The sequence below is a fragment of the Bacillus sp. SRL543 genome (assembly GCF_984799205.1).
The window spans coordinates 660,960-717,785 of the sequence record NZ_OZ481794.1 but is presented as its reverse complement, the minus strand read 5'-3'; the positions used below and the strand labels follow the sequence as shown (position 1 = coordinate 717,785).

General features: G+C 46.4%; 57 protein-coding genes, 1 pseudogene and 1 riboswitch (1 of these 59 cut by a window edge). Of the genes and pseudogenes, 21 read left to right on the top strand and 37 right to left on the bottom strand.

Annotated features, from left to right (window positions below; all coding sequences use genetic code 11):
• The 6 genes from AC4E8B_RS03825 to AC4E8B_RS03800 all read left to right on the top strand — a co-directional run.
• Window positions 1–682, top strand: the 3' portion of a protein-coding gene (locus AC4E8B_RS03825; RefSeq protein WP_490217134.1) for a gluconate 2-dehydrogenase subunit 3 family protein. 74 nt of this gene lie to the left of the window's left edge; the window shows 682 of its 756 coding nt (coding positions 75–756); the start codon falls outside the window, past its left edge; its stop codon occupies window positions 680–682.
• 19 nt (window positions 683–701) lie between these two features.
• Window positions 702–2,411 (top strand): GMC family oxidoreductase, encoded by a 1,710-nt coding sequence (locus tag AC4E8B_RS03820; RefSeq protein WP_490217133.1) that lies wholly within the window; start codon window positions 702–704, stop codon window positions 2,409–2,411.
• A gap of 19 nt (window positions 2,412–2,430) precedes the next feature.
• The gene (gene tatA / locus AC4E8B_RS03815; protein ID WP_490217132.1) at window positions 2,431–2,646 is read left to right on the top strand and encodes a twin-arginine translocase TatA/TatE family subunit; all 216 of its coding nucleotides are present in this window, start codon (window positions 2,431–2,433) and stop codon (window positions 2,644–2,646) included.
• Window positions 2,647–2,664: 18 nt separating this feature from the next.
• Entirely contained in the window at window positions 2,665–3,396 is a 732-nt protein-coding gene (tatC, locus tag AC4E8B_RS03810) for a twin-arginine translocase subunit TatC (RefSeq protein ID WP_490217131.1), read from the top strand.
• Window positions 3,397–3,469: 73 nt separating this feature from the next.
• Window positions 3,470–3,814: a DUF3243 domain-containing protein gene (locus AC4E8B_RS03805; RefSeq protein WP_101551771.1), complete on the top strand. Its 345-nt coding sequence runs from the start codon at window positions 3,470–3,472 to the stop codon at window positions 3,812–3,814.
• A 409-nt stretch (window positions 3,815–4,223) separates the two neighbouring features.
• Entirely contained in the window at window positions 4,224–5,507 is a 1,284-nt protein-coding gene (locus AC4E8B_RS03800; protein ID WP_490214728.1) for an IS110 family RNA-guided transposase, read from the top strand.
• A 526-nt stretch (window positions 5,508–6,033) separates the two neighbouring features.
• Here the strand turns inward: AC4E8B_RS03800 and AC4E8B_RS03795 are convergent.
• Together AC4E8B_RS03795 and AC4E8B_RS03790 are read right to left on the bottom strand one after the other, a co-directional pair.
• Entirely contained in the window at window positions 6,034–6,906 is an 873-nt protein-coding gene (locus AC4E8B_RS03795; RefSeq protein ID WP_490217130.1) for a cation diffusion facilitator family transporter, read from the bottom strand.
• A 194-nt stretch (window positions 6,907–7,100) separates the two neighbouring features.
• Entirely contained in the window at window positions 7,101–7,583 is a 483-nt protein-coding gene (locus tag AC4E8B_RS03790; protein ID WP_490217129.1) for a hypothetical protein, read from the bottom strand.
• A gap of 472 nt (window positions 7,584–8,055) precedes the next feature.
• On the opposite strand from AC4E8B_RS03790, the gene AC4E8B_RS03785 reads away from it, so the two are divergent.
• The gene (locus AC4E8B_RS03785) at window positions 8,056–8,505 is read left to right on the top strand and encodes a DUF1569 domain-containing protein (protein ID WP_490217128.1); all 450 of its coding nucleotides are present in this window, start codon (window positions 8,056–8,058) and stop codon (window positions 8,503–8,505) included.
• A 520-nt stretch (window positions 8,506–9,025) separates the two neighbouring features.
• Here AC4E8B_RS03785 and AC4E8B_RS03780 read toward each other — a convergent pair.
• From AC4E8B_RS03780 to AC4E8B_RS03765, 4 genes are all read right to left on the bottom strand, one after another.
• Complete coding sequence (locus AC4E8B_RS03780) at window positions 9,026–9,544, bottom strand: NUDIX hydrolase (protein ID WP_490217127.1); 519 nt, start codon at window positions 9,542–9,544, stop codon at window positions 9,026–9,028.
• 603 nt (window positions 9,545–10,147) lie between these two features.
• On the bottom strand, window positions 10,148–10,285 hold the full coding sequence (locus AC4E8B_RS03775) for a hypothetical protein (protein WP_490217126.1): 138 nt from the start codon (window positions 10,283–10,285) through the stop codon (window positions 10,148–10,150).
• Between the two features lie 188 nt (window positions 10,286–10,473).
• Window positions 10,474–10,992 (bottom strand): YfiT family bacillithiol transferase, encoded by a 519-nt coding sequence (locus tag AC4E8B_RS03770; protein ID WP_490217125.1) that lies wholly within the window; start codon window positions 10,990–10,992, stop codon window positions 10,474–10,476.
• Window positions 10,993–11,268: 276 nt separating this feature from the next.
• Complete coding sequence (locus AC4E8B_RS03765) at window positions 11,269–11,544, bottom strand: hypothetical protein (protein ID WP_490217124.1); 276 nt, start codon at window positions 11,542–11,544, stop codon at window positions 11,269–11,271.
• 206 nt (window positions 11,545–11,750) lie between these two features.
• On the opposite strand from AC4E8B_RS03765, the pseudogene AC4E8B_RS03760 reads away from it, so the two are divergent.
• Window positions 11,751–12,365 (top strand): annotated as a pseudogene (locus AC4E8B_RS03760) (SMI1/KNR4 family protein).
• A gap of 52 nt (window positions 12,366–12,417) precedes the next feature.
• Here the strand turns inward: AC4E8B_RS03760 and AC4E8B_RS03755 are convergent.
• From AC4E8B_RS03755 to AC4E8B_RS03745, 3 genes are all read right to left on the bottom strand, one after another.
• Complete coding sequence (locus AC4E8B_RS03755; protein WP_490217123.1) at window positions 12,418–13,833, bottom strand: VanZ family protein; 1,416 nt, start codon at window positions 13,831–13,833, stop codon at window positions 12,418–12,420.
• 454 nt (window positions 13,834–14,287) lie between these two features.
• Window positions 14,288–14,581 (bottom strand): antibiotic biosynthesis monooxygenase family protein, encoded by a 294-nt coding sequence (locus AC4E8B_RS03750; protein ID WP_490217122.1) that lies wholly within the window; start codon window positions 14,579–14,581, stop codon window positions 14,288–14,290.
• 126 nt (window positions 14,582–14,707) lie between these two features.
• A complete protein-coding gene (locus AC4E8B_RS03745) occupies window positions 14,708–15,235 on the bottom strand; it encodes an acyl-CoA thioesterase (RefSeq protein ID WP_490217121.1) in 528 nt (175 codons plus the stop codon).
• 199 nt (window positions 15,236–15,434) lie between these two features.
• Between AC4E8B_RS03745 and AC4E8B_RS03740 the strand changes: the two genes are divergently transcribed.
• Together AC4E8B_RS03740 and AC4E8B_RS03735 are read left to right on the top strand one after the other, a co-directional pair.
• On the top strand, window positions 15,435–16,022 hold the full coding sequence (locus AC4E8B_RS03740; protein ID WP_490217120.1) for a TetR/AcrR family transcriptional regulator: 588 nt from the start codon (window positions 15,435–15,437) through the stop codon (window positions 16,020–16,022).
• 76 nt (window positions 16,023–16,098) lie between these two features.
• Window positions 16,099–17,040, top strand: a complete 942-nt coding sequence (locus AC4E8B_RS03735) for an SDR family NAD(P)-dependent oxidoreductase (protein WP_490217119.1) — start codon at window positions 16,099–16,101, stop codon at window positions 17,038–17,040.
• A gap of 709 nt (window positions 17,041–17,749) precedes the next feature.
• Here the strand turns inward: AC4E8B_RS03735 and AC4E8B_RS03730 are convergent.
• Complete coding sequence (locus AC4E8B_RS03730; protein WP_490217118.1) at window positions 17,750–18,691, bottom strand: magnesium transporter CorA family protein; 942 nt, start codon at window positions 18,689–18,691, stop codon at window positions 17,750–17,752.
• Window positions 18,692–18,886: 195 nt separating this feature from the next.
• Between AC4E8B_RS03730 and AC4E8B_RS03725 the strand changes: the two genes are divergently transcribed.
• Window positions 18,887–19,153: a hypothetical protein gene (locus AC4E8B_RS03725; RefSeq protein WP_490217117.1), complete on the top strand. Its 267-nt coding sequence runs from the start codon at window positions 18,887–18,889 to the stop codon at window positions 19,151–19,153.
• A gap of 53 nt (window positions 19,154–19,206) precedes the next feature.
• Entirely contained in the window at window positions 19,207–19,899 is a 693-nt protein-coding gene (locus AC4E8B_RS03720) for a TrkA C-terminal domain-containing protein (protein WP_490217115.1), read from the top strand.
• A 3-nt stretch (window positions 19,900–19,902) separates the two neighbouring features.
• On the opposite strand, the gene AC4E8B_RS03715 is transcribed toward AC4E8B_RS03720, so the two are convergent.
• The 3 genes from AC4E8B_RS03715 to AC4E8B_RS03705 form a co-directional block, all read right to left on the bottom strand.
• Window positions 19,903–20,436, bottom strand: coding sequence for an RNA polymerase sigma factor (locus tag AC4E8B_RS03715; RefSeq protein WP_490217113.1), 534 nt, complete (start codon window positions 20,434–20,436; stop codon window positions 19,903–19,905).
• Window positions 20,437–20,516: 80 nt separating this feature from the next.
• Window positions 20,517–20,954, bottom strand: a complete 438-nt coding sequence (locus AC4E8B_RS03710) for a DUF1284 domain-containing protein (RefSeq protein ID WP_490217111.1) — start codon at window positions 20,952–20,954, stop codon at window positions 20,517–20,519.
• Between the two features lie 52 nt (window positions 20,955–21,006).
• Complete coding sequence (locus tag AC4E8B_RS03705; RefSeq protein ID WP_490217110.1) at window positions 21,007–22,332, bottom strand: polysaccharide biosynthesis protein; 1,326 nt, start codon at window positions 22,330–22,332, stop codon at window positions 21,007–21,009.
• Window positions 22,333–22,579: 247 nt separating this feature from the next.
• On the opposite strand from AC4E8B_RS03705, the gene AC4E8B_RS03700 reads away from it, so the two are divergent.
• The 3 genes from AC4E8B_RS03700 to cotJC are packed head-to-tail and all read left to right on the top strand — an operon-like array spanning window position 22,580 to window position 23,636.
• Entirely contained in the window at window positions 22,580–22,795 is a 216-nt protein-coding gene (locus tag AC4E8B_RS03700; RefSeq protein WP_490219484.1) for a spore coat associated protein CotJA, read from the top strand.
• On the top strand, window positions 22,788–23,054 hold the full coding sequence (locus tag AC4E8B_RS03695; protein WP_490217108.1) for a spore coat protein CotJB: 267 nt from the start codon (window positions 22,788–22,790) through the stop codon (window positions 23,052–23,054). The genes AC4E8B_RS03700 and AC4E8B_RS03695 overlap by 8 nt, the downstream gene beginning before the upstream one ends.
• A gap of 12 nt (window positions 23,055–23,066) precedes the next feature.
• On the top strand, window positions 23,067–23,636 hold the full coding sequence (gene cotJC, locus AC4E8B_RS03690) for a spore coat protein CotJC (protein ID WP_490217107.1): 570 nt from the start codon (window positions 23,067–23,069) through the stop codon (window positions 23,634–23,636).
• 45 nt (window positions 23,637–23,681) lie between these two features.
• Here cotJC and abc-f read toward each other — a convergent pair whose 3' ends face one another.
• Both abc-f and AC4E8B_RS03680 read right to left on the bottom strand, forming a co-directional pair.
• A complete protein-coding gene (abc-f, locus tag AC4E8B_RS03685; protein WP_490219482.1) occupies window positions 23,682–25,565 on the bottom strand; it encodes a ribosomal protection-like ABC-F family protein in 1,884 nt (627 codons plus the stop codon).
• Between the two features lie 186 nt (window positions 25,566–25,751).
• A complete protein-coding gene (locus AC4E8B_RS03680) occupies window positions 25,752–25,886 on the bottom strand; it encodes an RAxF-45 family protein (RefSeq protein WP_490217105.1) in 135 nt (44 codons plus the stop codon).
• Window positions 25,887–26,144: 258 nt separating this feature from the next.
• Here AC4E8B_RS03680 and AC4E8B_RS03675 point away from each other — a divergent pair, with 258 nt between their 5' ends.
• Window positions 26,145–26,864 carry a TspO-related membrane protein gene (locus tag AC4E8B_RS03675; RefSeq protein WP_490217104.1) on the top strand — a complete coding sequence of 240 codons (720 nt, stop codon included), beginning with the start codon at window positions 26,145–26,147 and terminating at the stop codon, window positions 26,862–26,864.
• 702 nt (window positions 26,865–27,566) lie between these two features.
• Here AC4E8B_RS03675 and AC4E8B_RS03670 read toward each other — a convergent pair.
• The 5 genes from AC4E8B_RS03670 to AC4E8B_RS03650 all read right to left on the bottom strand — a co-directional run bounded on the left by AC4E8B_RS03670 (window position 27,567) and on the right by AC4E8B_RS03650 (window position 31,113).
• Window positions 27,567–28,199, bottom strand: a complete 633-nt coding sequence (locus tag AC4E8B_RS03670) for a response regulator transcription factor (RefSeq protein WP_490217103.1) — start codon at window positions 28,197–28,199, stop codon at window positions 27,567–27,569.
• Entirely contained in the window at window positions 28,192–29,235 is a 1,044-nt protein-coding gene (locus AC4E8B_RS03665; protein ID WP_490217102.1) for a sensor histidine kinase, read from the bottom strand. The genes AC4E8B_RS03670 and AC4E8B_RS03665 overlap by 8 nt, the downstream gene beginning before the upstream one ends.
• The gene (liaF, locus tag AC4E8B_RS03660) at window positions 29,232–29,972 is read right to left on the bottom strand and encodes a cell wall-active antibiotics response protein LiaF (RefSeq protein WP_490217101.1); all 741 of its coding nucleotides are present in this window, start codon (window positions 29,970–29,972) and stop codon (window positions 29,232–29,234) included. The genes AC4E8B_RS03665 and liaF overlap by 4 nt, the downstream gene beginning before the upstream one ends.
• 124 nt (window positions 29,973–30,096) lie before the next feature.
• Window positions 30,097–30,744 (bottom strand): PspA/IM30 family protein, encoded by a 648-nt coding sequence (locus AC4E8B_RS03655; protein WP_490217100.1) that lies wholly within the window; start codon window positions 30,742–30,744, stop codon window positions 30,097–30,099.
• A gap of 24 nt (window positions 30,745–30,768) precedes the next feature.
• A complete protein-coding gene (locus tag AC4E8B_RS03650) occupies window positions 30,769–31,113 on the bottom strand; it encodes a lmo0954 family membrane protein (RefSeq protein ID WP_490217099.1) in 345 nt (114 codons plus the stop codon).
• A gap of 212 nt (window positions 31,114–31,325) precedes the next feature.
• On the opposite strand from AC4E8B_RS03650, the gene AC4E8B_RS03645 reads away from it, so the two are divergent.
• Window positions 31,326–31,826: a hypothetical protein gene (locus AC4E8B_RS03645; RefSeq protein ID WP_490217097.1), complete on the top strand. Its 501-nt coding sequence runs from the start codon at window positions 31,326–31,328 to the stop codon at window positions 31,824–31,826.
• Between the two features lie 244 nt (window positions 31,827–32,070).
• On the opposite strand, the gene shc is transcribed toward AC4E8B_RS03645, so the two are convergent.
• A complete protein-coding gene (shc, locus tag AC4E8B_RS03640) occupies window positions 32,071–33,957 on the bottom strand; it encodes a squalene--hopene cyclase (RefSeq protein WP_490217096.1) in 1,887 nt (628 codons plus the stop codon).
• Between the two features lie 150 nt (window positions 33,958–34,107).
• Here shc and AC4E8B_RS03635 point away from each other — a divergent pair, with 150 nt between their 5' ends.
• Window positions 34,108–34,260: a hypothetical protein gene (locus AC4E8B_RS03635; protein ID WP_490217095.1), complete on the top strand. Its 153-nt coding sequence runs from the start codon at window positions 34,108–34,110 to the stop codon at window positions 34,258–34,260.
• Between the two features lie 333 nt (window positions 34,261–34,593).
• Here AC4E8B_RS03635 and AC4E8B_RS03630 read toward each other — a convergent pair whose 3' ends face one another.
• The 7 genes from AC4E8B_RS03630 to AC4E8B_RS03600 all read right to left on the bottom strand — a co-directional run bounded on the left by AC4E8B_RS03630 (window position 34,594) and on the right by AC4E8B_RS03600 (window position 41,301).
• Window positions 34,594–35,403 carry an Fpg/Nei family DNA glycosylase gene (locus AC4E8B_RS03630; RefSeq protein WP_490217094.1) on the bottom strand — a complete coding sequence of 270 codons (810 nt, stop codon included), beginning with the start codon at window positions 35,401–35,403 and terminating at the stop codon, window positions 34,594–34,596.
• A 60-nt stretch (window positions 35,404–35,463) separates the two neighbouring features.
• A complete protein-coding gene (locus tag AC4E8B_RS03625; RefSeq protein WP_490217093.1) occupies window positions 35,464–36,363 on the bottom strand; it encodes a phosphotransferase in 900 nt (299 codons plus the stop codon).
• A gap of 91 nt (window positions 36,364–36,454) precedes the next feature.
• On the bottom strand, window positions 36,455–37,069 hold the full coding sequence (locus tag AC4E8B_RS03620) for a YflT domain-containing protein (protein WP_490217092.1): 615 nt from the start codon (window positions 37,067–37,069) through the stop codon (window positions 36,455–36,457).
• Window positions 37,070–37,167: 98 nt separating this feature from the next.
• Complete coding sequence (locus AC4E8B_RS03615; RefSeq protein WP_490217091.1) at window positions 37,168–38,352, bottom strand: Ger(x)C family spore germination protein; 1,185 nt, start codon at window positions 38,350–38,352, stop codon at window positions 37,168–37,170.
• Window positions 38,349–39,941 carry a spore germination protein gene (locus tag AC4E8B_RS03610; RefSeq protein ID WP_490219480.1) on the bottom strand — a complete coding sequence of 531 codons (1,593 nt, stop codon included), beginning with the start codon at window positions 39,939–39,941 and terminating at the stop codon, window positions 38,349–38,351. Before AC4E8B_RS03610 ends, AC4E8B_RS03615 begins: the two co-directional genes overlap by 4 nt.
• Window positions 39,935–41,053: a GerAB/ArcD/ProY family transporter gene (locus tag AC4E8B_RS03605; RefSeq protein ID WP_490217090.1), complete on the bottom strand. Its 1,119-nt coding sequence runs from the start codon at window positions 41,051–41,053 to the stop codon at window positions 39,935–39,937. Before AC4E8B_RS03605 ends, AC4E8B_RS03610 begins: the two co-directional genes overlap by 7 nt.
• Complete coding sequence (locus AC4E8B_RS03600; protein WP_490217089.1) at window positions 41,053–41,301, bottom strand: hypothetical protein; 249 nt, start codon at window positions 41,299–41,301, stop codon at window positions 41,053–41,055. The genes AC4E8B_RS03605 and AC4E8B_RS03600 overlap by 1 nt, the downstream gene beginning before the upstream one ends.
• A 211-nt stretch (window positions 41,302–41,512) precedes the next feature.
• Here AC4E8B_RS03600 and AC4E8B_RS03595 point away from each other — a divergent pair, with 211 nt between their 5' ends.
• On the top strand, window positions 41,513–43,036 hold the full coding sequence (locus AC4E8B_RS03595; RefSeq protein ID WP_490217088.1) for an FAD-dependent oxidoreductase: 1,524 nt from the start codon (window positions 41,513–41,515) through the stop codon (window positions 43,034–43,036).
• A 104-nt stretch (window positions 43,037–43,140) separates the two neighbouring features.
• Here AC4E8B_RS03595 and AC4E8B_RS03590 read toward each other — a convergent pair whose 3' ends face one another.
• The 9 genes from AC4E8B_RS03590 to AC4E8B_RS03550 all read right to left on the bottom strand — a co-directional run bounded on the left by AC4E8B_RS03590 (window position 43,141) and on the right by AC4E8B_RS03550 (window position 52,596).
• Entirely contained in the window at window positions 43,141–44,094 is a 954-nt protein-coding gene (locus AC4E8B_RS03590; RefSeq protein ID WP_490217087.1) for a DUF4097 domain-containing protein, read from the bottom strand.
• Window positions 44,091–44,654, bottom strand: coding sequence for a DUF1700 domain-containing protein (locus AC4E8B_RS03585; protein ID WP_490217086.1), 564 nt, complete (start codon window positions 44,652–44,654; stop codon window positions 44,091–44,093). Before AC4E8B_RS03585 ends, AC4E8B_RS03590 begins: the two co-directional genes overlap by 4 nt.
• Window positions 44,641–44,970 (bottom strand): PadR family transcriptional regulator, encoded by a 330-nt coding sequence (locus AC4E8B_RS03580; RefSeq protein ID WP_490217084.1) that lies wholly within the window; start codon window positions 44,968–44,970, stop codon window positions 44,641–44,643. The genes AC4E8B_RS03585 and AC4E8B_RS03580 overlap by 14 nt, the downstream gene beginning before the upstream one ends.
• Before the next feature lie 155 nt (window positions 44,971–45,125).
• Window positions 45,126–46,004, bottom strand: a complete 879-nt coding sequence (locus AC4E8B_RS03575) for an amidase (RefSeq protein WP_490217082.1) — start codon at window positions 46,002–46,004, stop codon at window positions 45,126–45,128.
• A gap of 45 nt (window positions 46,005–46,049) precedes the next feature.
• A riboswitch (cyclic di-GMP riboswitch) is annotated at window positions 46,050–46,136 on the bottom strand.
• A gap of 88 nt (window positions 46,137–46,224) precedes the next feature.
• Complete coding sequence (locus AC4E8B_RS03570; RefSeq protein ID WP_009792252.1) at window positions 46,225–46,359, bottom strand: hypothetical protein; 135 nt, start codon at window positions 46,357–46,359, stop codon at window positions 46,225–46,227.
• Between the two features lie 76 nt (window positions 46,360–46,435).
• Window positions 46,436–47,908 (bottom strand): amidase, encoded by a 1,473-nt coding sequence (locus AC4E8B_RS03565; protein WP_490219479.1) that lies wholly within the window; start codon window positions 47,906–47,908, stop codon window positions 46,436–46,438.
• Window positions 47,909–48,334: 426 nt separating this feature from the next.
• On the bottom strand, window positions 48,335–49,480 hold the full coding sequence (locus AC4E8B_RS03560) for a DEAD/DEAH box helicase (protein WP_490217081.1): 1,146 nt from the start codon (window positions 49,478–49,480) through the stop codon (window positions 48,335–48,337).
• A gap of 396 nt (window positions 49,481–49,876) precedes the next feature.
• The gene (locus AC4E8B_RS03555) at window positions 49,877–51,355 is read right to left on the bottom strand and encodes an amidase family protein (protein ID WP_490217079.1); all 1,479 of its coding nucleotides are present in this window, start codon (window positions 51,353–51,355) and stop codon (window positions 49,877–49,879) included.
• Between the two features lie 107 nt (window positions 51,356–51,462).
• Window positions 51,463–52,596, bottom strand: a complete 1,134-nt coding sequence (locus AC4E8B_RS03550) for a zinc-dependent alcohol dehydrogenase (protein WP_490217078.1) — start codon at window positions 52,594–52,596, stop codon at window positions 51,463–51,465.
• A 329-nt stretch (window positions 52,597–52,925) separates the two neighbouring features.
• Here AC4E8B_RS03550 and AC4E8B_RS03545 point away from each other — a divergent pair, with 329 nt between their 5' ends.
• Both AC4E8B_RS03545 and AC4E8B_RS03540 read left to right on the top strand, forming a co-directional pair.
• Window positions 52,926–54,287, top strand: coding sequence for a hypothetical protein (locus AC4E8B_RS03545; RefSeq protein WP_490217077.1), 1,362 nt, complete (start codon window positions 52,926–52,928; stop codon window positions 54,285–54,287).
• A 48-nt stretch (window positions 54,288–54,335) separates the two neighbouring features.
• Window positions 54,336–56,489, top strand: coding sequence for a hypothetical protein (locus AC4E8B_RS03540; protein ID WP_490217075.1), 2,154 nt, complete (start codon window positions 54,336–54,338; stop codon window positions 56,487–56,489).
• Window positions 56,490–56,826 lie beyond the last annotated feature (337 nt).

Genomic DNA, 56,826 nt, shown 5'->3' with positions numbered 1-56,826 from the left:
ATTGGTTGGTGGCGGGCTGCTCGGGGGACTGATCGGATCCAGGATGAACGGCACTGAGCAGGCGTCCACTTCCAACTCTGAGGGACACAGCTCCCCCAACTCCCATCAGCTGGCACCTCTTTATTTTACGAACCCGCAAAAATTCGAGGTGCTGCAGCAGGCAGTTGAGCGCATTTATCCTGCGGACGAGACCGGTCCTGGCGCAATCGAACTCGGGGTGCCTTTTTTTATCGACCATCAGCTGGCCGGTGCATGGGGCAATAATGCACGCGAGTATATGCAGGGCCCATTTTTCCCAGGCTCCAATTTCCAGGGCTATCAATCGCCTCTTAAAAGAAATGAAATGTTTGATACAGGAATTGACCGGATTGAATCCTACAGCCAGGAAAAGTTCACGCAGGGCTTCGCCGATCTGGAAGGAGATCAGCAGGATGAGATTTTGAAAGATTTTGAGGCTGATACAGTTAAAATCCGCGGCGTGTCTTCCAAGACCTTTTTCAATCAGCTCAGGGCCGCAACGATAGAGGGAGTCTATGCGGATCCTGCCTACAGCGGAAACATCGGCATGGAAGGCTGGAAGATGAAGGACTTCCCGGGGCACCAGATGAGCTACATAGACAAAATCGAATCAGATGAATTTATGGAAATCGAACCAAAAGCACTTCACGCTTATACAAACTAGATAGAAATCGGGGGATATCATGGCAAAGACTTTACCAAAAACAGATGTAGTAGTAGTTGGAGTAGGCTGGGCCGGCGGCATCATTTCCGCCGAGCTCGCCAAGCAGGGCATGAAGGTCGTCGGGCTCGAACGCGGGAAGGAAAGGGGCGTCAAGGATTATTATGTTGTCCATGATGAGCTGCGCTACGCAATCCGCTACGAATTGATGCAGGATTTATCGAAGGAAACGCTCACTTTCCGGAACACAGCAAAAGAACGGGCACTGCCGATGCGCCAGCTCGGGTCATTCCTGCTTGGGGAAGGGCTTGGCGGTTCCGGTGTCCACTGGAATGGGCATACCTACCGGTTCCTGCCTTATGATTTCGAAATTAAATCCCAGACGGTCGCAAAATACGGCGAAAGCAAAATCAAAGGCCTCCAGGTTCAGGACTGGGGCATCACATACGATGAACTTGAACCATATTACGATACTTTTGAAAAAACAGCCGGCATTGGCGGCGAGGAAAATCCATTTGGCGGCAAAAGGTCCAATCCTTATCCGAATCCGCCAATGAAGGAAACGCCTCTCACACAGCGCTTCAAGGATGCGGCCAAAAGCTTGGGCATGAATCCCTATCATATGCCTTCTGCCAACATGAGCCAGGCTTATGAAAACCAGTACGGAGCCAAGATGGCAGCCTGCCAGTACTGCGCTTTCTGTGAACGCTTCGGCTGCGAGTATGGCGCTAAGGCAGATCCGACGGTTTCTGTCATTCCTTATGCAAAGGATACCGGCAACTTCGAGCTTCGCACCTATTCCAATGTTACCGAGGTCCTTCATGACGGAACGAAGGCAACAGGTGTTAAATATGTCGATGTGCTGACGAAGGAGGAATTCATCCAGCCTGCTGAAATTGTTGTTTTGACAAGCTATGTTATGAACAACTCACGCCTCCTGCTGTCATCGAACCTTGGAAGGCCCTACAACCCGGAAACAGGACAGGGCGTCATCGGGAAAAACTACTGCTATCAGATCCTGCCAGGGTCAACCGGGTTCTTTGATGAAGAGCAGTTCAATACATTCATGGGCGCAGGCGCGCTTGGGGCCTCTGTCGATGATTATAACGGAGACAATTTTGACCACTCTGAAGTCGACTTTATCCATGGCGGCTCCATTTCCCTGAACCAATCCGGGAAGCGTCCGATCCAGACCAATCCGGTGCCGCAGGATACGCCAAGATGGGGCAAGGAATTCAAGAAGCAGTCTGTTAAATATTATACACGCCACCTGAATATCGGGACCCAGGGTGCATCCATGCCGACACAGTACAATTATCTTGATCTTGATCCATCCTATAAAGATGCATTCGGCCTGCCGCTATTGAGGCTCACCTATGACTTCACCCAGCAGGACAAGAATTTGTACAACTATATCGGCAAGATCACCGACAAGATCATGAAAGAAATGGGCGCAAACCTGGTTAATGACCGCAGCCCGCTTGAGCACTATGATATTGTCCCTTACCAGACCACCCACAACACAGGCGGTGTCATCATGGGGGCAGAACCGGAAACATCAGCGGTGAACAATTATCTGCAGATGTGGGACGCGGAGAATGTATTCGTAGTCGGCGCATCCGCATTTGCCCATAATGGCGGCTACAACCCTACCGGCACTGTCGGCGCATTTGCCTATCGTGCAGCAGAAGGCATCATCAAATACAGCAAACAAGGCGAAGCCCTTGTATAAATCAAAGGAGTGAACAGAAATGGGATTCACTAATATCGGCATTCCCGGCTTAATCATCATTCTCGTCATCACCCTGATCATCTTCGGCCCAAAAAAGCTGCCTGAAATCGGCGCGGCCTTCGGAAAGACTTTATCCGAGTTCAAAAAATCGGCCAACAGCCTGATGAATGATGACGATGAAGAAGACAAGGCAAAAAAAGCGGATCTGTCCAAGGACAAAAACCAGCAGATCTAACAGCAGGGAGGGATTACAATGAAAACAGATGAGCAAACACTTGTTGAACATATAACCGATCTCAGGAAAGCAATCATCCGGTCACTGATCTTCTTTCTAACCTGCTTCATCTTGTCGTTCGTGTTCATTAACAAGCTGCTCCCCCTCCTCTCCAATGAATATAAGCTGGTCATGCTTGGGCCGCTGGATGTGGTCAGGCTGTACACCGGGATCGCCGGCTGTATCAGCCTGGGCCTTTCCCTCCCTTTCATCGCTTACCAGCTTTGGATCTTTGTGAAGCCTGCATTGACGGAGAAGGAAAGCAAAACAACCGTCATGTACCTCCCGGCCATCTTTTTAAGCTTCGCCGGGGGCATAGCATTCGGGTTCTACATCATCTTCCCGACTGTATACCGGTTTCTGATCAATTTGGGCAATCATCATTTTGACATGATGATTACCGCGAGGGAATATTTTTCATTCTTGATGATGTCGACCATTCCTTTCGGCTTTCTGTTCGAGGTGCCGCTGATGCTGATGTTCCTGACCACCATCAATATTGTCACGCCGAAGCAGTTAAGCTCAATGCGCAAGTATGCCTACCTCATACTGGCAGTCGTTTCTGCCTTGATCACACCGCCGGATCTGTTTTCGCAGATGATTGTCCTCATCCCGCTGATCGGCTTGTATGAAGTCGGCATCATGCTGTCAAAGCTGTCATTCCGCAAAATCATCAGGCAGGAGGCAGCACTGCAGGCAACAGAGGTTTAGGGCTGCTAGTTTAAAAGACGTATGGGCGAGGGTATTGAAGAATCATAGACTTCATCAAACGGAGGGATCAGGAATGTCGGAACAAAACCATATGGTAAACGAAAACGGCGAGCTTAACGAGAACAATATAGAGGATACTGTCAGCAGGATTTCAGAAGACAAGGCAGCGGATATCTTAAGCAGCTTTGACGAGTTCCGAGGCTACCTGGCAGAGCGGATCGAGCTTGGCAAGAAGATTGGGTTAAATGAAGAACAGCTTGCCGCGACAGCAAAGAAGATTGCCGAATATCTTGCTCAAAATGTTGACCCGCAAAACCGGGAAGAAAAATTGCTGAAGGAATTATGGAAAGCTGGGAATGAGGAAGAAAAAGAAAAGCTGTCACATCTGCTGCTTAAATTTGCGGATGGGGCTGCTTGAGGCCAGGAAATTGATGGGACTGCTTAATAGATTAGGATAATATTTTGGATAGGGCTGTTTAGTAGAAATGAAAATGGACCCTTTTTGGTTCGTCGGCAGACAAAAGGAGGTGCGGAAGAGATTTTCCGTACCTCCTTTTTAAGTCTGTTTGGATTAATTATTGGAAGTTGTGGCTTTTGCCCAACAATGTTCAAAGAGCCTGTTGATTGGAGTGCAAGGCACGTAGACTCCTGCGGGAAATAGCGGAAGAGTTGAGACCCCACAGGAGCTTGCTCCGAGGAGCATTCCTGTAATAAAGTAATTGGGTTATTTTTCGGGATTTCTGCGATGTGCATAAAAAAAGTCCCCCTGGTACGATAGAGAGTGTCATGCATGACCTCGAATTAAGTACCGAAGGGAGACTTCTACTATGGATATTACACAAAATGAACGACTTAGGCAAATTAATGAACACACACTGATCATTGGAATCGATATCGCCAAGTACAATCATGTGGCCCGGGCCATTGATGACCGCGGTATCGATTTATCCAAACGGCTAGTTTTCCCTAACTCGTTAGAAGGATTCAACCTTTTACTTCAGTGGGCAAGGCAACTAAGCCAGGAAACAGGTCGTCCAAACTTGATGATAGGCATGGAGCCCACAGGCCATTATTGGTTGAATTTAGCCTATTTTCTTAAAGCTAAAGGGGAAAAAACCGTCGTTGTAAACCCGATGAAGGTCAAAAAATCGAAAGAGCTGGATGATGATTCCCCCACCAAAAATGACACGAAGGACGCCAAAGTAATCGCCCAGGTCATACGTGCGGGCCGTTATCATGAACCTATCTTACCTGAGGGGTTATATGCAGAGCTTCGTGAAGGAATCAAACTGTTTGACATGATTCAAGAGGACCTGTCTTCGATTAAAGCACAAATGCATAATGTGCTGGATCGGTATTTCCCTGAATTCTTAACAGTCTTTAAAGAATGGAACGGCAAAGCAGCGCTACAATTCTTGAAGTGCGGTTATCTGCCCGAAGATATTCAGCAAAAGACAGAAGAAGAACTTCTTAAAGAAGTAAAGCCGGTGGCCCAGAATACTCCAATGTCGAAGATATCCCGCCTTAAGCAGGCGGCCGCCTCAAGCGTTGGAATGACCACTGGTCTCCGGATGGCCCGCAAGGAGATTCTATATCTTGTGGATCAGTATCATTGGTTATCAGAACGCCTCCAAGACCTTAAAGTAGAATTGGAGGAGCTGGTGCGGCAGGTTCCAGGGGCGGAGAGGATGATGGACATCAGAGGCATCGGGTCTATGACCGTCGTTGGCTTCTTTGCCGAGGTTGGCGACCTCTCAAATTACCGAGATCCACGCCAAATTATTAAATTAGCGGGACTCAACCTGAAGATGAACCAATCCGGCAAGCACAAGGGGCAGACAACCATTACCAAACGCGGAAGGCGGAGACTGCGTGCCATTCTGTATCAAGTCGCCCGCCCGCTGGCCTGTCACAATAAAGGGTTCAAAGCCCTCCATTATCACTACAAAAACAGGGCTAAAAACCCTCTAACGGGGAAACAGTCCTACATTGCCTTAGGCCGTAAGCTGATCAAAATCCTGTTTGTGATTGGAACACGGGAGTGTTCTTTCAGTGAAGAACGCATGATTCATGATATCCCACATTTCTCTGATGTACAGGTAGCTGTTTAAATCAAATTCCGTTTCTTGTATTGTTTGTTTATACTGTTTCTAAATCAAGACAGAAGAAGCACGGATAAGCCGGTCACCATTCCGAGCATTAGGGCATAGACCCACCCGAGGAGCATATCCGGCATCCACACATGGCTAGGTCGAACGAAGGAATTTGCGCGCATAGACGCCGAGAGAAATGGGAGGGTCCACCACCATGTCGTAAGTGGAGATCCAAAGGTGCGATTATCAATTTACTTCCTATAACTGGTAATTGATATATCCGGTCTATTGAGACGCAAAGTCCACTTCCAAATTCTTAAAAATTTGGATGAAAATGTTCATCTACGCCGTCCCCCTTCTTTATAGTCAAGAGATGAAATGGGAGTAAAACAAAGCAATTATAAGAAAACGGTCGTTTTCATGAGGGAGGCTCAACTCCGCCCCGCGGAAAGCGAAGTGCCTGGAACGGAAATCAACAGCCCCATCAAACCAGGATCCCCCTTAACGATAAAAAAGAGCCAGTCTAAACTGCCCCTTTCTTCCCTCAATTAGGTTCCACATGAACATGGACATCGTAAACTCCGTGATCCTTCATCAGTGCTTTTTCCACATGTGTGGCGATATCGTGCGCTTCTCTGATATCCAGGGTCGAATTGACAAGGATGACCACATCCAAAACTTCATTATTGCCGTAGTTTCGTCCCTTGATTGCTTTAATCCCCTTAACGCCTGCCACTTTCAGGATTTCGTCGCTGTACTTGATGAGCAGGTTTTCATCAAATCCGTCAGAAAGATCATGTGAGGCCTGTATGAAAATATCCCAGGCGGTCTTACAGATCAGCAGGCCGACAATGATGGCTGTTACGGTATCAAGCCAAGGCATCTTCAATTGCGAGCCAAAAATCCCGATGGCCGTCCCGATACTCACCCAGGCATCCGATAAATTATCCTTTGCTGCGGCCATGACGGCTTTGCTTTTAATTTTATCAGCCAGCTTCTTATTATACCGGTAGACAAAGTACATGGCTGCAGCCGAGAAAATTCCTGTATAGGCCGCGATGATATCTGGCGCCGTTTCCTTCCCTCCATCAAAAATAGAAGCTGCCCCTTCTATTAAAACCTGCAGGCCGACAGCAGCCATGATGAACGAAGCGACCATAGAGGCGATCGTTTCACTCTTCCAATGGCCATAGCCATGATTCTGGTCAGGCGGGCGCTGCGATATTTTCAAGCCGATCAATACGGCAACCGATGCGATGATATCCGTTGTATTATTCAAACCGTCTGCCTTCAGGGCAGCCGAGTCACTTATATATCCTACTGCGAGCTTAAGAACCGAAAGGCATATGTAAGCGATGATGCTTATGATGGCCCCGCGCTCCCCCAGCTTCAGATCCTTATATTTTTGTTCTTCCATCCCGGACCTCCTTTTAAGCACTTGACTATAATAGCAGGCAGGAATCGGGTGGGTCTAGAGCAATCTTATTGTGTCTCCTTAACTAATTAAGAAGCAAGCAAGTTAGTTGGCTGGAGGAAAATTAACTGCCTGCAGAAAAATGAGCCGCCAGTATTCTGGGGGCTCATTTTTCTCATCATTTTCCTATCTTATTTTCAATTAAAAGACTCTGCCATCTTAATCATCTGGGTTCTGCTGACCTCGCCAGGCGTCAGCAATGGAAGATAAGTAATCTGATAGTGGACAGCATCATCCTCCCAGTACAGAATCCTCTTGTCGTCATGATCCGGGATAAATACTCCTTCCAGATCTTCTCCGATTCTGACCTTTTCCTTTTCAATGCCTTTTCCATAATCAAATGCTTCATTTTTAATTACGAGCTCCATGGTGTTTTTGTTTTTATTCACAAAAGTCAAACCCACCTGGCCCACTCCATCTGAATAAGTTTCCCATACTTTCATATCCGGAAAAGGCATTCTCTCCGGCAGCTTGATTTCCATCGGCAGCTTATCCCTTTTTAGCTGCGTGGATTCCTGTGTATAGTCGTATTCATGCATATTTCCCCTTGCATACGTCCAGCCGCCGCCCGCTGCTGCCAATAAAATAACAACAAGAACTAAAATTCCCCGCTTATTCAAGCTCCTATTCTCTCCTTCAATATAGCCTTTTTCTATATTCTACCATTCCCAGACCCTAGCTCTCACCTTCCGGGAATAAAAAAATAGCTTTCTTCCTAGGTAGTTTCGATACTGTGGAGAAAAACTAAAATAACAGGTCAAATAACACACTAAAACGCACTATGTATAGCACTATAAATAACGATGCAATAGCATAGAAAAACGCTTGAAAATATTCCAAGCGATCTTTTTTTACTTTCTAAATTAACTAAACGCACCAGATAGTTTAAGTACATTCCTTCACAAAACTGGTCATTTTCCATTTCTATTATCACAGGAATGCTGCCTCTTCATATTAGCTCAACCAACAGGACTTCAATCCCACCTGGAACAGTCCCCCTTTAGCTTAGAAGGATAAAATAATGTTGACGTTGAATATACATTAAATAATCAATTACTGTTTTAAATCAACAAAATTAGAGGAGTTATTCTAATGAATAATATTTTTGAGGTCTTGTTTACAGAAGAAATTTTAAAACGTATCGACAACTTAAGCGCAAATTCAAAACCATTATGGGGAAAAATGGATGTCGCACAAATGTTAGCTCATTGCTCATCCTTCCAAGACATTGCTATGGGCTATTCTATGCCTCCAAGAGGTTGGTTAGGGCTATTAGTAGGTCGGTTCGCAAAAACCATGTTTTATAATGACAAGCCTCTACCACATTATATGTCTACTATTCCAACCATTTTAATAACCGATAAAAAAGATTTTGAAATAGAAAGAGAAAGATTGAAAGAAAAAATTACAACCTTCCAAAAGAATGGACCGGAGGCTTGTACAAGTCACCCACATCCTTTTTTCGGAAAACTTTCTTCAGAGCAATGGGGACATGGAATTTATAAGCATCTTGACCATCATTTAAAACAGTTTGGGGTTTAGTTACGGGAATTTAATTATGGACGTAAATCCTTAGATCAACGATCCAGTAAAATTGGATTGGATAATAAGGTTTCAGCTTCAACCATTAATAAATTGCCTGGTTTTCTTATTGAACTAATCTGCCCCTTTTATATAAGAAAAGCTGCCTGGTTTGGCAGCTGATTAGGAACATAAACACCAGTTAGTTTAAGTGAAACATATAACAAATTTATTAGGTTTCGTTAACAATTACTGTTCCTAGCTTTGAACTTTCAGCTCCGTCACTCTTTGTTTCAACATGACCAAGTTTAAAGTGAATTAATATTACAACATCTACAAGTATTAACAAAAGAAGCGTTTCCCCCCGTGTTGCTAATAGGTTTTTTTAGTTTTGGGAATATCATTTATGATTATTCATATCCAACAATCCTGCCCCTATAGCTACACAAGGAAAAATTTTACTTTTATCTAAGGAAAGCCATTACCGCTAATTTTACGTTAGTGGCTTTTAGTACGTGTCCAACTTTTCTTCACGTTTCATCTAAAGACGAATAGAGCCATAATGATGTCGACTCTCAAAAAGAAATGCAATGATACTCTCATAATAAGGTATAAATTGTTTTAGTTCGATTAGCTTTAGGATTTCCTCTTTAGAAGCCCATTTGGCTGCTTGCACCTCTTCAGTCTGTAACGTCAATTCATTCAAATCAAAGTCATAGTCAATTAAATAATAATCATCAAAGCCGCGTTCAAAATTAATAGTAAATTGTGGACGAACCTTTTCAAAATTATAATGAATCCCCAACTCCTCGAATAACTCTCTTGAAGCAGCCTGCTGACTTGAATCGCCTGCAACTGCACTACCACCACAGGTGAGATCCCAAAGGTTTGACCATCCTTGCTTAAAAGGCTGACGCTGCTGAATAAGCATTTCTCCCTTTGAATTAAATATACATACGTGTACTACTAAATGAAACTCGTCTGGTGTCATTTCATCTCCACGGGTTATTCTTTTCTCAATTTTATTACGATGCTTATCATATAAATCCCACTTTTCCATTGCTAAACTCCTTAGATATATTTGTTATAAGATAAAACTGATGGCACTCCTTATAAAGCTAAACTGCCCCTTTTATCCCATAAGAGATTCCATAACAAAGGGCATTAATCCTTCTAGAATCAATCCCTCCGTTTCATTAATAACACTTGTTCCAAACTATAAATACTAAGTCGAATAATGCGTTATTCTTCTATATACAAATTTATATATTGTAATTAGTCTGGTATTGAGGTGATTATTTTGCACAAAACATTTCAGTTAGTCAAAAAAGGCATAGGCTTGGTTTTTCTAATACTAGTTACAATCTCGCTGATAATGGGGAAGTTTAGTGTCGCTTTAACCTTTTGTTATATAATTATCTCTATACACAATGGAATACTTGGTTATGAATACTTTAGAGCTAACTCTTATAAAAAGGCATCTTTACACTCAGTACTCTCGGTATGTTTTCTTTATATATTCTTTTCTGTTCTTTAATTGGTTTAAATACTCGGCATAATATTTATTTAATGTTCAACAAACCTGCCCCTTTTGTAATATAAGAACAGCTGCTAATTCAGCAGCTGTTCTGGAACATATATGGGGTTAGTGTGAGATTTCAATTTAGTTTTTATCTCTTATTTCTTGCAGTATTTCTATTACACGATTGTTTTGTTCTTCAACAGATTTTAACCTTTTTTCAATTGTGCTTGAAGAGAAAAAAACAATTAATACAATAGCTATTCCAAATATTAAATCCACTTCTACTCCCCCGTCTAAATCATGTTTATCTATGTATTTTTACTGAATGCTGTATACGTTTCAAATAACTTTAAGTTAGATGCTTGTTCAACTAACCCGCTCCGTTTGTTAAAGAAGGAATCTAATAAAAAAAGGGTAATAACCCTTTCTAGATCAACGAAGCCGTACTTTAGTATAGCTCATAGTCATTACCAGCCCTTACGATTACACAAAGAAGTAATATGTGCAAGATGGTGGCGCCCGTGCCAAGCGTAAATTCCTATATTTTTACCTACTGTAATTACACCAGAGTCTGGGTGGATAAACGTTTTTTCTATATCAGTTGGACTTAGGCTCCGCAAAAGGTCTGTCCAACGTTTGTGCAGTGCTTCGAGCAAAGATAGTGAAATATCGATTGGCAGTTTATAATCAGGTAAATCCGCCCACTTCGTTTCATCATATGGTTTAATGACAGGGTTTTTTTCTGTAAGAGCCAATTTAAAGCGAAAGTAGGCATTCATATGACTATCTGCAAGGTGATGTATTACTTGTCGAACAGTCCACCCACCCGAACGATAAGGTGTATCAAGATGTTCATCATCTAAGTCCTTCACAGCATCCCGCAGCAATCTTGGTAAATTTTCAATCTCATCGATCCAGTCCCTTATAACGCTGGTAGTAATCTCACCATCAAATTGAAAATTGCCAATTGGATATTTCAAATCCATCTGCTATTCCTCCTAATATATTCCCTTGGATTAGGGCTAACTAAATAGTTCAATTTTAAATATGTAGTTCTACATCAATTCATCTATATCCTCGCATCTATTATTCAACTAACCCGCCCTTTATGGAATAAGACTTAATTGCAACTGCTCTGAAAAAGTACTTTCAAGTCATTTTAAATCACTCGGAATTTTTACGAAAACATAATTTTCAGTCCATATTTGAGTGGTGGCAATTAGCCTCTTTCCTTCTTTTTCAAAGAACAGGCCGGCACCATCTTATTCTTTAAATTCCCATCCATATGAGGCAACCATTTGTTTAGTATTTTCATCAGCCATTGAAATATCTTTATTCTCACTGCGTGTTATATACCAAGTAAAATCCCCATATACTGAAAGTTCAGTTATTTCATTATCCGGCTCTTTTAGTTTATCAATAGCTTCATTTGCTGATAGTTCCTGTATTGGAGGAGAGGGGTAGTAAAATTTTTCTGCAAAAATGAACACAACAATAGTTATTATTAATATTTCAAGTATATACCGCACCTTTTTCATCTCAACACCATTTATTTGTTCAAATCACGATTTATTATTGTATCCGTTCTTCAACTAACTGCTCCGCTTGTTAAATAAGAAATTCAACAAAAAAAGCGCCAATCCTGCTAAGTCTAACGCTCCTGCTTATTTTGCTTTATAATGCGCCACGTGGTCAGGTCCCTCGGCTCTTTTCAAGGTGTAGATTTTTTTAGGAGCAAGAAATAATGGAATTGGTCAACAACTTCTTAAAAGGTCTAAAGGAACATCTATCACCAGAGGAATACTACATAAAGCGTCAGGTGCTGCCAAACAGAACCTCATCACACAATCCAAATTGCCCCGAATCACTCTTAAATCTCCTTGAAAACATCGATGGCACGTACTTCAGGAAATATGACGACGACCAAATTGCCATTTGCATTCTGGGATCCGGTGTTGAAGACGGGACATATCCCTATTATCTGCTATCCTCTCAGCAGATGCTCGAAAGCTCAAAAGAAGAGGTGGACATCTCCTATCTGTCCAAATATGAAGAAGAGGACGTTGACCCAAACATCAACCCAGATGGCCTTCTCCCTGGCACCTTCCTCCACTTCTCAGATTGCATGAATAATGGCGGAACCTCCAGTCTTTACATTGACTTGACCAAGGTGTCTCCGGCCGAATCATCCGCTTCCTGCACGACCCAGACGAATTCAAAGTTTGATGAGTATTTGCAGGGGTTAATTGATGATAGGTTTCGATATGTTTATGGGGAAAAGTTCATAGGAAAGAGGCACCTTAGGAATATAGCTGCCTTTTCTTTGTGGTGTAATAGATTTCCTTCACTTGGGGTATGAGCAACAGGAACAAATCCACACTAAAAAGAGCCAAGAGACCTGACCCCTTGGCTCATTTTATGGCGGTCACGTGCAGTGACCACTCTTCTCCATTTAATGCTCCAGTAAATAGGTACACAGGTTGATAATAACCCTTTGAGTCATACATATAGTCCAGTTTGCAACCAGTCACAACTAACTGATCTCCTTTTTGAAAGGGGATAAATTGGTCAAATTTCCCACTTTTGATTTTCTTATACGCCTCTTTGACAGACAAGATTTCGACATCACGTACAAATTCATTTTCTGTATTACTATAGAAAAGCGATCCAACACTGCCATCTTTTTTTAAATCCAGCATAATCAGTCCATTTTCGATATCTGTACTCGGATAGCTGGATTGCTGAATCATCCAATGAAAAGTTCCATCCTCTGTAACCGACAATTCAGCCTGCTTCGGAAGCAAATCTAAGGTAGCGAGAATTCCTTTTGCATACTCTTGCATTTCTTTGCTATTATCATTAATCCCTTCTTCTTCATGGAAATAATTATTGTCAGTAAGTGACCATGTTCCATCCCGCATAAAATAGTTCATTTGATAATTAGTACCAGATTCTTCTTTAAAAGTGAAAATTCGATTATCCCCTTCTCTTCCTTCCTCAATAAGCTCCGGTAAATTTAATGTCTTCTGGAGAAATTCGGCCATGCTTCGCCCATGCTCCCTATCATTGCTGTACTTATTTTTATAAACTGCAGCATGTGCTGTATTTGCATTTAGCTGAATGGTGGTACTTAACGTTACTTTTTCCATATCTGACCCATAGGTTGGATTGATGCTCATATTGCCGAAACCTTTAGATTGATAAACAGTAAACGCACTCACAAAAGCAATGAGCAAAATCATTGGAATTGAGAGGCGTTTCACGAGTTCTTGAAAAGAAATCCATTTGTTCTGGACAATTGTATGAAATAACATAAACAGCTGATACCCCAGCACACCGCCTAGACTGTTATGAAAGATATCGTCCAGTTCAAAGATTCCTCTGCCTGTGACAACTTGAAAGGTTTCAATCAGTAAGGTGGCAAGCAGGGAAGCAACCAGTGTCCATTTGAACTTCATGAACTTACTGCTATATAACGGTAATAGAATTCCTAATGGAACAAACATAAGTATGTTAAAAACAATTAGTTGAAAGGCTATTAACGAAAATGAATTCCATGCATCAATGTACCCACTGAATATATGTAGGTTTATTTCCCCAGAAAAAGCACCCCCACGGCTTAAATTCGTGAGTCCAATTACAATAAAATAATAGCCCACTAGAAGGGCTCCTATTAAAGCCTTTTTCTTTTCACCGCTGGATTTATTAACACCTTTCTTCTTCCTCATTTTGATAATAATAATAGATAAAACTAAAAAGGTAACGGCAATTGCAGCGGCAGGTACAATAAATACACTTAAACGAATGAATATTTCTTTGAAATCCATAAGATGCCTCCGGTAGTTTTATTATTGGTTGAGAACAATCCTCTTCTTTAGAACAGTTTAGCAATGTAAAGTGACTTCCAAATGACTTTTACGTGACAATATAGTCACTCAACCTATTACGCACACAACCAATTTTGTTTCAGTATGATCAACAGCCGTATATACGGACAAATTCATGACTCCTTGATCTTGGAGCACCTGTTATCTGGCCATTCTTGTTAAGCTAAACTGGACCTTTAACACAAAAAGGAGCTGCCATTATTGACAACTCCTTTTTCACTATTACATCCCGCCTTTATTCTCGCCCTTTATTTTGACATTAGTTTTCTATTCACATAAGAAAGAGCATTCCCTTTTGACCGGATGCCCCTTTATTGTTAAAGATTGCATTTATTTAGGCTCTAAAATTTTATTTTTTATTATGCTAGAGCCTCTGATAGTTTAAAAACAATAATTAAAGTTGAACCTTCTCAAAATGTTCAACTATTGGAAAAGGGTCATAAAAATGATGTAATTGCTTTTTCCATTGTTGATACTCATTGGATTGTCTAAATCCAACTGTATGGTCTTCTAAGGATTCCCACTGAACCAGTAGTAAATACTTACCCTCAACTTCCATACATCGTTGAAGATCGTGAGATATGTAGCCTTTCATTGAACAAATAATTTTGGATGCCTCACGAAATGCTTCTTCATATTCTGCTTCCATACCTACCTTAACTTGTAGCATAACAGCTTCCAATATCATTAATTCTCCCCCTTCCCCCAACAGTCTAACATTACGACTTTTCCAGTTACTTTATTGAACTAATCTGACCCTGTTTCTCCACCATGACGGAACTACTTACTATTTTCCGCTGCTTCTTCTTGCCAATTATCCCCTGTCCCGCTGCCAGGGAAGGTCTGCACCATATTTATTTGCGCGCGCCTCGCTGTCTTTCCGGCGCTTTTTGCGGATTTCGAGGCGCTCCCTGGCTGATTCGTGAAGGCTTTTCTCTTCTTCGGTTTCAGGTACGACCTGCGGCACGGCTGTCGGCTTGCCCTGCTCATCTATTGCAACAAAAGTCAGGAATGAGACGGCGCAGACATTCCTCTTTCCTGTGATCAGGTCTTCGGCAATGACCTTGACGAAGATTTCCATCGAAGATCTCCCTGTATAGGTGACGAATGATTCCAGACAGACGGAATTGCTTTCATAAATCGGATGGAGGAAATCGACTGAGTCGGTAGAAGCTGTCAGCACATTCATCCTGGCATGGCGCATAGCCGAGATGGCAGCCACATCATCAATATAGGCCATCAACCTGCCGCCAAACAATGTTCCATAATTATTTGTATCCGGCGGGAGCACGATGCTCGTTTTTACGACAAAAGACTCCCGGCAATATTTTGTATTTTCCATGATAATGCCCCTTTGCAAGAAATAAACTTGTGTATCTATCTTACCAGATTCCCATTTTTGAAGCCCGGAAATCACTTTGCTGCGTAAAACAAAAAGAAAATTAGCTGTTCTTTAATAATATGGTTGAAAATTCCTTTCCGAATGCATATAATTTAATTGACCACCGTTCAATAAAAAATATTCAACAAAGGTGATAACTATGTCCCCAAGAAAATCTGCCCAATCTGAGCTGACAAGAGAAGCAATCCTGGACGCCGCAAGAGAGCTCTTTGTCGCACAAGGCTATAGCTCCGCCTCTATGAGGAAGGTGGCCCAGGCCCTGAACTGCAGCCATGGCGCCCTTTATTATCATTTTAAAAATAAAGCTGAGCTGTTCTACGGGATTGCAGAGCAAGGCTTTAAAAAGCTGAATGCAGTGCTGAAGGATATTGTGCAAAGTACGGATCTATCCAAAGCAGAAAAGCTTTTTGAAATATTTCTCGGCTATATCCGCTTCGGGCTGTCCCACCAAAAGCATTATGAAGTGATGTTCCTGATTCGTGATGAAGAGCTGGACTGCTATATGCAGGAAGCTCCTTATGAAAGCTATCAGCAGTTTGCCGAAGCGATTGCCGGCCTTCTTCCAAGTCCGCCTGCAGCCCAGCAGATCTGGTCCGCTTTTATCAGCCTTCACGGTTTTGTCACGCACTTCAGCCGCTCAGAGGCCCAGTTCGAGGAAACAGAAGGGCTGGCCCGCACCCACGCCCGCTTTATTATCGGCGGTTTAGAAGCTGCCGCAAAATATTAAAAAGAAATGGAAGCCATTTCTTTTTTTAATGTTTTTTATTGAACACTGGTCAATAACCTAAAGGGAGAGAATAAATATGAAAACTGCATTAGTACTAGGCGCTGCCGGCGGAATGGGCTATTCCCTCACCGAGGCATTGCTGAATAAAGATATTCATGTCCTTGCTGCCTCAAGATTGCTCGACAATCTGGAAAAATGCCGCAGCGGCTGGGGATCGGCACCTGATATAACCGCGTGTGATGCCATGGACAGAGCCGCAGTAAAAAGGGCCGTTGCCCAGGCAGACCTTGTTTTCCACAGCATCAATATCCCTTACCAGGAATGGGACAGTCTGCACATCATCATGACCAACATCCTCGAAGAATGCCGCAGCCAGAACAAGCCTTTCATCTACACAGACAATATCTATGCTTACGGCAGGCAAGCATCTCCTGTCAATGAATCTGCGGTTAAGAATCCGCATACGAAAAAAGGCAAAATCCGCCTGAAGCTTCTTGATCAGATCCGGAAGTCCGGCACCCGCTACATCATTGCCCATTTTCCTGATTTCTATGGACCTGACACAACCAATACCCTGCTTGACTATACGTTGAAGCAGGCTATAGCCAAGAACAAGGCAGGCTTTCTCGGCAAAACCAATCTAGATCGGGAATTCATTTACATTAAAGATGCCGCTGAAGCGCTGGCAGAACTTGCACTGCATGAGAAAGCTTACGGTGAAGACTGGAATATCCCGGGCTCCGGCACCATTACCGGCAAGGAGATCGAAGCAGTGTTGGCCGGATACTTCGGCAGGCATATTAAGCTGTGGCCCATTTCGCGCTGGATGATCCAGTCCATCGGCCTCTTTGATCCTTTCATGAGAGAATATGCCGAAATGATGTATCTGAACGAAACACCCGTCATCCTGGATGGATCAAAATATGAACGCCTGATTGGCCCCATTCCAAGAACTCCATACAACGAGGGCATAACAGCAGCACTGCGGCAGCTCGAGTCCCAGCCCGCTGCACGGTAGAACAGGAGATACTGCCATTGACTGGCAGACTTTTGGTTTTTGTTGGGTAAACTGAGGTCTTTTGAAAAAAGAGATTCAGAGAGTTTCAAGACCCTCTATTTCTGAAAATGTGATTCAGAGGGTTCTAGTCGGGCGTACTAAGACCCTCTATTCTCGAAAATGAGCAACAGAGGGCTCTAGTCGAGCAATCTAAGACCCTCTATTTCTAAAAATGTGATTCAGAGGGTTCTAGTCGGGCGTACTAAGACCCTCTATTCTCGAAAATGTGATTCAGAGGGTTCTAGTCGGACGCTCTATGACCCTCTATTTCCAAAAGTGTGATTCAGAGGGTTCTAGTCACCCTCTATTTCCAAAAATGTGATTCAGAGGGTTCTAGTCAGGCGTACTAAGACCCTCTATTCTCGAAAATGAGACTCAGAGGGTTCTAGTCGGGCAATCTAAGACCCTCTATTCTCGAAAGTGAGATTCAGAGGGTTCTAGTCGGGCGTACTAAGACCCTCGATTCCCAAAAATGAGCAACAGAGGGTTCTAGTCGGGCGTACTAAGACCCTCTATTCTCAAAAATGAGCAACAGAGGGTTCTAATCGGGCGTTCAAAGCCAGCCCCTCCATTTCCCAAAAGAAATCACTTCAATAAAAAAATCCTTCCAGAGAGACATATTCCTAATGTCTCTCTGAAAAGGATCGCCTCCTGCTGCCAAGGGCAGCTTTTATTTAAAAAATGAATTCTTTTTCTTTCCTTTGAGAATGTCTCCCATCCATCCTTTGCTGCGGAGAATCAGATAGATGCCGATGGTGGAGACAATCATAAAGACGATGGCGAATAGATAGCCCCATTTCCACTCAAGCTCCGGCATGAGCTTGAAGTTCATTCCCCAAATCGCCCCGAGTGCGGTTACCGGGGTAAACAGGGTCGTCAGCACGGTGAGCGTCTTCATAATTTCATTTCCCCTGTGGGCGGACACAACTTCCTCAATATGGACAAGCGTCGCAATTTCCTGCTGATATTCCCTGATCAGCATCATGGCACGGTCTATCCTCCTGGCGGTCCGCTTATACTCTCTTCCTTCTATCGCAAATTCGCCAAATGCCTCTTCTGCAGCAATATTCAGCTCCTGGAAAGGCACCGTCAGGTTTTTCCAGACAAGAAGCTCATGACGGGATTCATAGATTTCCTCGAAGGTGCTAAGGCTGTTTCTTTGCTTGACCTTCCATAGAAGATCGTTCAGCTTCTTCTCATATCCATCTATCTTGGTCAGATTGGAGTCGAGTATCTGGCCCAAAAATACAAAAAAGCCTTCAATGGCATTGTCAGTATCATCCATCCGCTCAAGGAGCAGATCCTCCCTGACCGAATGGATTGCATCAAATTTAAAGTTCACGGTAATTAAAAATTCCCTTGTAAGAAAGAAATGGAAAAAATTATAATCTTTCTGGTCCTCCAGGGTCTGCTGGTAGATCAATGAGCCGCGAATATGCTCCCTGCCGGGCATCAGCGTATCCATCTGGAGGCAGTTTGTATCATTCTCGCTTGAGGATTCCCTCCACTCCCTGATTGTTTTTTCAAACCGTTCTTCATCTAAATTCAATGATTCATCGACTGTATTGAAATTATGCCAAGTCCATTTATTATCACTCAATTTATACTTCATGATATCCATCCCCCGCCTTTAATTCCCTGTTTCCCTGCTCACAGGCTTTCTTAAACCAATTTAGCAAGGAAGAGGATAAAGGTTTTTCCAATTTCTCCAAATACTGATGCCGCGGGCCAGGTTTGAGAGGGAGTCAAGAGGGTACATATAAAGCAAGCCAAATGAAATTATTTTTTAAAGGAGGAGCTTTTAACCATGAATACTCGTCCATTGAATTCGTATATCCTTGCCGGAGTCGGCATCAGCAGCATCCTGCTTCTTGCGCTGAAAAGCAGGAAAAGAATCCAGACATTCACTGTGAATGTGACAAACAAAGTACTTCCTTCAAGAGGAAAAAACCACCAGGTGGTACCGATTGAAAAAGGCGGCCATCCTGACCCGTATGATATCCAGGATAATAAAATGGTGGATGAAGGATCTATGTACGCTGTGAATTACTACAACGAGAAGGAACAGGCCTGAAGAGATTTTTATCCTTCAGGCTTATTTTTGTCCAGGAGTTTTAGGAGGATAATATGGCCTATCTGTTCATTTTTTCTTATATCATCATTATTCTTGCGGTAATTGAAATCAGTGCCCTGCTCTTTATCTATACAGGTCTTGATAAGCAGATTGCCCGTTTTCAGGTTATCTCCATGATGACCGGGACCGGATTCACAACAGGGGAATCCGAGCTGATCCTTGAGCATCCCTTGAGGAGGAAGATCAGCGCCTTTCTGATTTTATTCGGTGCTTTTTCCCTTGCTGTCATTATCTCCACTATCAGCAGCATTCTGTCCGATAATTTTTACACTAAAGAGGTCGGATATGTCGTCATCATTCTTTTTCTGATTATCTTGCTGCTGAAGCTGCCTTTTGTGCGGAATAAGCTGATTGACTGGCTGAAGCATAATGCCGAAGAACATTATGACTTCACTGACCTTCCGATAAAAGATGTCCTGTTGACCGATGATGACGATTACATTTTAGAATATCCTGTACTGGAGAATTCTCCATTTGCTGGAAAGAAACTGAGTGAAATCATTGATCCAGAGAAGGATGATGTGGTTGTCCTGTATGTCAAGAGAGGCGAAATCACAATCCGGAAGGAATGCCTGTCCACTGAAATACAGGAGGGTGACGATATCTTCGTTTATGGAGACAAAAATACTATTAAAAAGATTTTCGGGGATGATTCAGAGGGCAAGGACGTTAAGAAGGAGGGCTGACTTTTACTCGCCGCCCAGCCTGGCTTTAAGCCTTTCTTTCCCTCTTTTCATTCTCGTTTTAACTGTGGACATTGGTGCATCCACTTCAGCACTGATTTCCATCAATGTCCGGTTATGGTAGTAGAACAGCAGAAGCGGATCCCGGTACATGTCAGGCAGTGAGCTTATCGTTTCCACCATTTCCTCACGGTCTGATTTATGGAGAAATTCCTCCTCGGGCTCCGGACTTTTCTCTGCTTCCATTACATATTTATAAGCTTCTTCCTCCCAGAACCTTTTTTCCTTCTTCTCCTTCCGCCAGAAGTCCCTGCACTTATTGATGGCGATCCGGAACAGCCAGCTCCTGAATTTGGCTTCTTCCTTGAAGGCCGGAAAAGCGAGGAAGGCAGATAGCAGGACTTCCTGATAAAGGTCTTCTGCCTGCTCTTTATGGCGGATCAGCGAATAAATATATTTATAGACAAATAGTCCATTTTCCTGGATCAATTCATTGAAACGGCTGCGGCCGTCTGTGTTTTCATGATATTGGGGCAGCATTCTCTCTTCTCCTCTCCCCATTTGCGTTTCTATCTAATAAACGCACGAAAGGAATGCCCCCCCTACACTTTCGCCAAAAATTATGTCATCGGCTCCAGCCTGTACTTCTCCCTCAGCAGGGAGATTCCCTCCTTGCATACTCCGTACGGAAGCCAGGAACAGCCTTCACACAAATAGTCCAGGTCTTCCGGCCGGACCTTTGCAGCTGTCAGGCTGAGCAGCAAATGCTTATCGTACTCCCTGTTTTCCTCTATGCCAAGATGCTCGATCACCTTTGCATCCATGGACAGCACATGAGCGTTCGATCCCTCGCTTGCTTCGCAAATAACTTTCCCCTTGTGCGGGCAGGCATGGCAGGCATGGTCAAAACCAGCAACTGCCTTGATTCGGAATTGCTTGCGGTCATTCCGGATATCCTCCACAATCTCTGCCATATTCTCAACAAATCCCGGGCTGTAGCCCATCCCGCGGAACCCGTGGACACATAATAAATGGTGGCCTCTAAGCGTTCGATCCATAAGCTTCTCTCCCTTCCCATCTACCAATTCTCCATTGTGCTGGAAAATCCTTTTAGAGAATTTCCGGCCTGTCATCCTTAAGTGTCCAGAAGGTGATGCCGATTCTTTTGCAGATAGTCAGGTAATGCATAAAGGTAAGAAGCATAATGCCTGTGTTCATCCCGATGATAATGCCGTCCATCCCAAGCCTCTGGCCGAGGAAATACATGATTGAAAACGAAACGGCCGTGGACCAGACGGTATGGACAAAAGCATCCTTCATCAGGCCGAGGCCGATCAGGTACGCCTGCATGGGAATGACAAAGTAGTGAAGCAGGAAATAAGGGCACAGAAGCATCAGATAAATGGCCGCATCCTTGGAATGGAAAAACGTTTCTGTCAGCGGCTCCGCAAAGAAATAGATGGCGGCAGCTGCAGGAAACCCATAAATCGCCGTAATCAGCATAACCTGCTTCAGCAGCCCGATGAGCACACCGGTTTCATTGCGCGCCTGGGCCTTGGATACTGCCGGAATCAGCATGATTAGAAACGAATGGGCTATGAAAGCAGGAAAAAAGCCGATGGCCATGGCGATGCCCGTCAGCATACCAAATTGCCCGAGTGCCATTTCCTGGCTGAGGCCGGCCTGTACAAGCGCAGCTTTTATCAAAAAAGGCTGAATGGCGTGTGTAATGGAATGGAACACCCGCAATGCCGTCGTCGGGATGGACACAGCCATCAGGTTCTTCCTTACTGCCGCTCCCTTCAGGCTTTCCGAGGGCTGCCCCTTTAATTGGTGATACTGAATGAAAAACACATGCAGCAGGTACAGAAATATGACGATTTCACTGCCGATGAACGTGCAGATAGCGACCAGCATCGCTGTTTCTGTATTAAAGTCGAAAAGCTGATACAGAAAAACAAGCAGCAGCAGCTGGAGCAGCTTCCGCACCAGGCTGGTGTAGGCGATCTTCCCCATCTGATTCTTCCCCATAAAAAATCCGCGGGCAATCGATGAAAAAGAAATGATCGGGATCAGCAGGATGACCAGCCACCTGAGCAGGGGGGAGAAATGCTGAAAAACAGGGACAAATGGCAGGATGGCAATCGCAGCAAGAAACAGCACAGCGGAAAAAACGATGGTCAGCCTGATGGCATGCCCCAGCATGCTCCGATGATATTTTTCCTCTTTTTCCGCGACAAATTTGGAAACGGAAATAGGCAGCTCAAAGCTGGCAAGCAGCATAACAAGAAATATCGTCGGAAGGACCGACATATACATCCCGAGCCCCCGCTCGCCCAATTCCCGCGCCAGCACCATATTGACAAGAAACTCTATGCACTCCCCCATGAAGGAGGCAATCACCAATACGAGCGTTCCCTTTAAAAACGAATTCATTGTACAGATTCTCCTTGTCTCTCGATCTTTGGCCGGCAGCCATACTTTTAAATGATATGAGACAAGTCTGTAGATTATTATCAGAAGACAGGATTCCGGCATTGATCCCATTTTTTTAGAAGCTTAAGCCTGCCTCTCTTTTCTCATCAGTTATATCCTCCGATTTACGGCATAAGATGAACTGACGAGTTTTATCTTAAAGGAGGTTAAAGGCTTGAACTATCAAAATGAAGTGCATTTTACACCTATGAAAGCCTATAGTCCCTACCACAGTCCTTATGATCCGTGCCCGCCTTTGAAAATCAAATACTACAGCACGCCGCCGCAATTATATATGCCTTTTCAGCCGCCGAATCTTGAGCAGTTCCCGCCGCACGAAGCCCTGATGAGGGGAACGCTCTGGAAGCCTCTCTATGATTATTATGATAATCCCTATAAGAAAGGAATCCACGGCCATGGCTAAGCAGATGGGCAATGAATATTACCAGCTGATGTTTGAAATCCAGGCGGCCGATTTCGTGCTTGTGGAGCTGACATTATACCTCGACACCCACCCTGGCGACACTCAGGCCCTGCAGCAGTTCCAGCAGTTCTCTGACTATTCCCGGAAGCTGAAGAAGCGATATGAAAAAGAATTCGGGCCGCTCCTGCAATTCGGGGTCAGCAATAATCCCGGCGACACCTGGAAATGGAGCCAGGGTCCTTGGCCCTGGCAAGTATAAGGAGGTTTCTTCATGTGGGTTTATGAGAAAAAGCTGCAATATCCAGTGAAAGTAAGCACATGCAATCCGACATTGGCGAAATATTTAATCGAACAGTACGGCGGTGCGGACGGCGAGCTTGCGGCTGCTTTAAGATACCTGAATCAGCGCTACACGATCCCGGAGAAAGTCATCGGCCTCCTCACAGATATCGGGACAGAGGAATTCGCCCATCTGGAGATGATTGCCACCATGATCTACAAACTCACCAAGGATGCGACTCCTGACCAGCTGAAGGAAGCCGGCCTTGGCGAGCACTATGTAAACCATGACAGCGCGCTGTTTTACCATAATGCCGCCGGCGTCCCGTGGACTGCCTCCTACATACAGGCCAAAGGAGACCCGATTGCCGACCTGTACGAGGATATCGCGGCCGAGGAAAAAGCGCGGGCCACCTATCAATGGCTGATCGATATTTCTGATGATCCGGATCTTAATGACAGCCTGCGCTTCCTGCGGGAAAGGGAAATCGTCCATAGCATGCGCTTCCGTGAAGCGGTGGAGATCCTGAAGGAAGAGCGTGACGCAAAGAAAATCTTCTAAAAGAACAAATTCAAGAAGCCGGATCTCCATCCGGCTTCTGTTTGTTTATGAAAGGCATTCTTCCAGCTTTTTATACAGATCTTCTCTTCTTAGCTCCAGCTCCTCTTTCTCCCTGAACAAGTTTTGCAGCTCAGACAAATCTGTTTCAGTCTCAAGCCTGCCGTCGAGAGCAGAAATTTCTGCTTCAGCAAGGGCGATTTCCCTTTCTGTCTGCTCTGGATTTTCTTTGCTCTCTTTTTGGACTTCCTGCCGGACTGCCGGCTTCTTTTTGGCCGGCTTTTCCTCTGTAGCGGCTGCCTGCTCCTTTTCTCCTTTCTTCCCTTTTGCCCAATCATAGCTGCCGGCAAAGGTATGCAGCTGGCGGTTTTCAATCCAGCTGATCTTTGTGAACAGCTTATTCAGGAAATAGCGGTCATGCGAGACAGCGAGAATGGTTCCTTTATAATCCTGCAGCGCCTCCTCAAGGACCTCCCGGGATTCAATGTCAAGATGGTTTGTCGGTTCATCAAGAATCAGAAAGTTTATATCCTGGTGCATCATCTGGGCAAGGCGCAGGCGCATTTTTTCTCCGCCGCTCAATTTGGACACCCTGCGGAAGACTGCGTGGCCGTAGAACAGGAAGCCGGCAAGGATATTACGCGCTTCCCCCTCCGCCACAGACACCTCACTGCGAAAGGCTTCAAGGACGGTTTCATGCTCCGAGCCAGGCTGGATATGCTGCGACAGATACCCTATTTTTACATTGCTCCCGATCCGCACCTCGCCCGCATCCGCCGGCACCTCACCGAGGATCATTTTCAGCAGTGTCGACTTGCCGCTGCCATTGCTGCCGACAATCGCCGTCCTGTCCTGAAACTGGATGTGGAGATCAGCATCTTCAAAGAGAATCTGGCTGCCAAAGTGCTTAGCGGCCCCTTTGATCACTATAACGTCCTTGCCGCTCCGCTGCGCAGAGTCCAGCTCCATATTCATTTTCTTCCGGTTCAGGATGGGCCGGTCAAGCTTTTCCATCCGTTCGAGTGCTCTTTCCATGCTTCTCGCCCTTTTGTGCAGCCCTTCATTCGGCGGGTTGGCCTGATTGGCCCATTCACGCAGGCGCTTGATCGCTTCCTTCATTTTCTTGATCTTCTTCTGCTGCTCTTCATACTGCTGAAATTCCCTCAAAAGCCTTTCTTCCTTTTCTTTTACAAAACCGCTGTATCCTGTCTGATATGAAGTGAGCCCGCCATCCTCCAGGTCAAAGATCCTGCTTGCGATTTCATCCAGGAAATAGCGGTCATGGGACACCACTATCACGGTTCCTGCGTATTCTTTTAAAAATACCCCCAGCCACTCTACAGCATCGATATCCAGATGATTGGTCGGCTCATCGAGAAGAAGGAAATCAGGATTCTGGAGCAGGGTGAAGCCGAGGGAAACTTTTGTTTTTTCCCCGCCGCTCAAGGACGAAAAGCTTTTGCTCAGCAAATCCTCAATCTTCAAGCCCCCTGCCACCCTGTCGAGCCTTGCCTCCATTTCATAGCCGCCGCCAAGGACAAATTGCTCCTGAAGCACGCCATACTCAGCGATATACCGCTCCAGAGTGCCTGCATCTTTTTCTTTTGCCATTGCCTGCTCGCACTCTTTCATCTTCCTTTCAACAGCTGTCAGTTCCTTAAATGCCTGAAGCAGTACATCCCTGCCTGAAAATTGCTCAGGATATTCAGGAATCTGCGAAAGATAGCCGATCCTTGTGCCTTTTTTCCAATGGACCTGGCCTTTATCAGGCGTTTCAGCCCCTGCCAGCAGTTTGAATAAAGTTGTCTTGCCGCTGCCATTCCTCCCTACAAGGCCGACGCGGTCCCCTTCATGAATCTCAAAGCCCACTTCCTCGAAGATTGTTGTGCCTGCGTACATTTTTGCTATATCATTTCCGCTGCATGCGATCATTTTCATTTCCTCCAAATTTCAGTTATTTTTTTGCATAATAAAAAGCCATGGGTAACATTCACCCATGGCCCTGCTTTTATGACAGACCCGTCCTGAGAGCAGGACGGCACTAAATAAAAAGGGGAGCATCCATAAGAAGCTCCCCTTTTTGCCCGTTCATAGAATAAGCGGATCAAGAGATGTTTCTCACCGTTTTGTTTTCCATATGAAGTTGCTAAAAATGGACAGACCTGTCCCGTTAGCAGCAGCACCATGAAAAATTGCACGGCAGATCGAAAGGTATGACATCCAGTCTCCGCGCAGCAAAACAGCGTTATTCATCTCTTCTCCACCTCCTTTTGATATAGTTAGCTTCATTCTACCGTTGTCAGAATCATTTTGCAAGCCTGATTATTAAAGGGTGCATACCCCCATGAAGCAGTAGCTGACCCGCCACATCGGCCAAAACACGATGTTCCGGGCTTTTTCCTGCCTCTCTTCTCTCTCCAATGGTTATCCTTCCTCCCCGGGAGGAATAAGATAAATAGGCAGCTGGTGCCTGGCACCCTGTCCCACATTATAGAGAGAGGAGAAATATCGATGCTTCGTGCCATCACGCATGCTATTTTTTATTTACTTGTTATAGGCGTCAATATTTTGGCAAATGCGCTCCCTTTGAACGGGCAGACTACCGGGGAGATTTCGGGCAAGCTTGATGTGCTGTTCACGCCTGCCGGCTATGTATTTTCGATTTGGGGACTTATTTATATACTTCTGGGAATCTGGGTTCTGAGGGAGTTTCCAAAGGACCGGCGGAATCTTCCACTGTATGAAAACACAAGCCTGTTCTTTATCCTCAGCTGCCTGCTGAACAGCGCCTGGATCTTTGCGTGGCATTATGAATTCTTCCTGGTGTCCGTCCTGCTGCTGACCAGCCTTCTGCTGTCATTGATTTTCCTGTATGTCAGGCTCCAGGCAGCCAGTCCGTCATTCTTCGACAGACTGCCATTTTCCGTTTATCTCGGCTGGGTCAGCGTCGCGGTGATTGCGAATATCAGCTATTATCTCGTTTATATCGGCTGGAACGGCTTCGGTCTATCGGATGCCGCCTCGACGATCATCATGCTCTGCGTGGCTTCGGCCCTTGCCATCCTATTCCGGATCAAAAACAGCGACCGCGTATACCCGCTCGTCTTTGTCTGGGCCTTCATCGGCATTGCCGTCAGGAACTGGAGTGAGCATGCTGCAGTATCTTACACGGCATTGGGATTAGCGGCTGTCATATTGATTTTTGCTGTTATTCCTTTTAAGAGGGATTGATGAAAACTCCTGCTCGGTGGTGAGCAGGAGTTTTTGGGCTAAAACTAATTAAAAGGGAGTGGAGAATTGCCATAAAAATGACTAAACCCTGTTGATTGCAGTGGAAGGCACGCAGACTCCTGCGGGAGATAGCGGCAGAGCTGAGACCCCGCAGCGCGCAAGCGTGAGGAGGCTCAGCGCCGCCCCGCGGAAAGCGTAGTGCCTTCAGCGGAAATCAACAGCTCCATTCAGGAGGATATCTCATTCATATAGATTGGACGACTGCCACAATTACGAAACCCTGTTGATTGCAGTGGAAGGCACGCAGACTCCTGCGGGAGATAGCGGCAGGGCTGAGACCCCGCAGCGCGCAAGCGTGAGGAGGCTCAGCGCCGCCCCGCGGAAAGAGTAGTGCCTGCAGCGGAAATCAACAGCCCCCATTTAGGAGCATAACTCATTCATATAGATTGGAGAATTGCCATAAAAATTACGAAACCCTGTTGATTGCAGTGGAAGGCACGCAGACTCCTGCGGGAGATAGCGGCAGGGCTGAGACCCCGCAGCGCGCAGCGTGAGGAGGCTCAGCGCCGCCCCGCGGAAAGCGAAGTGCCTGCAGCGGAAATCAACAGCCCCATTTATAAGCAAAAGAAGACTGTAAATAAACTCGATGATTTGTTCAAGTTTATCTACAGTCTTCAGCTTTTAAAAAAACAGAATCCCCAGTCAATTCGCCAGCGAATGCTTAAACGCATAAATCACAGCCTGCGTCCGGTCCTGTACCTGAAGCTTGCTGAGGATATTGCTCACATGTGTCTTCACTGTCTTCAAAGCAATAAAAAGCTCATCAGCAATCTCCTGGTTCGTTTTCCCTTCTGTCATCAAAAGCAGGATTTCCATCTCCCTTGCGGTAAGCTCTTCATGGGGAAGCACAGTCTGCTTCTGCCTCATCTTCACCATCATTTTTCCTGTAACCTCAGGTTCGAGCACTGATTGGCCATGGAAGGTAGCACGGACGGCATCGGCAATTTCGCTTGCCTTGGACGTTTTAAGCATATAGCTGGAAGCCCCCGCTTCAAGCGCCGGATAAACCTTTTCATCATCAAGGAAGCTTGTCACGATGATGACTTTCGCTTCCGGCCAGGCTTCAATGATTTTCCGTGTTGACTCAATCCCGTCCATCTCCTTCATCACCAGATCCATCAGGATGATATCAGGCCGGAGCTCCAGGGCCAGATCAATCGCCGTCCGGCCGTTATCGGCTTCCCCGATCACCTCGATATCCGGCTGCGCTGAAAGATAGGAAGACACACCGATCCTCACCATTTCATGATCATCGACAAATAATACTTTAATCATTCTCTTCACCCTCACTCTTCATCATTGGCACTTTCACTTCAAGGCGCGTTCCTTTATTTTTGAGGCTGATGACTTTCAGGGAGCCGCCGATCTCCACTGCCCGTTCATACATATTCTGCATCCCATATGAGCCTGCCTTCGTTTCCTCGACGTCAAAACCAATCCCGTCATCGGCAATCCGCATGATGATCAGACCGTCCCGCTGGATCAGCAGCACTTCAAGCTGAGTCGACTTGGCATGGCGCAATGTATTGGAGACAGATTCCTGGAGAATCCGGAACAAATGGTCCTCGACTCCTTTATCCATCAAAAACTCTTCAACCTTCCACTGGATTTTCATGGTCACTTTCTGGGAGAGCTCAAGCAGCAGCTCTTCTATGCCCTCCTGAAGTGTTTTTCCCTTCAGGGCGGCCGGACGCAGATGGAGGAGCAGGGCACGCATCTCCAGCTGGGATTGGTGGATCATCTCTTCGACCATTTTCAGCTGCTTTGTCTCTCTGTCTTCCTGGCTACGTGTTTCATTGATGGCAGACATCAGCATAGAAGCCGCGAACAGCTGCTGGCTCACAGAGTCATGAAGCTCGCGTGCCAGCCGGTTGCGCTCCTGTGAAATGATTTCCTGGATCCGGCTTTCCAGATCCTCAGCCTTTTCGGTCGCAAGCTTTTGCGAAATCTTTGCCTGCTCTGATATCTGCCGCTGGATTTTGCCTACCCTCATCCATAAAGGCTGCAGCTCTGAAGGGGTGTTATCATCTTGAAGGCTGATGGCCCTGCCTTCCTCCAGCTGGTAAAGCCAGTCATCAACCGTCTGGAGCTGCTTTTTTCGGTAAATTCCGGATATAAGACCTGATAAAATGCCGATTGCCGCACAGATGCTTGCTGCAAACAGGATGAAGGGGATATCCATGACTTCCCTTTCCCAAAGCCCGCTCCAATCGGCCAGCGGAAAGACGGTAAAATAGGAAACGCCAAGAAAGATGGCAACAAGGAGGGCAACTGACAGTCCCAACGCAATCTGCCGCTGGATCGTCTTCATACACGCTTCACCTCGATATCACCGACAAGGAGCGAGGTAAAGATTTTGATCTTCTGCTCTGCCTCTTCATAGCCTGGCGTTTTAAACTGCAGTGTCTGATTGAACATCTGCGGCTCGCGCTTATCAAAAATACCTGCAGAGCCTGCAATGACAGAGTGGTAGACATTCACTTCGAGATCATACGGAACAAGAATCTGGATATTTCCGATAAAATTGCGGATGAATATGACCGTCTCCCCTTTTGGGAGCACCGTATAGCTCATATCGATGATCGTATCGCCGATGCCGGCCTGGATATTGATGTCACTCCACTCGTATACATGCTCAGGCGTCTTCTGCCGCCCGAACAGGATGTTTTCAAAAAGCGGGCGCCCTTTGATGATCTCTTCACTCGGCTTTGACACAAAAGGATCCTTTTCCTTGATGATCGGCCTGATGCGGTCGGCGTCCCGCTTGGACTGTGCATATTGAATGACAAAGTGGATCAGGATGGCCAGCAGGAAAAATTTGAAGGTCATCATGTTGAAGACACTGATGACAAAAAAGGCAAGGCCTGCCCAGAAGAGGATTTTTCCGGAGCTGTGGGGGAGGCGTTTCCTGCCGAAATATACCATTCCAATCGAAACCAGAAGGGAGAAAATCAGCCCGTGATTAAAAAAAGATACCTCCAGAAAAAGGACAAGGGCACCAAGCAATAGAATCCAGCTGATATATTCGCTTTTGATTTTTTTAAGCATTGATCTTTTCCTCCCTTCATGGTGACTGGCATATGATGTACGCAATTCTCTATTGTAAGCTGTTTCAGCATAATGGCGAAAAAAGGCGCAGGAACTCTACGCCTCTTTAGAATACCAGTTTGTTTTATGAAATAGAATGAGTTTCTTTCTTTTTCATATCTTTTTCAAGCTGGGCAATTTTTGAATCGATTGTGCTCTGATAATAGGCATCATTCACTTTCTGCTCAAGCCGGTCAAGATATGACTCGATATTTTCAAACCTGGATTCAGCTTTGCCTGACTCAGAGCTGCTGTCAATCACCTGGTCCATTTTGCGGTTGGCCCTGGTCACATTTTCCCTTCCCATCAGCTCCAGGCGGCGGATGTGCATATCCTTCAGCTTATGCTTCATCTCTTCATACTTTCTTTCCAGCTCAACCAGCTGCTGGGAAGCCTGCTCTAGGGCCTGCTTCAGCCTGACTGCCCGCTCTTCATATTGAAGCTGTTCCTGGGCTGCAAATTGGGATAATTCTGTCTCCCCTGCCTCTGAAGCGACTTCTGCCTGCCGTTTGCGCTTTTCAGCCAATTCAGCCGCTCCTTTGTATTCTTTTGTAAATTCCTCTTTCAGAGAATACTGGCGCTCAAGGAGTTTACGGACCTTTTCCGTTTCCTGCTCGCATTGGCGCAGATACTGATTCAGCAGGGAAACCGGATTTTTCTGCTCCTTCTCATCCATTGCTTCATGCAAATCTGCCATGATTGTATTTTTCAGTCTTGTAAATAAGTTTGCCATGTTAATCTCCCTCTCGTTTTCAGATTAATATTGATTGATTTTTGACCATTCTTTTTCAAAGTTCGTGAATGGGTCCTGATCTTCTTTGACAAATGTTTTCTTGTCATTCCACTTTTTATAAATCACATAAAGGATGTAAGCAGCGGCAATTCCGAGGATGGCCGGAATATTGGAGGCAGCTGCCGTAAGGGCGAACACCCCGACGAAGCCCCAGCCAATTTTAGCGCCTGTTGAATCAGCTTTCAGGAACTGCTTGAATACGAAGTATAAAATCAGCAATGAGATGGCCAGGCCGATCATCGGCCCCAAATTGGATAAAAGCACCAGCCCTGCGATTCCTCCTGCTAAAAGTAAACCAAATTTTTTCATGTACGTTTCCTCCTTTCATGTTTCTATCTTACCTTTCCTGCAAAAATCCTATAACGAGCCTGAGCTTTATTTTCATATAGGACCTGGGGCTTAGAGGGTGGTCAGACTTTGCAGAAGGCGAAAATATTGGAAGGGGAAAAACTGTTATTGCGCAGGCTGGAAGGGTAGATAAAGGAGGAATTACAATTGAGATAACCCGGGAGGAAACCAATGTGTTTGGCTTCGATGATTTTGTAAAATTTATGCAGGCATTTTTCATTGTTCTTCCTATCGTGACACTCATCCATGTGGCCGGACATGTTTTTTTCGCCGGGATCTTTGGCGGGAAGGGACTTAAGGTCATTATCGGGTGCGGGAAAAATTTATTTTCTTTTAAATACTTGGAGGTAAAACGGTTCTACTTCTGGTATAGCGGCTGTGAATTTCAAAGCCTGAAATATGAAAATAAAATCAGTCTTTCTTTTATATATCTGGGCGGTACCCTCTTCAACCTGATCAGTATCTTTCTTATCAATTACCTGATCGGCTCCGGCGTACTTGAAGCATCCTTGCTTTGGTACCAATTCATCTATTTCTCTTTTTACTTTGTATTCTTTGCATTGTTCCCAATGGACTTCCCTGACGGCAATCCAAGTGACGGCAAAGCTTTCTACCGGATCATAAGAGACAAGAAGGTTGATTCTACTGATGATTGCCAATGGAAGGTTGAATGAACAAAAGCGCAAGCGCCTTGATCACCCTTAAGGAACGCAGACTAAGAACGCCACGTCCTGTGGCAACGTCTTGAGACCCGCTTCCTGGGGGCCTCAAGACGAACCTCCCGGAAAGGCGTTCATTGCCTTTTTGGGAGGTTTGGCTTGTGACCTCGGCGCAGCTGCTGGACGTAGATCAAGAATTGATAATGAGCAACAAGACTTACAATATTTAAATTCCTAAACATAGATAAAGCCCCGGCATTTAGACCGGGGCTTCACTCTTTTTCAGATAATGGCTTAATGCCAGGAGCGGCCATATATAACGGTAGCTGTGGTAATGAATATAAAAGAAATTTGCCATGCCCTGCCCTTTTGGGTAGTCGGCAGTCCAGTCCTTGCGCTTGCCCTCCCTCACCAGGAAGGCCGCGCCTTTCCTTGCCGCCGTGCTATCAGCCATGCCGGCTGCAGCCAGGGCATCAACTGCCCACGCTGTCTGGGTAAGGGTGCTTTCCTTCAGCGGGATATACTTTTTCTCCATATCGCTCCGGCAGGATTCCCCCCAGCCGCCATCTTCATTCTGGATGGACACCAGCCAATCGATCCCCTTTTTCATGCTTTTATCCTCCAGAGTGACACCAACAGCCGCCATTCCGGTTACGGCCGCCCAGGTTCCGTATATATAGCAGATTGACCAGCGCCCATACCAGGAGCCGTCCTGTTCCTGATGTTTTTTGAGCCACTTGATCGCTTTTTTGACGGGCGGAAGTGAAGAATCCGTATAGCCTGCCTTGCCGAGAAATTCAAGGGTCCTTCCCGTCAGGTCGGGGGTTGAAGGGTCGGTCAGGATAAACTCTGCTCCCTGGATGGGAAGGAGATGCAGCAGCTTTTTATTGACGTTCCTCTCAAACGCCGGCCATCCTCCATCCCTGTTCTGCATGGATAGTGTCCAAAGAAGCCCCTTTTTCCATATTTCCTCATAATGCGGCTTTTCCCCGGCAGGCTGCTGGAGGCTTCTGAGGGCAGCGGTTGTGTCATCCACATCCGGATTCATTGTATTGAAGCGCGAAAATCCCCAGCCGCCTGGCTCCGCCTTCAAATTATGCACAATCCAATCCCCAAACCTTTGATGCTGCTGGCCCGCCAGATACTTATTGGCTTTTTGGATGGCAGCCTCTTTCGGAGGGACGCCTGCTTCCTGAAGGGCGTGGCTGATCAGCGCTGTATTCCAGACAGCAGCAGTCGTATATTGAATATGCGTGCGCCCATCGATTTTGACAGTCATCCGCTTCAAGCCGGCGGCAGCATTCCTGATCGCGGGATCCTCCGGGCCGCCTCCCAATGCCAGCAGAGCAAAAATCATATAAAAGGTGCTGCTGAAATAATTATAAAGCGTCCCGTCAGGCTCGGTATGCGACTGCATATATTCCCTCGCTTTTTCTATCGACCATGCCCGGATCTGCCGCGGAATGCCCGCAAGCGCCTTCACCCCGCCAGCAAGAAAAGAAGTCAAACTCCTCCATTCCGCACTCCTCAGCTCCGGCCACGGATCATCATCTTCCCGGACAGACAGATCGCCAAGGTCCGGGCTCAATGCCGTTTTTCTGCTGAACTTCTTATTGCCCAGCAGAATGATGGGAACCAGATTGGAGCGGCCAAAAACCGAAAGATCGTACATATTGAGCGGAAAACTTCTCGGCAGGAGGATCACTTCCATCGGCACCGGAAAAATGATGGGCCACGGATACTGGCCTGTCAAGGCAAGCATGATTTTCGTATACATTCCTGCCTTCTTCAGGCCCCCGCCTTTTGAAATAAATCTTCTGGCTTTCACAAGTGCTGGATGATTTCTCTCATAATAGCCTGAGTATAGGAGCGCATAATACGCCTCGATCGTTAAAGACAGGCTGCCTTCATGATGGTCATGGAAAAGCCGCCATGCCCCGTCCTTTCCCTGCCGGCTCAGAATCCCTTCTGCCAGCTCTTTGATCAGCTCCTCCTCGTCCTCCGCCTCCAAAGTCCGCAGAAGGACGATCATATAGATATCGGTCATGCACCCTGTATCAAAAGGATGATTCCAGGAACCGTCCGGTGTCTGCTCACTTAAAAGCTGCTGCTTTAACCGTTCGATTTCACTTAGCACTAGCTGCATGCAGCCCGCCCCCTTTATTTCACTTCTTCCTAAAAATATATTCAGGGGCAGCTTGACAGATTCTGGAACAGCATATGCACAATAGGCAATATCTTTAATACCCCTGCATATAGTTGAAATAGGACTTCCTTTAAGAAAGGGGAATGGAAGATGCTACTTTTATGGGTTATTACGGCCGGCTTTATTCTCTGCCTTGGGCTTGTCGGCGCAATGTTCGTCCACTATCTGCGCTCCGCCATGCACACCCATGATTCTGTAACCGTCGATCCGCTGCCGGAGGAAACAAGGGAGGAAATAAACTGAGGGGGGAGCAGCCCGGCATATGGGCCAGCGGTTGGCATTTTATTCTGCCGGGCAGGCCGCATGATGCAAGACAGCATGGGTGCGAGATAGGCTGGATGGCAGACTTGGTAGAATATCATGCCAATTGATTAAAAAAGTCGGGAATTCGGTAGATTATTCCGCGAATTGATTAAAATAATCTTCAAGTTGGTAAATTCACCGTTCAAACTATTAAAAAGTGCCCTTCAGGTCAAAAATCAGGCCGCCAAGCCCTGTTAGTAACACTATAAACACTAAAAAAAGCCCAAGGTAGGTCTCTCCCTGGGCTAATCTCTTTGCTTTTTGAATAAAAATTTACGCCTGGCAGCCCGGGCAATAAAAAGTTTTCCGCGATGAAATTTCCTCTTTTACAATCCGGGAGCCGCACCGCAAGCAGCTTTCTCCCTCCCGGTCATACACCATGCATCGCTCATTATAGCCGCCGGTTATCATGTCAGCTTTAAAAAGCGGCTCATCCATATAGCCTCCGCTCTCTATCGCGTTTGCAAACACTGCTTTCATTGCCGGATAAAGCTTGCCTTTCTCCATTTCGCTGAGCTCCTCGATCTTCCTTATCGGCAATAGCCCGGCCTGGTGGCAGATCTCATCTGAATAGCAGTTTCCGATTCCTGCTATGAAATGCTGGTTCACAAGAGAAGTTTTAAGCATTCCGCGTTTTTTCTCCAATAACTGGGCAAAAGAGTCAGCCGTAAATCCAGGACCAAGTGGCTCCGGTCCCAGCTCTTCCAATTCTTTCGCCAGCTCCTCAGCAGACAGCAGATGCAGGTAGCCCAGCCTCAAGCCAATGAAGTACAGCTTCCTGCTGCCGAACGACAGAATCACCTGCTTTGTCCTGTCAGGATTATCTTCGTCATTGCCAAGATACATCCATCCTCCAAGCATCAGGTGGAGAAGGAGGTTTTTACCGGTGCTGAGCCTGAAAATGAGGTGCTTTGCCCGTCTGTCGATGGCCGTGATCTTTGCATTCTGCACCTGCCTGATGAATTCTGCGGACGGCATATTTATCGATTTTTCCCTGTTGATTTCAGCTTGTGTGATTACAAGCCCTGACAGCTGACGGCCGAGCAGCTGACGGTAAGTTTCCATTTCAGGAAGTTCGGGCATATGGAAGGCCCCCTTTCATATGACTAGTATGAAATGAAAAAGGGTTCTTCATGTACCCATTCAGTCGGCCAGAGCCAATGCAAGGCTGTCACTGGCAGCGCCAACTAACTCTGCATCATCGCGGTCATGGGCATATACCGCAAGCAGCAAGGCCGTATAGACGGCTTTGAATCTTGCCAGGCCTCTTGCTTCGGCACCAGCTTCGCCATATTCAGCAAAAAACACTTCTCTGGCCGCCGGGCGGAGAAAGCTGTACGCAATTGAAAGGTCGATGCATGGATTGCCCAGGTGAACATCGCCCCAGTCAATGATTCCGCTGATTTCTCCTTCAGAATGTGCCAGGATGTTGCGGATATGCAGATCGCCGTGCACCAGAACAGGAGGATGCTCCGCCTTGAGCGGCCTTATCTTTCTGATATAAGAAAAAAGCCTGTCACCCTCCTTAAGGATTCCTGCCGATTTTCCTTTTTCGGCGTATCCCTCCATCTTCACAAGCCTTGATTCCATATCCAGCCTGTTATATGTATCGTGCGGGATCCCCAGTTCCTTCGCCCTTTCCACAGGAAAAGAGTGATGCTGCCTCAGGAAGTCAGCCAGCTTTCTGGCCGACTTTTCACCGCCCGGCCCGGCGGGAGGAAATCCGCTGATTTTTTTATAGCCGGAAAAAAACCACGGATAGCCTTTAGCAGGCTTTCCTGCAAACACCGGCACAGGATAATCGATTTCCGCAGCAATGGCGAGCTCAGGCAAAATCCGGCTTTCGGTCTTCAAGAGCCCTTCTGCTGCAGTCTTCCGGGGAAACCGGAATACATACTCACCGTTGATTAGGAACACCTGATTATCAAAGCCTTCCCCAAACAGCTTCACATCAGCAGGCGCCAGTTCGGGAAACTGGCTCAAAAGCAGCTTCCTTGCCTCCGGGAGAGCAAGAGACACCTCTCCATTCCAAGGCTGGTCCATATCATCCCCCTCCTTTATTTTCAGTTATACTATTGTGCCGATTGTTTTTCAACAGCAGGAAAAAGGCACCCTTGCAGCGGGTGCCTCTGTTTTAATACATTTTGTTGTTATCAATCTTCATCCTGTCTTTTGCAACTTGAGGGTCTTCTGATAAAGGCTGTCTTGTTCCTGCAGGAGGAACATAGACGTTATCAACAGGCATTGCTGGTTCATTGTCAGGCATGCCTGCTTCTCCCGGATTCATTTTCTGCTCACGCAGCTTGTCCGATCCGCCGTCCACGAATACAAGGATCTTTCCTTCCTTGATTTGATCGCTGTAATGCTCGGCATCTTCTTCCGGGATGCCCATCCCGATGAGGGCGCCTGTCAGCCCGCCGAGACCCGCTCCAGCGGCAGCCCCGGTGAGAGCTCCAGCGAGCGGCCCTGCCGCAAGCACCGGACCGATGCCGGGAATGGCAAGGGCTCCCGCTCCTGCCAGCAGTCCTGCAAGGCCGCCGAGCGTTCCTCCGGCTGCCGCCCCTGCAGCAAGCCCTTCTTCAGCTTTAGTCCCTGTCTGCTCTGTCACTGCATCCACATCATCATCATTTTTCCCGACCACTGAAATATCCGCAGAGTCATAGCCCTGTGCCCTCAGCTCTTCAACAGCTTCAATGGCTTCACTTTGTGTATCATAAACGCCTGCAATATGCTTCTTTTCTTCTGCCATTATCTTTTGCCTCCTTGATAAGGTAAGATAAATAGACAAGCCATCTGATGGCAGCCTATACAGAGAATTTACCCTGAGGCCTGATCTGTAAACCTGTACTAATTCGTCTCAGATAAGAAGGATTTGGTCCTGATTCCTGCCCGCCTCATTTTAATAAGAGCAGTCACCTCGATATCCGCCTCAGAGAAATATTGGTCCCAATTGCCTTCTGCTTCATGAAAATGTTTATAATCTTTTCTTCTCACCGCATCTCCGAATCCGAAAATATCCACTTTGTCTTCTTTTTGGACTTTCTTAATGGTTTCTGCAACGATTTTTTCAATGTGCTTCTCCGTCTTTTCTTCATAATCCTCATAAACAGCTATTTTATCGACGCTATCATCACATTGAGTGCCCTCCAGATAACTCTCTCCTCTGATGTCAATCTTGACCTTCGCCTTGCCGTCTATAATCCGTGCTTTTGTCTTTGTTGTTGTATTATAGATTCTGATGTCAATATAGCGGTTGTCTCCGCAGCCGATTGTTAAGCTTGTATTCTTTATTTTGTCCTGCGTCCAAAGGTAATTCCTTGCATCCTCCAGATCTAAAAAGCCTTCCAGCCTGCCGCCGTCGAAAATAGCAAGGGAATCAAGTACGACGAGTGCGTCCGGTGTTACTTTTTTCATGTTATCTACACTCGCCCCTTTCCCCGGGTCTCCCTTAATTGCCACAGCAGCCATCACCGGCTGCCGGCCGGGGGACGTCCAGGCGCTGATCACATCATTCAGCCTCACCCCGGGATCACCGCCCCAAGTCTCTTCCATTGTATTCAGCTGTGTATGGAGCTTAAGTGAAGTGGATTTCTGGAACTGATAGGTCACCTTCAGCACATCTTCGGCCCTTACTCCTCTTGCAATGACAATATTAAAATCATCCCGCATCTCCCTGTTGCGCTCCAGATAATCCAGGAACTCCAGCATCCCTTCCTCTGCCAATTCTTCACTGATGATCAGGGTCCTCATATGCGAGTAAACAAGATTCCTTGAGATGCCCTCGCTCATCTGGTTCGTCAACTCAGACAGGGAATTTCCTTCTTTTCCGTACACAATCGAAGGTGCGTTGCCGCCGGCAGTCCGGTTGTTCAGCTCGGCTGCGTTAATGCCTTCTACGGACAGGTAATATTTTGCATCTTCTCCCTTGTCCACTGCCATGCCGGTGACAACCGTGACCTCAGCCAGCTCTTTTTGATCCCAGCAGCCTGACAGCAGGCAGCAAACTGCTATAGCAGCCATGATTTTTTTCATTTTCCCGGGCCCCCATTCATTGGAGGAGGAGAAGGGGAGCCAGTCTTAGGCTGCTTCTCTTCTTTTTGCGGCTTTAAATAGCTGGGCCTTTTATTCATGCTCCAGAAAGGGAAGCGGAAGAACACATCTTTCTGGCTTTCAATGATGAAAGGAGCTACAGGGGCCAGATATGGGACGCCGAAGGAGCGGAGCGAGCTCAAATGAGCCACCATCAGAACAAGCACAATCAGTACGCCGTAAAGGCCGAGGATGGAGGCGGTAATAATAAGCAGGAATCTGAGCAGCCTGGAAGCGTTCGAGAAGCTGTATGTCGGTGAAACAAAATTGGCAATGGCAGTAATCGCGACTATGATAACCATAATATTGGAAATGATCCCCGCCTCGGCTGCAGCCTGGCCGATGACGAGCGCCCCGACGATCGATACAGTCTGTCCGACTGCGCGCGGCATCCTGACTCCTGCCTCGCGCAGGATTTCAAAGGTGATTTCCATCAGCAGAACTTCAATCACCGCAGGGAACGGCACCCCTTCCCGCTGTGCGATCACACTCAAAAGCAGCGTAGTCGGGAGAAGTTCGTGATGGAACGTAAGAATCCCCACATACAAAGAAGGAGTTATAAGCGCGATCATAAATGAAATATAGCGGATAAAGCGTATAAAAGTCCCCATAAAGAAGTTTTGGTAATAATCCTCTGATACGGAAAAAAAGTCGACAAGTACAGCAGGCACTAGAAGTACAAACGGCGTCCCGTCAACAAGGATGGCCACCTTCCCCTCCAGGAGATTGGCCGCAACCGCATCAGGTCTTTCTGTGTTAAGGGCCAATGGAAAAAGAGTAGCAGTTTTATCTGCAATCAGCTCTTCGATATTCCCTGATTCTAAGATTGCGCTTGTGTCAATTTTTCTCAGACGCTTGCGTACCTCTCCGACAATTCCGCTGTCGGCAATATCCTTCATATAGCTGATAAAAACGGTCGTGCCCGTATCATTCCCGATGGTGAATTCCTCAAATTGCAGCCTTGGATTCTTAATCCGCCTGCGGATGAGGCTGACGTTTACCGATAATGTTTCGACAAATCCATCCTTTGGGCCCCTGATGACAGTTTGGGTGCTCGGTTCAGTAATCGACCGGCTTTCAGTAGTGGGGACAGGAACGGAAATCGCCCGGTTGACCCCTTTAAAAGCAAGGATAATGCTCCCTGAAAGCATGTAATCAGTTATTTGAGGTACTGATTCTGCCAGCTTATAGCCTGCTCCCCTGCAATGCTCCTTGCCGAAGCTCTTTACATCATCAATATTTTTTACCCTTGAATCCGGCCCGGACTCTTTGGCAATTGAATGAATGATTTCTTTAAGCGCATTGCTGTCGACCATGGTCTCCAGATAGAAAAGAAGGGCATCAGTCTGTCCAGCCTTGAGCTCTTCGATCTTCAAGTCGGCCGAAGCGCCAAAAATGCCGGATAACTCCTCTTTAAGCTCATCAAGCTCATAGCTGTCGAGGTTCGCACCGCCGGTTTCCCGGGCAGCTTCCTCCACATTCTCTTTGCCGGCTCTTTTTATGCGCTTGAGTGATTTAATGCGGTTCAACACTTCACCCCATTTTTCCCGGAATGCTTCCGGCTGCGGTTCTTCCACAGCAAAACAGCCAGGAGGACAGATGGAATGCCGAATTGCATCGGCAAATGAACAAAATATGGGACTAAAACAAGCCCCTCTTCCAGATGGTCGGCAAAATTGACTGAAATCAGCACAGAAAACAGGGACACGACCGCTGACATAGGAAGGGCAAAGTATCGGTAAGGCAGCCGGAACACGTACTCCAGCCCTTTCAGCGCTCCAAACAGGAACACTGAGCCTTTTATAAGGATGCCAAGCATCATGATGAAAACAACGAGTGCATCGATCCGCTCAATGAAATTGCCGATGGAAACCTGCCTTGCCGCACTGAGCATCGGAAAATTGGAACGGACCATCGCATCTGCCCCAAGCGTCATGACCATCAGGATGGTTGCATGAGTCAGCAGCAGCCCGGCAATGGCTGTCCCCATTAATGAAACTCTTTTTACATATTTGAAACTGGTTACTTTCCCAAAAATGACAGTAAAAGCTATAAGCTCGCCGAAGGGAAATACAAACAGCGAAGGAAAAACAGCTTTGGCCACCGGCATGATGCCTTCGCCAAGGACCGGCTCAATCCGGCTGAACTCCAGATTCCCGCTTGCGAGCAGGAATATCGTCAGCAATAGTACAAACAGCACCACATAAGGCGAAAAGATTTCAGACGTCCGTCCGAGCACTTCAATGCCAAGGTAAAGGATATAGCCCATCGTCAAGGCGATGGTGAGGGAAATCATTTCAATGGGCGTATTGGGAAGAATGGCAGACGCGATCAGCTCGCCAAAATCCCTCACCACCCTGCTGGATATGTAGAGAAAATAAATGATATATAGAAATGCCGCCGGAATCACAAGATAGCGCTTAAAGCAGTGCTCCATGATTTCATAAAGATTTTTTCCGGGAAGGCGGCTGATCAGGAACCAGTAAAAGTACACAATCCCCATTCCCAAGCCTGTAGAAATGATCATGGCTATCCAGGCATCCTGCTCGGCACCCTTGCCGACACCGATGATGATCGCACTGCCGAGAAGGAAATTTATGAGCAGTGTCAGCAGCTGGCTAAGCGATATATTTTCTTTCAACATCAGCTCCCACTTCCCTTCTGCTGTGCTTTTTCAGCCCTTTTTTTCTTATGAAGCCTTAAGTCTATAAGCAAGCTTGAACCCAGGCCAAGGAAAAAAACAAACAATGCAATGACCCTTCCCGCGGCGATTTCTGCGTAAAAAATATTCAGAACTGCTTCACGGACTGTACTTTTAAAAACAAACATATCAAAGAGAAGCGTCATCACGAACATACTTGCGGAAACCAATATAAACGAAAAAGTGACCATCTTATCTTCCCATCCATTTTAAAGTTGCTTTTCTAGTATTTAAATTTACTGCTTATTTTATCCAATAAACCAGCCCTATCCTCAACTCTTTTTCCAGCGATTATGTTTGGGCCCAAAAGGGTATGAAATTTACATCAGCTATGCAGAAGAACGAATATGCCCCCCTTGGAAAGGAAAGATTATCTAAAAGAAAACCCTGAGGAGGAAAATTATGAACCATTCACAAATGCCGCAATACCCGGAGCCTTACTGGAGGGAAACCCCGCTGTCATCTTATGCAGCCCTTAACGAAAACATCGAGACTGACGTGGCAATCGTCGGAGGGGGGATTACAGGCGTTACTGCGGCCTATCTTCTTGCTAAACAAGGCCTTAAGGTCACTCTCCTGGAGGCTGGGAACGTATTAAATGGAACCACAGGCCATACGACCGCAAAGCTGACTGCCCAGCACGGAGTCATTTACGATGAGCTGATCAGCCACTTTGGGGAAGAAAAAACGAAGCTCTATTATCAGGCGAATGCTGAAGCCATCACTTTTGTAAAAAACCTCATCGAGGAAAAAAAGATCGACTGCGATTTCAGCATGGAAGATGCTTATATTTACGCTGTTTCCGACCAGGCTGCAAGCAAGGTGCAAAAAGAGTATGAAGCTTACCAGAAGCTCGAGATCGACAGCAGCTTTGCTGAAAGCATTCCATTTAATATAGACATCAAAGGTGCAGCTGTCATGAAAGGGCAGGCACAATTCCATCCCCTGAAATTCCTGAAGGTGCTTCTTGAGGAATTTACAGCAGCAGGCGGTAAAGTGTATGAAAACACAACAGCTGTCGATGTTGAAGAAGGACAGCCTGCCACGGTCAAAACAAGGGACGGCCATACCGTCACAGCCAATCATGTCATCGTCGGCTCCCATTTCCCCTTTTATGATGGCAAAGGCTTTTATTTTGCAAGGATGCATCCGGAACGATCCTATATTGTTGCCGTCAAGACCAGGGATGAGTATCCGGGGGGCATGTACTACAGCGCGGATCAGCCGACGCGCTCCCTGCGCTATACGCCGGTAAATGGCGAAAAGCTTGTCCTTGTGAGCGGCGACAGCCATAAAACCGGGCATGAGTCCGATACACTGAAGCATTATGAGGCTTTGGAGGAATTCGCTGAGCAGGTCCTTGGCATAGAGGAATATCCGTACAGATGGTCAGCACAGGATTTGATCACTTTGGACAAGATGCCTTATATCGGTCCAATCACCGGCAGCTCTCCTAACATCTATGTCGCAACCGGCTACCGCAAATGGGGCATGACCAATGGGATTGCCGCCGCCCATCTGCTGACTGATTATATTGCAGGAAAGGATAGTCCATATAAGGACGTATTCACCCCTTCCCGCTTTAAAGCCGATCCAGGCATCAAGGAATTCATCAAAGCCAACACTGATGTCGCCGGCCAGCTGATTAAAGGGAAGCTCGAATACATCCCTGCCGAGCTCGATGATCTTGAACCAGACCACGGTGCACCTGTCATCTTCAACGGCAAACGGGCCGGTGCCTACCGCGATAAAGAAGGAGCCCTCCATATCGTCGACACCACCTGTACCCATATGGGCTGCGAATGTGAATGGAATAATGGCGAACGGACCTGGGACTGCCCATGCCACGGCTCGCGCTTTTCTTATACCGGGGAAGTCGTCGAAGGTCCGGCCGAAACTCCGCTTAAAAAAATTCAAGGTGAATGATTTGGAAGCTCCTGCGGCGTATTCTGCGGGGGCTTTCTATTTAAGGCAATATGCAGTCCATACAGCATAAAAAGAGCTGCCCTGGATAAGGACAGCTCTCTCTATTAATTCAAATTAAAATCTCCAGAAGCAGTGTGGACCTTCACCACATGCTCTCCTGGACCTATTTTTCCAAGAATCCTGTCTTCTTCTTTTTCTTCAAAAAGGAATCCATCCAGCTGGACCTTGCCCTCTCCGGAGGTTGCCTTAAAATCTACCATCATGTCGCTTGGCTCCTCTTTGAATGAAATATTGACATCCCCGCTTGCCGTTTCGGCAGTAATGCTGGCTGCCAGCTGATCATTGCTGATGTTCAGGTCGCCCGAAGTGATTTTTGCAAGAATATCCCCGGACAATCCGTTGATTTCGATATCCCCTGAAGCCGTATATAAATCTGCATTCTCAGCGGTTGAGCCTTCAATTAGCATATCCCCGCTTGCTGCCTTAAACTTCAATTCCTTCGCATTTGAATCTACTACCCTTACATCTCCGCTCGCCACCTGGATTTCCATTTGGCCTCCGGCTTCCATTTTCTTCAGTGCAACATCACCGCTCTTTGTCTCAAAAATGCTGTCCTTGCTTTGAATGTTTTCCGCTTTGATATCGCCGGATAATACCTGGACAGCCAGTTCCTCATATTCCTTTTTCGGAAGAAGCACTTCTATTTTCACATCACGAATGATGACAACTCCCATGCGGAACATATTCTTCACATCAAGGTCGACATTCAGGGTGCCATTATCCTCGCTGACCTTCAGTTTATAATCATCCTTCAGTTTTTTGCTGACTTTCCCCGTTAGTGCCACCTTTATATCTTCTTCGCTGCCAGCCTCCCTGATTACCACATCAGTCGAAGCGCTATTTACCGAAATATGCCGGATGGAACCTGCTTCTATCGTCTCACTTTGATTGATATCAGCCGTGTTAAAATTCAGACCTCCCGAAGCGCTGAGTGTAATGGCTGAACCGCCGACACCAATCAGGAATAAAACGACCAAACCTGCCACCAGTTTCTTCATGCCGCCTTCTCTCCCTTTCCTTTGACTAGCCTGACATTGAATTTGATATAGCCGAGAAGTACCCGGTAAAAGAATTTGCCAACATAAATCATTCCGATGCTCAGCAGCAGGCCAAGGCTGAACAATGCCAGCGAAGCAAAGAAATTCAGCGTAATATCCTCAAAGCCTGTAAAAAAGGATGACCCCAGCAAAGCAAATGGCGATAGTGTCAAAACGAGTGCCACCGCACATAGTGAAATATAGACGCCAGCGAGGCCGACCAGCGGCCCAAGTATAAAGACCAGATTGAAAAAGCTGAGGCTGACCGCTGCCGTTGCCGCCTGAAATATATTAGTCACTGACTGCGTCTTCTCCGCTTTGACGATCCTGTAATCTGCAAGAAGATCGCGCGCTATCACATGCGGGTCGCCAAGCTCCTCCATGATCTCCCTTTCCGACTTGCCATTCGCGAGCCCGATTTCAAAATGCTCTTCATAGTCATACAGCATTTCCCGCCGGTCATACTCCGGCACCTTACCAAGCAGCTTCTCAAGCCTTGCCAAAAATTCATTGCCTGCCACTCGACTTCCCCTCCTCAACAAATTCATTAACCGCCAATGAGAACTGCTGCCACTCCTCGACCAGCATATACATATAATCCCTGCCCTTTTCTGTCAGTGAATAGTATTTTCTGGGAGGCCCTTCAGTTGATTCTGCCAGATAGGTTGTTAAATACTCTTCTTTTGTCAGCCTTCTGAGCAAAGGATAGAGCGTCCCTTCAGCCACTTCGATTTTATCCGAAATGTTCTGTGCAAGTTCATAGCCATATTGATCTTTCTTTGAGATCAGCAGCAGCACGCACAGCTCAAGAACTCCCTTTTTGAATTGAACATTCAATCCTTGCACCTCCACCGGTAGTGAACATTATTCAGTAGTCATGTAAATTCTTCCATCACTTCACAGACCCATCATACAATACACTACTGAACATTGCAAGGTACTGAACGTAAAAAAATACCTATTTATTACAAATAGGCATTTTACCGATCATATTATGGTTTCATATCCATCCAGCTTTGAAGATGATGGACAGCCATGCTGACATGGGAATTTGCGGAATAGAAGTCACGGACAAGTGAAAGCTGATTCTCCATTTTTGCTGTGCCTTCTTCATAAAAAGTAATATATGCGGCTTCTGAAGAGGCACCTGTCTCTGCGGCAATTTCTATCTTTTTCCCGAAGCGGGCCGCAAGCTCAACCTCGGTCCTGGACAGCTCGATCATTCCGTTAGGGCCTTCTGCCATATCCCTGTATGCCATGATGGTCACACTATCTGTATTCTTTATGACCCAGTCTGCAAGAGAATTCCTGCCGTATTTATTGCTGAACATCATTTCATCAAACCAGAAAGGAATATCTGCCCCGAAAGGAAGATGGAGGTCTGCGCACAGAGATGCTGCCTGTGCCATACGGGTCTGATAATTCACCACAGTGTTTTTGTAATTGCTTTCCCAGCCAGGCAGAAGATAGGGTTCAATATCCAGGTGGATGCCGGAAAACTGCTGGGAAGGGGCTGCCTGCTCCTGATAGGAAGATACCCATGAGAAGAAGCTGAGCATGGCCGCCTCCCCTTTTGCCGTCGCCCATTTAGGAGCTCCATCCAATGCATGGACACTGATTCCGCCGGCATTTGCTTTTTCTATAAATGATTGGTAGACAGATGCTGGCAGGCTCTGGTCAATCTGCAGATACAGCCTATCTGCCTGCTTGTCCCCCAGGAATCGAATGATTTCATCAGACCTGTCCTTTATCGCTGCTGTGTCCCAAAGCCAGGTTGAGCGGTTCATATCAGCAGCCTCTCCTTTCACGGGGCAGGCTGCAAATACGAGCAGTACAGCCAAAAAAGCTGTTTTGAAAAATTTTACGGTCATCTTCAGTTCTCCTTTTTATGATGCCATGACATCCATAAAAAGGAGCCCGGCAGCCTGGCAGCCATCCGCATGAATGCGGGAAGGCCCATAGCTTTGCGTCCCTGCCTTTCGACAGGTTTGCCTTTATCAGTTGTTTGTTAATTTGATTATAATCACTTTTCAGGAAAAATAAAGATATTTTTTAAGCAAAAAGACCCCCAAGTGCTGGGGGCCTTCTTCTTTAGTCTTTTGGCTGGTTTTCTTTCTTGCTTTTTGTGCCGGTGTTGAATTCAACCAGCTCTTCACTTGTCCAGCCTTCTCTTTTTTTATTATTGTTGCGCTGTGCGTTTGCATTTCCAAGTTTTGTCCTGCCCATGCTGCCTCGCTCCTTTACTAGCGTTTTCTCTGGTAGTATGGGCCTTTTCACAGTGTGTTATTCTGCTTTGGCAGCCTTACAGGAGAGGGGCTTTCCTCACTTTAGTACCCTGCTCGTAAGCATAGGCCATGCTGATCAGCCCGGGTTCTGAAAAAGCGGTCCCGGTAAATGTAATGCCAACCGGTTCATTTTCCAGAGAATATCCTGCTGGAACTGTGATGGAAGGATACCCTGCCTTTGCCGGAATGCCCGCCCCAAAGTTGTTAGGCGTCACGATGGCATCGAGATTATGCTGTTTCAGGACATGGTCAATTCCCTGCTCGGTTGAAAAATAGATATCTTCTTCGAGTGAGGATATGTAAGCTTCCTCAGTCAGGGTGCCGCTTGTTTTTTCGGCTGCCTCCAAGATGGTCTGCCCGTATTTAAGGGCCGCGCCACTGTTTTCGAGGTTAAAGGCGATCACATCCTCAAGCGATTTTACTTTAATATGCGGAGCAAGGCCGCGCAGATAGGCGTTAAGATCTGCTTTGAATTCGTACGTAAGCACATCATATTTCCATTCATTTTTCGTCGAAGGAATTTCTACAGAGTCGACCACTTCAGCGCCAAGAGCCTTCAGCTGTTCAACCGCATGGTTCATCACTTCAAGCTTGACCCCGCTCAAATAATCGAAATACACTTCGCGTGCAATGCCGATTCTTTTTCCTTTCAGCCCGTTTTCATCAAGAAAGCCTGCAAACTCGGTATAGTCTGACTCGGGATTGTTCTGGACAGCAGGATCTCTGTCATCATTGCCGGCAAGCACATCCAGAAGATAAACTGCATCCCTGACCGTTCTGGCCATAGGGCCTGCCGTATCCTGGGAATGCGCGATCGGGATGATGCCCCTTCTGCTGATCAGTCCGACCGTCGGTTTGATGCCGACAAGCGAGTTCTGGCTTGCCGGGCTGAGAATCGAGCCTGACGTCTCCGTTCCGACAGCCACTGCCGCAAAATTCGAAGCGATGGCTGCACCTGAACCTGAACTGGATCCGCCGACGTCAAAATGACCCGGTCCATAAGGATTCAGCACCTGCCCGCCCCTTGAGCTGTAGCCGCTCGGCATGCCCTCTGTCATAAAATTGGCCCATTCGGTCATATTCGTTTTCCCGATAATTACGGCCCCGGCCTTCCTTAAGGCTTCGGCCACATAGGAGTCTTCCATTGCCACAGAATCTTTCAGAGCAAGAGAACCGGCACTGGTATGCATTTTATCGGCAGTATCAATATTATCCTTGATCAGGACAGGAATGCCGTGCAGCGGCCCGCGGCTGCCCTTCACCTTTCGCTCAGCATCCAGTGCTGCCGCGATCTGGACAGCATCCGGATTGATTTCAAGCACAGAGTTGACCGCCGGACCGTTCTTATCCTTCTGTGCGATCCTGTGCAGATACATCAGCACCAGCTCCTTGGAGGAAACCTCTCCCTTCTCCATTTTCTCCTGCATCTCATCTATTGTGGCTTCAAGAAGCCATTCTTCCTGAAGCTTTTTCAATCTTGGATTTTTCATATAGGAATCGTATCCTTTCACATGGAATTTACTTTCATAGTTTATCATATTTTCTGAATCCTTTACTATATTAAAGGTTGGTTATGAAGTGTAATGGAGAGTTAGCGCGGCATCTTGAAAGTTGGCAGGAGTCAGGTTTATAAAATGCACTTGAAGTGAGTAATGCTGATGATTTTTAGGGTAGGGGGGCAGTTTTTTGGGAGGTGTCTGGATGCCTTTGCCTATTAGAGGGTTCTTTGCCTGCTTGGGGAAAGGTTTTAAATCATTTTGATGTTTTTCTACATAAATTCTGAGTTATTCTACATAAATTTGGAGTTATTCTACATAAAAAAATGAGTTATTCTACATATTTTCAGCGTGATTCTACACAAAATACATATTCTTACAAAAAAAGCCGACAACCCAAAACCGGATTGTCAGCTTCTTTTATCTTCTTTTATCAGCGTCCACAATATCACCGGAATAAAATACTTTCTTCTCCGGTGTAATGCCAAGCTCCTGGCAGAATTTCTTCAGTTCGCGTTCTTCTCTTTCGGTCACGAGCGAGATAACGGTCCCGCTAGCACCGAATCGGCCGGTGCGCCCTGACCGGTGGACATATTGCTTGATGTCCCTCGGAAAATCATAATGAATGACATGGGTGACACCCTGGATGTCGAGGCCTCTTGCAGCTACATCTGTTGCAAAAAGCAGGCTGCTTTTTCCTTCGCGGAAATTTTTCAAATGCTTCTGCCTGTCCATTTTATCCAGATCGCTGTGCAGAATTCCGGCATCCACGCCTTTAAAATCAAGCTTTTCAGAAAGGACAGAAAGATTGCCGATGTCCTTTACAAAGGCTAGCCCCTTGATATCCTTCACACGGGAAATCTTTTCAAGCAGTTTGATTTTATCGCGCTGCTCGCAGGCAAAATAAATATGGTCAACATCTGACGGGATGGTCTCTTCCTTCCCTACACGGATGAGCTCGGCATCAGCGGAGAACTCCTGTGCAATCTTCGCGGTACTTTCAGGAAGTGTTGCTGAAAAGAATGCAAGCTGCCTGTCAGCAAGGGTTGACTTTAAAATGGTCTTTACAGTCTCCAGATGCTCGGGAACCAGCAGCTGGTCTCCTTCATCAAGCACAACTGTTTTGACTTCATGCATCTTCAGCTTTTTCTGTTTGATCAGCTCGAGCATCCGTCCAGGTGTGCCCAAAGCGATCTGCGGATGCTTCTTCAGCTTCTCAAGCTGCCTTTTCGTATTGGCGCCGCCGATGAAGGTGGCTCCTTTTATGCCGCTTCCCTCTGCCCATTTCTGGACCTCCGAGAAAATTTGCATAACCAGCTCCTGTGAAGGGGCGATAATAACGGCCTGGACCGCTTTTTTGCCAGGATCGATTTTATCAAGAAGCGGCAGCAGGTAAGCAAGCGTCTTGCCTGTCCCTGTCGGCGATTCAGCGATCACGTCCCTGCCCTCCTGGATAAGGGGGATGCTCTTCGATTGAACGGCGGTCGGCTCATTAAAGCCGGACTTTTCCCATACTTCCTGGATAAAAGGCTTCAGGCCGGCAACTACAGATTGATTTTCAGTCATAACTATCTCCTTTTTCATAGAAAAGCGCAAGCGCCTTGCTCCCTTAAGGAACGCAGACTAAGAACGCCACGTCCTGTGGCAACGTCTGCATGACCAGCTTCCTGGGGGCCTCAAGACGATCCTCCCGGAAAGGCGCTCTTTGCCTTTTTGGGAGGATTGGCTTGTGACTCGAGGGGATAGGCACAGCTGCTAGACAATAATCGAAATTTAAAAATATACTTTTATTTTTTTGAAAAATCTCATCTATTCCAGAGCTGCTTTTTTAGAGCATGCCCAGTTTTACAAAAATTTGTGTACCGTTCTGATACTAGCTTATGATGTTCCAGATGTCCAGCCTTCATGCCATCTGAGCTCCTTTTCATGCGCACCGCCGCAGAAAAATTCTCTAGCAGCACTTCAATATTCCCTCAGCCAATATGGCGTCTGTTCAAGTTCGAATGCAAGGCGGAACAGCAGATCTTCCCGTCCTTTTACTGCCATGAACTGGACTCCGCAAGGCAGACCGTCTGCTGTTTTATGCAGGGGCACGCTCATCGCCGGCTGCCCTGTCAGGTTGGCCAGCTGGGTGAACGGCGTCCGCTTCAGGCTGTTTTCGGCAAGCTGGTCTGCCAGCCCTGCCTTTTGGGCAAGCTTTCCAAGCTTCAGCATGCTGATCAAACGCACTGCCGCTTTTTCTGCACTTTTAAGGCTGAGCTCGCCGATCCTTGCCGGGGGATAAGCAGTGGCAGGCGTCAAATAGAAGTCATAGGTTTCATGAAAAATATCCATCATATAGGCAGCTTTGTCCCACTCCCTCATGCTCAGGACAAAGTCCCCGGCAGAAATTGTTTTTCCTAGGATCCCGAGGAGCCATGTAGATGCTTCAACATCATTTCTGGACGCTTTCCGCCCGAGCGTTTCCTCCATCCCGGCCAGAGCTGCCGCCACCTCTCCAAAGTACATCGTGATATAGCTTTGGGCAAGCTTCTTTCCGTCTATATCAGGTTTAGCTTCTTCGGTCCGGTAGCCCAGATCTTCGAGGATAGCGGCCGTGCGGAGCACAGCATCCCTGCAGTCGGGGTGGACATCAGTGCCAAGCGGGGAAGCTGTGGTGTAAGCAATTTTCATTGTTTTTGGGAGCGGCTTTTCCAGACAGCCGAGATACGATTCTGCTGGGGGAATAGAAAGAAAAGCGCCGCCTTTTTCCGGTCCATGCAGCTCATCGAGCATGGCGGCGCTGTCCCTGACCGAACGGGTGAGCACATGATCAGATGAAGCCCCCTGCCAATGCCGGCCAAGCCCTGGGCCGGCCGGTGTTCTCCCCCTGCCCGGCTTCAGGCCGAATAATCCGCAATAAGCGGCAGGGATGCGGATCGAACCGCCGCCGTCATTGGCGCCTGCAATCGGCACCATCCCGCTCGCCACCGCTGCCGCAGATCCGCCGCTTGAACCGCCCGGAGTGTAATCAGGATTCCATGGATTCCTGGCCGGTCCGTAAAATTCAGGCTCTGTTATCCCCATCAGTGCAAGCTCCGGGACATTCGTCTGCCCGAGGAAAATGACACCCGTCCGCCGGAGCCTGGCCACAAATTCAGAATCGCTTTTTGCACGGTAATTCTGCAGCGCCTTTGAGCCGGAAGTGATTTTTTCCCCTCCGATTTCCTGAGTGATATCCTTCAGCAGCATCGGCACCCCCGCAAATGTTCCCTCCAGATCAGCGGACAAAGCAGCGGCCTTTGCCTGGTCATACATTTTATTAATAACCGCATTCAGCCTGGGATTTAAGGCTTCAATATTCTCAATGGCTGCCTCTGCCAGCTCAATCGGAGCAGCTTCTTTCTTTTTCACCAGCTCTGCCAGGGCAAGGGCATCATTTTCTAAAAAGAGATTGTTCATTTTTCCACCCGCTTTAAAAGAAATAGTACCCTTAATTTCTCTGAGATCAGGGAGATATCCTGCAAACAGTCAAAAGGAAAGCAGGCCCGGAAAGGACCTGCCTGCTGTTATGGCTTCAATACAACCTTCGTACAATCGTCTTCATGTTCATTGAACAAATGATAGCCGCGTGCTGCATCTGCGAGCGGCAGCTTATGGCTGACGATATGGGTCGGATCAAGCTTTTTCTCTTCGATCATATTATAGATTTCCGGCATCAGGTGGATGACCGGTGCCTGTCCTGTTTTAATCGTTACGTTCCTTGAGAAGAAGGCTTCAAGCGGGAACATATTGTAGGTTGCCCCGTAGACGCCGGTCAGCTGGACGGTCCCGAATTTCTTGACTGCCTTCGTTGCCATCTGGATAGGCCCGAGAGTGCCTCCCTGGAGCTTCAGCTTCTGCTCGATTTTTTCAATCGCTGATTTCTTCCCGTCCATGCCGACGCAGTCGATGACGACCTCTGCACCGCCGCTTGTGATTTCCTTCAGATACTCGCCCATGTCATCATGTTCACTGAAGTTGAAGGTTTCAACCTTATTGACAAGCTTTGCGTGCTGCAGGCGGTAGTCAAGATGGTCGACTGCAATCACTCGTGAAGCCCCTTTCATCCAGGCGAACTTCTGGGCCATCAAACCGATCGGCCCGCAGCCCAGGACGACGACCGTGTCACCTTTTTTGACGCCGGAATGAAGGACGCTCCAATAAGCAGTCGGGAGAACATCGGAAAGAAACAGCAGCTCCTCGTCTTCCATTTCATTGGATTCAGGTACAACAAAAGGTACAAAGTTTCCATATGGGACGCGCAAATACTCAGCCTGGCCGCCAGGATAGTTTCCGTATCTTTCTGTATAGCCAAAGTAAGCGCCAGTATCCTGGTGCGGATTGGAATTATCGCATTGGCTTTCCATATCATGCTGGCAGAAGAAGCATTGCCCGCAGGAAACGTTAAAAGGAATAACAACTCTGTCCCCTTTTTTCACCTTCGTAACCTCAGGGCCCACCTCTTCAACGATCCCCATCGGTTCATGCCCGATAATATAGCCTTCCCTCAGGGGCATATTTCCCTGGTAGATATGCAGATCTGATCCGCAAATAGCTGTAGAAGTAATTTTGACGATCACATCATCGTTTTTCTCAATCCTTGGATCTTCGACTTCCTTGACTTGAATATCTTTGGAACCTTGGTAAGTTACGGCTTTCATCTCTCACACTCCTATCCAGAATCTATTTGGATATACCCAATTACCGGGGGAAGGGAACATGTTTTTTCAGAAAACTATTTCAAAATTTTTCAGCTTAATTATTTTCCATAAAACTCGCGTTTCCCATATATGTCCAACGCCCCATTCCCTTACTCCTACAACACTTTTTTAAAAAAACTAAATTTTTTTCATAAAAAAGTGATCCAAAACTATTTTTCATCCGTTAGTTCAGCAGAACATCTAAAAGTTTATAAGGTTTTCCGCCGGGTACAAAAAGATGGAATAAGTTCCAATTCAGGCGGAATTTTGAAAGGAGGTGAGCATAGCGAGTGTCAGCTAGATTCGTACAAGCCTTGGTTCTTGCTGCTTTCTGCTTCATCCCCTCAACCGCGCTTGCGGATGGGCTGCTAGGGTCTGTGACGGAAAAAGTCACAAGCACCGTTAAAGAAACGGTTCCCCTGCAGCGAAGCGAAAAAAGCCACGATCAAAGCGGACAACAGAATAATGATGCTGCCGATCAGAAAGACGCCTCTCTTCTAGGCACAGTGACCGATGCAGTAAAAGAAACAGTCAAGACGGTGACAAAGCCAATCATCAGCGTGGAAAAAGACGAAAATGCTGAAAAAGATTCTTTGGTGAATATTGACCTTTCTGAAGAGCCTTCCATAAAAGTGGACGCAAAGATTGCTGAAGCCAGCGTTTCCAATTCTATTTCCGTAAAAACGCCGGTGGCCGATGCTGAAGTTGGCGACTCCATCAAAGTGAATACCCCGGTCGCAGATGTAGATGTATCTGATTCTATTTCTGTTAAAACGCCGGTTGTCGATGCTGAAGTGGGTGACTCCATTAAGGTGAATACCCCGGTCGCAGATGTAGATGTATCTGATTCTATTTCTGTTAAAACGCCGGTTGTCGATGCCGAGGTGGGTGATTCCATCAAGGTGAATACTCCGGTCGCAGATGTAGATGTGTCTGATTCTATTTCTGTTAAAACGCCGGTTGTCGATGCCGAGGTGGGTGATTCCATCAAGGTGAAGACTCCGGTCGCAGATGTGGATGTGTCTGATTCTATTTCTGTTAAAACGCCGGCGGCTGACGTTAAAACGGGCGATTCCACTAAGGTGAATACGCCGTCTGCCGACAATGGCCATTCTGACTCTATCAGCATTGAAACACCTGCTGTTACAGACAATCCCGATGGGGAGGCGGCAGCCAATACGCCAGCTGGACCAATCAGGACAGTTTTAGATCAGAATGAGGCCACTGTTGAATCTGATGACGATACAACTGAAATCGGCAGCGTGAAGCCATTGCCATTAGCTGAAGAGTCTTTGAGAAATTCCGTGGTTCCTGCAGCCAAGGCCGAAGCGACGCCTTTTTCCGAAAGCGGCAGCAAGCCTCAAGATAAAGGCTCTGAACAGGATCCTGCTGAAAAGCCGGTACAGGCAGCTATCGCCTACGTCCCTGCCAACAGCGGAACAAATGGTACGAGTACTACGGCAAGCGGAGGACAATCCGCCACAGGCGGAGCAGCTCTTCCTTCCATTTACTTTGCCGGTGTCCCAATGCTTGATGCAATGTCTGTAAAAGCGGCCAGATATGGAAATGTTGCTTTTTTCCATGATCAATGGTTAAATGCTCCTCCTGCCCAGCCGCCGCAAGAATCCTTCTTCTCATACGTTTTTATTTAAAAAACTAAAAAGAAGAAGGAGAGAATACAATTGAAAAATAAACACTTATTGAAAACATTAGCGATCACAGGTTTTGCTGCAGCAGGTCTTTTTGCAGGAGGCTCCTACACCCTTGCAGATGAAGAGACTAACCATAATTCACTTGGACTTTCCACCAATGTACTGGCAAGCTTGAATTCAAGCGAGGATAATGAAAACTCCTCACTCACTTCAAACTTAAAGGCAAACCTGAATCTAAAGTCTGTATCAACTGATTCAAACAAAGAAGAAAGTTCATCTGAAAATGGTGAAACAGCTGCCAAAACAGCTGATGGACAAGAAAGTGTTGAATCTGATGGTTCACAATCCGAAGACTCAAGCAGCCTGGATACCAATCTCGGCCTGGGTCTGGGACTCGAAAGCTCTGAAGAAGGTTCTTCTTTAGATGCAAACACAAACGCAGATGTACAAGCGTCTTCTAGTGAAGACAATGGAGAAGAGCAATCTTCTGCCAACCTCGGAACTAATCTGGATCTTGGTGCTTCCACTTCTGACGACGAGTCTTCACTTATGGCAGGTGCTGATGTCGATGCTTCTGCTATGAACAAAGATGAGGACGAAGAATCTTCTGCTGATCTGAACACTGGGTTGGATCTTGGTGCCATGACTTCTGACGATGAGTCTTCACTTATGGCAGGTGCTGATGTCGATGCTTCTGCTATGAACAGGGATGAGGACGAAGAGTCTTCTGCGGATTTGAACACTGGATTAGATCTAGGTGCGATGACTTCTGAAGATGAAGAATCTTCTCTTTGGGCGGATACTGATGTTGATGCTTCTGTGATGAACAAAGACGAAGACGAAGAATCTTCTGCTGATCTGAACACTGGGCTGGATCTTGGTGCAATGACTTCTGACGATGAGTCTTCTCTTATGGCAAATGCTGATGTTGATGCTTCTGCTATGAACAAAGATGAGGACGAAGAGTCTTCTGCTGATCTGAACACTGGATTGGATCTTGGTGCGATGACTTCTGAAGATGAAGAATCTTCTCTTTGGGCGGATACTGATGTTGATGCTTCTGTGATGAACAAAGATGAAGACGAAGAGTCTTCTGCTGATCTGAACACTGGATTAGATCTGGGTGCGATGACTTCTGAAGATGAAGAATCTTCTGCTAATCTTGATGCAATGAACAAGCTTGGTTTTGTTTCTGAAGACGAAGACGAAATGACTTCTTTTTGGAATAACACTGGGTTGAATGCTTTTGCGATGAACAAGGATGAAGATGAGTCTTCTGCCAATCTTGATGCAATGAACAAACTAGGTCTAGTTTCTAAAGACGAAGAGGAAATGACTTCTTTTTGGAATAACACTGGTTTGAACGCTTTTGCGATGAACAAGGATGATGAAGAATCTTCTGCTAATCTTGACGCGATGAACAAGCTTGGTTTTGTTTCTGAAGACGAAGACGAAATGACTTCTTTTTGGAATAACACTGGGTTGAATGCTTTTGCGATGAACAAGGATGACGAAGAATCTTCTGCTAATCTTGACGCAATGAACAAGCTTGGTTTTGTTTCTGAAGACGAAGACGAAATGACTTCTTTTTGGAATAACACTGGTTTGAACGCTTTTGCGATGAACAAGGATGACGAAGAATCTTCTGCCAATCTTGATGCAATGAACAAGCTAGGCTTTGTTTCTGAAGACGAAGATGAAATGACTTCTTTTTGGAATAACACTGGTTTGAACGCTTTTGCGATGAACAAGGATGATGAAGAATCTTCTGCCAGCTTGAATTTTTTTAATGATTTAGGCTTTGTTTCTGAAGACGATGAGGAAAAATCTTCATTTTGGAACAAAACAGGCTTGAATGCTTCTGCTATGAACAATGACGAAAATGATGAGTCTTCTGCCCGTTTTGATTTAATGAACGATCTTGGTTTATTTACACAAGATGATGAAGACTATTCTGGTCTTTGGAGCAAGCTTGGTCTTTCAGCTGCTGCCATGAATAATGACGGCGAAGATGTTTCTGCTTCCCGCCTGGATGCGATGACTGATCTGGGACTTGCATCTCTAAGCGATGAAGAAGAAGCTGTTTTATGGGCAAAGCTTGGCCTTCACCTTGCAGGCATGTCCAGCGAAGATGAAGAGGAAGATTTCTCTTCATTAGGTTTAGATCTTGACCTTGGTCTTGAACTCGAAAACCTGATGTAAGCTATAACCTTATTCAAACTTCCAGCGCTTGTACCTGCTGAAACTCGCGACTTCAGGAGATACCGGCTGCAGGAATCTGGTGAATGCATGAGAAAGGAGCTCTGCGACGGCAGGGCTCCTTTTGGTTTGCTGTTTTTGAGGCGAGTTGCTAATAAAATGAGAAAGTTGCTAATATATCCTGAAAGTTGCTAGTAAAATTGAAAAGTTGCTAATAAACGAAAAAAGTTGCTAATAAAATCCAAAAGTTGCTAATAACCGGCTTGCGGCATAAACCCGCAGCTTATAAGAGTCGCAAATATATCCTGAAACTCGCAAATATATTTAAAAAGCCGTAAAT

Bases quoted from the DNA above. Each gene is read 5' to 3' on its own strand.
- AC4E8B_RS03820 (WP_490217133.1), top strand. From the start codon at position 702: ATGGCAAAGACTTTACCAAAAACAGATGTAGTAGTAGTTGGAGTAGGC.
- tatA (WP_490217132.1), top strand. From the start codon at position 2,431: ATGGGATTCACTAATATCGGCATTCCCGGCTTAATCATCATTCTCGTC.
- tatC (WP_490217131.1), top strand. From the start codon at position 2,665: ATGAAAACAGATGAGCAAACACTTGTTGAACATATAACCGATCTCAGG.
- AC4E8B_RS03805 (WP_101551771.1), top strand. From the start codon at position 3,470: ATGTCGGAACAAAACCATATGGTAAACGAAAACGGCGAGCTTAACGAG.
- AC4E8B_RS03800 (WP_490214728.1), top strand. From the start codon at position 4,224: ATGGATATTACACAAAATGAACGACTTAGGCAAATTAATGAACACACA.
- AC4E8B_RS03795 (WP_490217130.1), bottom strand. From the start codon at position 6,906: ATGGAAGAACAAAAATATAAGGATCTGAAGCTGGGGGAGCGCGGGGCC.
- AC4E8B_RS03785 (WP_490217128.1), top strand. From the start codon at position 8,056: ATGAATAATATTTTTGAGGTCTTGTTTACAGAAGAAATTTTAAAACGT.
- AC4E8B_RS03780 (WP_490217127.1), bottom strand. From the start codon at position 9,544: ATGGAAAAGTGGGATTTATATGATAAGCATCGTAATAAAATTGAGAAA.
- AC4E8B_RS03770 (WP_490217125.1), bottom strand. From the start codon at position 10,992: ATGGATTTGAAATATCCAATTGGCAATTTTCAATTTGATGGTGAGATT.
- AC4E8B_RS03765 (WP_490217124.1), bottom strand. From the start codon at position 11,544: ATGAAAAAGGTGCGGTATATACTTGAAATATTAATAATAACTATTGTT.
- AC4E8B_RS03755 (WP_490217123.1), bottom strand. From the start codon at position 13,833: ATGGATTTCAAAGAAATATTCATTCGTTTAAGTGTATTTATTGTACCT.
- AC4E8B_RS03750 (WP_490217122.1), bottom strand. From the start codon at position 14,581: ATGATATTGGAAGCTGTTATGCTACAAGTTAAGGTAGGTATGGAAGCA.
- AC4E8B_RS03745 (WP_490217121.1), bottom strand. From the start codon at position 15,235: ATGGAAAATACAAAATATTGCCGGGAGTCTTTTGTCGTAAAAACGAGC.
- AC4E8B_RS03740 (WP_490217120.1), top strand. From the start codon at position 15,435: ATGTCCCCAAGAAAATCTGCCCAATCTGAGCTGACAAGAGAAGCAATC.
- AC4E8B_RS03735 (WP_490217119.1), top strand. From the start codon at position 16,099: ATGAAAACTGCATTAGTACTAGGCGCTGCCGGCGGAATGGGCTATTCC.
- AC4E8B_RS03730 (WP_490217118.1), bottom strand. From the start codon at position 18,691: ATGAAGTATAAATTGAGTGATAATAAATGGACTTGGCATAATTTCAAT.
- AC4E8B_RS03725 (WP_490217117.1), top strand. From the start codon at position 18,887: ATGAATACTCGTCCATTGAATTCGTATATCCTTGCCGGAGTCGGCATC.
- AC4E8B_RS03720 (WP_490217115.1), top strand. From the start codon at position 19,207: ATGGCCTATCTGTTCATTTTTTCTTATATCATCATTATTCTTGCGGTA.
- AC4E8B_RS03715 (WP_490217113.1), bottom strand. From the start codon at position 20,436: ATGCTGCCCCAATATCATGAAAACACAGACGGCCGCAGCCGTTTCAAT.
- AC4E8B_RS03710 (WP_490217111.1), bottom strand. From the start codon at position 20,954: ATGGATCGAACGCTTAGAGGCCACCATTTATTATGTGTCCACGGGTTC.
- AC4E8B_RS03705 (WP_490217110.1), bottom strand. From the start codon at position 22,332: ATGAATTCGTTTTTAAAGGGAACGCTCGTATTGGTGATTGCCTCCTTC.
- AC4E8B_RS03700 (WP_490219484.1), top strand. From the start codon at position 22,580: ATGAAAGCCTATAGTCCCTACCACAGTCCTTATGATCCGTGCCCGCCT.
- AC4E8B_RS03695 (WP_490217108.1), top strand. From the start codon at position 22,788: ATGGCTAAGCAGATGGGCAATGAATATTACCAGCTGATGTTTGAAATC.
- cotJC (WP_490217107.1), top strand. From the start codon at position 23,067: ATGTGGGTTTATGAGAAAAAGCTGCAATATCCAGTGAAAGTAAGCACA.
- abc-f (WP_490219482.1), bottom strand. From the start codon at position 25,565: ATGATCGCATGCAGCGGAAATGATATAGCAAAAATGTACGCAGGCACA.
- AC4E8B_RS03680 (WP_490217105.1), bottom strand. From the start codon at position 25,886: ATGAATAACGCTGTTTTGCTGCGCGGAGACTGGATGTCATACCTTTCG.
- AC4E8B_RS03675 (WP_490217104.1), top strand. From the start codon at position 26,145: ATGCTTCGTGCCATCACGCATGCTATTTTTTATTTACTTGTTATAGGC.
- AC4E8B_RS03670 (WP_490217103.1), bottom strand. From the start codon at position 28,199: ATGATTAAAGTATTATTTGTCGATGATCATGAAATGGTGAGGATCGGT.
- AC4E8B_RS03665 (WP_490217102.1), bottom strand. From the start codon at position 29,235: ATGAAGACGATCCAGCGGCAGATTGCGTTGGGACTGTCAGTTGCCCTC.
- liaF (WP_490217101.1), bottom strand. From the start codon at position 29,972: ATGCTTAAAAAAATCAAAAGCGAATATATCAGCTGGATTCTATTGCTT.
- AC4E8B_RS03655 (WP_490217100.1), bottom strand. From the start codon at position 30,744: ATGGCAAACTTATTTACAAGACTGAAAAATACAATCATGGCAGATTTG.
- AC4E8B_RS03650 (WP_490217099.1), bottom strand. From the start codon at position 31,113: ATGAAAAAATTTGGTTTACTTTTAGCAGGAGGAATCGCAGGGCTGGTG.
- shc (WP_490217096.1), bottom strand. From the start codon at position 33,957: ATGCAGCTAGTGCTAAGTGAAATCGAACGGTTAAAGCAGCAGCTTTTA.
- AC4E8B_RS03635 (WP_490217095.1), top strand. From the start codon at position 34,108: ATGCTACTTTTATGGGTTATTACGGCCGGCTTTATTCTCTGCCTTGGG.
- AC4E8B_RS03630 (WP_490217094.1), bottom strand. From the start codon at position 35,403: ATGCCCGAACTTCCTGAAATGGAAACTTACCGTCAGCTGCTCGGCCGT.
- AC4E8B_RS03625 (WP_490217093.1), bottom strand. From the start codon at position 36,363: ATGGACCAGCCTTGGAATGGAGAGGTGTCTCTTGCTCTCCCGGAGGCA.
- AC4E8B_RS03620 (WP_490217092.1), bottom strand. From the start codon at position 37,069: ATGGCAGAAGAAAAGAAGCATATTGCAGGCGTTTATGATACACAAAGT.
- AC4E8B_RS03615 (WP_490217091.1), bottom strand. From the start codon at position 38,352: ATGAAAAAAATCATGGCTGCTATAGCAGTTTGCTGCCTGCTGTCAGGC.
- AC4E8B_RS03605 (WP_490217090.1), bottom strand. From the start codon at position 41,053: ATGTTGAAAGAAAATATATCGCTTAGCCAGCTGCTGACACTGCTCATA.
- AC4E8B_RS03600 (WP_490217089.1), bottom strand. From the start codon at position 41,301: ATGGTCACTTTTTCGTTTATATTGGTTTCCGCAAGTATGTTCGTGATG.
- AC4E8B_RS03595 (WP_490217088.1), top strand. From the start codon at position 41,513: ATGAACCATTCACAAATGCCGCAATACCCGGAGCCTTACTGGAGGGAA.
- AC4E8B_RS03590 (WP_490217087.1), bottom strand. From the start codon at position 44,094: ATGAAGAAACTGGTGGCAGGTTTGGTCGTTTTATTCCTGATTGGTGTC.
- AC4E8B_RS03575 (WP_490217082.1), bottom strand. From the start codon at position 46,004: ATGACCGTAAAATTTTTCAAAACAGCTTTTTTGGCTGTACTGCTCGTA.
- AC4E8B_RS03570 (WP_009792252.1), bottom strand. From the start codon at position 46,359: ATGGGCAGGACAAAACTTGGAAATGCAAACGCACAGCGCAACAATAAT.
- AC4E8B_RS03565 (WP_490219479.1), bottom strand. From the start codon at position 47,908: ATGAAAAATCCAAGATTGAAAAAGCTTCAGGAAGAATGGCTTCTTGAA.
- AC4E8B_RS03560 (WP_490217081.1), bottom strand. From the start codon at position 49,480: ATGACTGAAAATCAATCTGTAGTTGCCGGCCTGAAGCCTTTTATCCAG.
- AC4E8B_RS03555 (WP_490217079.1), bottom strand. From the start codon at position 51,355: ATGAACAATCTCTTTTTAGAAAATGATGCCCTTGCCCTGGCAGAGCTG.
- AC4E8B_RS03550 (WP_490217078.1), bottom strand. From the start codon at position 52,596: ATGAAAGCCGTAACTTACCAAGGTTCCAAAGATATTCAAGTCAAGGAA.